The 55,392-nt window shown below is 75.8% G+C and carries 54 protein-coding genes and 1 pseudogene (1 of these 55 only partly in view); 32 read left to right on the top strand and 23 right to left on the bottom strand.

Annotated elements, in window-relative coordinates:
• The first annotated feature begins 186 nt into the window (after window positions 1-186).
• Both ABEB06_RS30060 and ABEB06_RS30055 read left to right on the top strand, forming a co-directional pair.
• Complete coding sequence (locus ABEB06_RS30060; protein ID WP_345700045.1) at window positions 187-2,022, top strand: AfsR/SARP family transcriptional regulator; 1,836 nt, start codon at window positions 187-189, stop codon at window positions 2,020-2,022.
• Between the two features lie 103 nt (window positions 2,023-2,125).
• Entirely contained in the window at window positions 2,126-3,730 is a 1,605-nt protein-coding gene (locus tag ABEB06_RS30055) for an alpha/beta fold hydrolase (protein ID WP_345700044.1), read from the top strand.
• Between the two features lie 71 nt (window positions 3,731-3,801).
• Here ABEB06_RS30055 and ABEB06_RS30050 read toward each other — a convergent pair whose 3' ends face one another.
• Window positions 3,802-4,326 (bottom strand): gamma carbonic anhydrase family protein, encoded by a 525-nt coding sequence (locus ABEB06_RS30050; protein ID WP_345700043.1) that lies wholly within the window; start codon window positions 4,324-4,326, stop codon window positions 3,802-3,804.
• A 107-nt stretch (window positions 4,327-4,433) separates the two neighbouring features.
• Here ABEB06_RS30050 and ABEB06_RS30045 point away from each other — a divergent pair, with 107 nt between their 5' ends.
• The gene (locus ABEB06_RS30045) at window positions 4,434-5,942 is read left to right on the top strand and encodes an MFS transporter (RefSeq protein WP_345700042.1); all 1,509 of its coding nucleotides are present in this window, start codon (window positions 4,434-4,436) and stop codon (window positions 5,940-5,942) included.
• A 39-nt stretch (window positions 5,943-5,981) separates the two neighbouring features.
• Here ABEB06_RS30045 and murQ read toward each other — a convergent pair whose 3' ends face one another.
• The 7 genes from murQ to ABEB06_RS30010 form a co-directional block, all read right to left on the bottom strand.
• Window positions 5,982-6,911, bottom strand: a complete 930-nt coding sequence (murQ, locus tag ABEB06_RS30040) for an N-acetylmuramic acid 6-phosphate etherase (protein ID WP_345700041.1) — start codon at window positions 6,909-6,911, stop codon at window positions 5,982-5,984.
• A gap of 12 nt (window positions 6,912-6,923) precedes the next feature.
• Window positions 6,924-8,573, bottom strand: a complete 1,650-nt coding sequence (locus ABEB06_RS30035) for a condensation domain-containing protein (protein WP_345700040.1) — start codon at window positions 8,571-8,573, stop codon at window positions 6,924-6,926.
• A complete protein-coding gene (locus tag ABEB06_RS30030; protein WP_345700039.1) occupies window positions 8,570-9,493 on the bottom strand; it encodes a class-II aminoacyl-tRNA synthetase family protein in 924 nt (307 codons plus the stop codon). Before ABEB06_RS30030 ends, ABEB06_RS30035 begins: the two co-directional genes overlap by 4 nt.
• A complete protein-coding gene (locus tag ABEB06_RS30025) occupies window positions 9,490-10,161 on the bottom strand; it encodes a 4'-phosphopantetheinyl transferase family protein (protein WP_345700038.1) in 672 nt (223 codons plus the stop codon). The genes ABEB06_RS30030 and ABEB06_RS30025 overlap by 4 nt, the downstream gene beginning before the upstream one ends.
• A 113-nt stretch (window positions 10,162-10,274) precedes the next feature.
• Window positions 10,275-11,111, bottom strand: a complete 837-nt coding sequence (locus ABEB06_RS30020; RefSeq protein WP_345700037.1) for a hypothetical protein — start codon at window positions 11,109-11,111, stop codon at window positions 10,275-10,277.
• Window positions 11,112-11,115: 4 nt separating this feature from the next.
• Entirely contained in the window at window positions 11,116-11,415 is a 300-nt protein-coding gene (locus ABEB06_RS30015) for a phosphopantetheine-binding protein (RefSeq protein WP_345700036.1), read from the bottom strand.
• 93 nt (window positions 11,416-11,508) lie between these two features.
• Window positions 11,509-12,441 (bottom strand): 3-oxoacyl-[acyl-carrier-protein] synthase III C-terminal domain-containing protein, encoded by a 933-nt coding sequence (locus tag ABEB06_RS30010; RefSeq protein WP_345700035.1) that lies wholly within the window; start codon window positions 12,439-12,441, stop codon window positions 11,509-11,511.
• Between the two features lie 100 nt (window positions 12,442-12,541).
• Between ABEB06_RS30010 and ABEB06_RS30005 the strand changes: the two genes are divergently transcribed.
• From ABEB06_RS30005 to ABEB06_RS29995, 3 genes are all read left to right on the top strand, one after another.
• Entirely contained in the window at window positions 12,542-13,714 is a 1,173-nt protein-coding gene (locus ABEB06_RS30005; protein ID WP_345700034.1) for a glycosyltransferase, read from the top strand.
• A gap of 89 nt (window positions 13,715-13,803) precedes the next feature.
• Entirely contained in the window at window positions 13,804-14,754 is a 951-nt protein-coding gene (locus tag ABEB06_RS30000; RefSeq protein WP_345702039.1) for an ATP-binding cassette domain-containing protein, read from the top strand.
• Window positions 14,751-15,515 (top strand): ABC transporter permease, encoded by a 765-nt coding sequence (locus ABEB06_RS29995; RefSeq protein WP_345700033.1) that lies wholly within the window; start codon window positions 14,751-14,753, stop codon window positions 15,513-15,515. The genes ABEB06_RS30000 and ABEB06_RS29995 overlap by 4 nt, the downstream gene beginning before the upstream one ends.
• 56 nt (window positions 15,516-15,571) lie before the next feature.
• Here the strand turns inward: ABEB06_RS29995 and ABEB06_RS29990 are convergent, their stop codons facing one another.
• From ABEB06_RS29990 to ABEB06_RS29975, 4 genes are read right to left on the bottom strand one after another with little or no spacing between them, the layout of a single operon-like run.
• Complete coding sequence (locus ABEB06_RS29990; RefSeq protein ID WP_345700032.1) at window positions 15,572-16,867, bottom strand: aminotransferase-like domain-containing protein; 1,296 nt, start codon at window positions 16,865-16,867, stop codon at window positions 15,572-15,574.
• A complete protein-coding gene (locus ABEB06_RS29985; RefSeq protein WP_345700031.1) occupies window positions 16,864-17,799 on the bottom strand; it encodes an alpha/beta hydrolase in 936 nt (311 codons plus the stop codon). The genes ABEB06_RS29990 and ABEB06_RS29985 overlap by 4 nt, the downstream gene beginning before the upstream one ends.
• Window positions 17,799-18,605 carry a class I SAM-dependent methyltransferase gene (locus ABEB06_RS29980; RefSeq protein WP_345700030.1) on the bottom strand — a complete coding sequence of 269 codons (807 nt, stop codon included), beginning with the start codon at window positions 18,603-18,605 and terminating at the stop codon, window positions 17,799-17,801. Before ABEB06_RS29980 ends, ABEB06_RS29985 begins: the two co-directional genes overlap by 1 nt.
• The gene (locus ABEB06_RS29975; protein WP_345700029.1) at window positions 18,602-19,717 is read right to left on the bottom strand and encodes an alpha-hydroxy acid oxidase; all 1,116 of its coding nucleotides are present in this window, start codon (window positions 19,715-19,717) and stop codon (window positions 18,602-18,604) included. The genes ABEB06_RS29980 and ABEB06_RS29975 overlap by 4 nt, the downstream gene beginning before the upstream one ends.
• A 208-nt stretch (window positions 19,718-19,925) precedes the next feature.
• On the opposite strand from ABEB06_RS29975, the gene ABEB06_RS29970 reads away from it, so the two are divergent.
• The 12 genes from ABEB06_RS29970 to ABEB06_RS29915 all read left to right on the top strand — a co-directional run bounded on the left by ABEB06_RS29970 (window position 19,926) and on the right by ABEB06_RS29915 (window position 31,110).
• On the top strand, window positions 19,926-21,314 hold the full coding sequence (locus ABEB06_RS29970) for a class I adenylate-forming enzyme family protein (protein WP_345700028.1): 1,389 nt from the start codon (window positions 19,926-19,928) through the stop codon (window positions 21,312-21,314).
• Window positions 21,315-21,420: 106 nt separating this feature from the next.
• Window positions 21,421-21,690, top strand: coding sequence for an acyl carrier protein (locus tag ABEB06_RS29965; RefSeq protein ID WP_345700027.1), 270 nt, complete (start codon window positions 21,421-21,423; stop codon window positions 21,688-21,690).
• Window positions 21,687-21,956 carry an acyl carrier protein gene (locus ABEB06_RS29960; protein ID WP_345700026.1) on the top strand — a complete coding sequence of 90 codons (270 nt, stop codon included), beginning with the start codon at window positions 21,687-21,689 and terminating at the stop codon, window positions 21,954-21,956. The genes ABEB06_RS29965 and ABEB06_RS29960 overlap by 4 nt, the downstream gene beginning before the upstream one ends.
• A complete protein-coding gene (locus ABEB06_RS29955; RefSeq protein ID WP_345700025.1) occupies window positions 21,953-22,996 on the top strand; it encodes a beta-ketoacyl synthase N-terminal-like domain-containing protein in 1,044 nt (347 codons plus the stop codon). Before ABEB06_RS29960 ends, ABEB06_RS29955 begins: the two co-directional genes overlap by 4 nt.
• Window positions 22,993-23,571 (top strand): hypothetical protein, encoded by a 579-nt coding sequence (locus tag ABEB06_RS29950; RefSeq protein WP_345700024.1) that lies wholly within the window; start codon window positions 22,993-22,995, stop codon window positions 23,569-23,571. Before ABEB06_RS29955 ends, ABEB06_RS29950 begins: the two co-directional genes overlap by 4 nt.
• Window positions 23,568-25,187 (top strand): class I adenylate-forming enzyme family protein, encoded by a 1,620-nt coding sequence (locus ABEB06_RS29945; RefSeq protein ID WP_345700023.1) that lies wholly within the window; start codon window positions 23,568-23,570, stop codon window positions 25,185-25,187. Before ABEB06_RS29950 ends, ABEB06_RS29945 begins: the two co-directional genes overlap by 4 nt.
• The gene (locus ABEB06_RS29940; protein WP_345700022.1) at window positions 25,184-26,446 is read left to right on the top strand and encodes a beta-ketoacyl-[acyl-carrier-protein] synthase family protein; all 1,263 of its coding nucleotides are present in this window, start codon (window positions 25,184-25,186) and stop codon (window positions 26,444-26,446) included. The genes ABEB06_RS29945 and ABEB06_RS29940 overlap by 4 nt, the downstream gene beginning before the upstream one ends.
• On the top strand, window positions 26,443-27,438 hold the full coding sequence (locus ABEB06_RS29935; RefSeq protein ID WP_345700021.1) for a VOC family protein: 996 nt from the start codon (window positions 26,443-26,445) through the stop codon (window positions 27,436-27,438). Before ABEB06_RS29940 ends, ABEB06_RS29935 begins: the two co-directional genes overlap by 4 nt.
• Window positions 27,439-27,450: 12 nt before the next feature.
• Window positions 27,451-28,371, top strand: coding sequence for a phytanoyl-CoA dioxygenase family protein (locus tag ABEB06_RS29930; protein ID WP_345700020.1), 921 nt, complete (start codon window positions 27,451-27,453; stop codon window positions 28,369-28,371).
• Complete coding sequence (locus tag ABEB06_RS29925; protein WP_345700019.1) at window positions 28,368-29,336, top strand: thiamine pyrophosphate-dependent dehydrogenase E1 component subunit alpha; 969 nt, start codon at window positions 28,368-28,370, stop codon at window positions 29,334-29,336. Before ABEB06_RS29930 ends, ABEB06_RS29925 begins: the two co-directional genes overlap by 4 nt.
• Window positions 29,333-30,295 carry an alpha-ketoacid dehydrogenase subunit beta gene (locus ABEB06_RS29920; protein ID WP_345700018.1) on the top strand — a complete coding sequence of 321 codons (963 nt, stop codon included), beginning with the start codon at window positions 29,333-29,335 and terminating at the stop codon, window positions 30,293-30,295. The genes ABEB06_RS29925 and ABEB06_RS29920 overlap by 4 nt, the downstream gene beginning before the upstream one ends.
• A gap of 29 nt (window positions 30,296-30,324) precedes the next feature.
• Entirely contained in the window at window positions 30,325-31,110 is a 786-nt protein-coding gene (locus tag ABEB06_RS29915; protein ID WP_345700017.1) for a DUF3050 domain-containing protein, read from the top strand.
• A 16-nt stretch (window positions 31,111-31,126) separates the two neighbouring features.
• Here ABEB06_RS29915 and ABEB06_RS29910 read toward each other — a convergent pair whose 3' ends face one another.
• Complete coding sequence (locus ABEB06_RS29910) at window positions 31,127-32,311, bottom strand: globin domain-containing protein (protein ID WP_345700016.1); 1,185 nt, start codon at window positions 32,309-32,311, stop codon at window positions 31,127-31,129.
• A gap of 73 nt (window positions 32,312-32,384) precedes the next feature.
• Entirely contained in the window at window positions 32,385-32,831 is a 447-nt protein-coding gene (locus tag ABEB06_RS29905) for an RrF2 family transcriptional regulator (RefSeq protein WP_345700015.1), read from the bottom strand.
• 178 nt (window positions 32,832-33,009) lie between these two features.
• Between ABEB06_RS29905 and ABEB06_RS29900 the strand changes: the two genes are divergently transcribed.
• The gene (locus ABEB06_RS29900; protein WP_345700014.1) at window positions 33,010-34,491 is read left to right on the top strand and encodes a carboxyl transferase domain-containing protein; all 1,482 of its coding nucleotides are present in this window, start codon (window positions 33,010-33,012) and stop codon (window positions 34,489-34,491) included.
• A 410-nt stretch (window positions 34,492-34,901) separates the two neighbouring features.
• Here the strand turns inward: ABEB06_RS29900 and ABEB06_RS29895 are convergent, their stop codons facing one another.
• The 4 genes and pseudogenes from ABEB06_RS29895 to ABEB06_RS29880 form a co-directional block, all read right to left on the bottom strand.
• A complete protein-coding gene (locus ABEB06_RS29895; protein WP_345700013.1) occupies window positions 34,902-35,558 on the bottom strand; it encodes an ABC transporter ATP-binding protein in 657 nt (218 codons plus the stop codon).
• A 43-nt stretch (window positions 35,559-35,601) separates the two neighbouring features.
• Complete coding sequence (locus ABEB06_RS29890) at window positions 35,602-36,363, bottom strand: ABC transporter ATP-binding protein (RefSeq protein WP_345700012.1); 762 nt, start codon at window positions 36,361-36,363, stop codon at window positions 35,602-35,604.
• Window positions 36,360-38,348, bottom strand: coding sequence for a branched-chain amino acid ABC transporter permease (locus ABEB06_RS29885; RefSeq protein ID WP_345700011.1), 1,989 nt, complete (start codon window positions 38,346-38,348; stop codon window positions 36,360-36,362). The genes ABEB06_RS29890 and ABEB06_RS29885 overlap by 4 nt, the downstream gene beginning before the upstream one ends.
• 123 nt (window positions 38,349-38,471) lie before the next feature.
• Window positions 38,472-38,909: pseudogene (locus tag ABEB06_RS29880) on the bottom strand (hypothetical protein); the annotation flags it as partial.
• A 200-nt stretch (window positions 38,910-39,109) separates the two neighbouring features.
• Between ABEB06_RS29880 and ABEB06_RS29875 the strand changes: the two are divergent.
• Together ABEB06_RS29875 and ABEB06_RS29870 are read left to right on the top strand one after the other, a co-directional pair.
• Entirely contained in the window at window positions 39,110-39,733 is a 624-nt protein-coding gene (locus ABEB06_RS29875) for an MTB12 C-terminal domain-containing protein (protein ID WP_345700010.1), read from the top strand.
• Window positions 39,730-41,094 carry an ABC transporter substrate-binding protein gene (locus tag ABEB06_RS29870; protein WP_345700009.1) on the top strand — a complete coding sequence of 455 codons (1,365 nt, stop codon included), beginning with the start codon at window positions 39,730-39,732 and terminating at the stop codon, window positions 41,092-41,094. Before ABEB06_RS29875 ends, ABEB06_RS29870 begins: the two co-directional genes overlap by 4 nt.
• Here the strand turns inward: ABEB06_RS29870 and ABEB06_RS29865 are convergent.
• Complete coding sequence (locus tag ABEB06_RS29865; RefSeq protein ID WP_345700008.1) at window positions 41,082-41,408, bottom strand: hypothetical protein; 327 nt, start codon at window positions 41,406-41,408, stop codon at window positions 41,082-41,084. The genes ABEB06_RS29870 and ABEB06_RS29865 overlap by 13 nt on opposite strands.
• A gap of 220 nt (window positions 41,409-41,628) precedes the next feature.
• Between ABEB06_RS29865 and cbiE the strand changes: the two genes are divergently transcribed.
• From cbiE to ABEB06_RS29850, 3 genes are read left to right on the top strand one after another with little or no spacing between them, the layout of a single operon-like run.
• Window positions 41,629-42,858 carry a precorrin-6y C5,15-methyltransferase (decarboxylating) subunit CbiE gene (gene cbiE / locus ABEB06_RS29860; RefSeq protein ID WP_345700007.1) on the top strand — a complete coding sequence of 410 codons (1,230 nt, stop codon included), beginning with the start codon at window positions 41,629-41,631 and terminating at the stop codon, window positions 42,856-42,858.
• Entirely contained in the window at window positions 42,855-43,607 is a 753-nt protein-coding gene (cobM, locus tag ABEB06_RS29855; RefSeq protein ID WP_345700006.1) for a precorrin-4 C(11)-methyltransferase, read from the top strand. Before cbiE ends, cobM begins: the two co-directional genes overlap by 4 nt.
• Entirely contained in the window at window positions 43,604-43,927 is a 324-nt protein-coding gene (locus ABEB06_RS29850) for a DUF6980 family protein (protein WP_345700005.1), read from the top strand. The genes cobM and ABEB06_RS29850 overlap by 4 nt, the downstream gene beginning before the upstream one ends.
• Here ABEB06_RS29850 and ABEB06_RS29845 read toward each other — a convergent pair.
• From ABEB06_RS29845 to ABEB06_RS29835, 3 genes are read right to left on the bottom strand one after another with little or no spacing between them, the layout of a single operon-like run.
• Window positions 43,899-44,552, bottom strand: a complete 654-nt coding sequence (locus ABEB06_RS29845) for a bifunctional 4-hydroxy-2-oxoglutarate aldolase/2-dehydro-3-deoxy-phosphogluconate aldolase (RefSeq protein ID WP_345700004.1) — start codon at window positions 44,550-44,552, stop codon at window positions 43,899-43,901. The two genes, ABEB06_RS29850 and ABEB06_RS29845, sit on opposite strands and share 29 nt — an antisense overlap.
• Window positions 44,549-46,147 carry an N-acyl-D-amino-acid deacylase family protein gene (locus ABEB06_RS29840; RefSeq protein ID WP_345700003.1) on the bottom strand — a complete coding sequence of 533 codons (1,599 nt, stop codon included), beginning with the start codon at window positions 46,145-46,147 and terminating at the stop codon, window positions 44,549-44,551. Before ABEB06_RS29840 ends, ABEB06_RS29845 begins: the two co-directional genes overlap by 4 nt.
• The gene (locus ABEB06_RS29835) at window positions 46,147-47,412 is read right to left on the bottom strand and encodes a type III PLP-dependent enzyme domain-containing protein (protein ID WP_345700002.1); all 1,266 of its coding nucleotides are present in this window, start codon (window positions 47,410-47,412) and stop codon (window positions 46,147-46,149) included. The genes ABEB06_RS29840 and ABEB06_RS29835 overlap by 1 nt, the downstream gene beginning before the upstream one ends.
• Window positions 47,413-47,562: 150 nt before the next feature.
• Between ABEB06_RS29835 and ABEB06_RS29830 the strand changes: the two genes are divergently transcribed.
• The 3 genes from ABEB06_RS29830 to ABEB06_RS29820 all read left to right on the top strand — a co-directional run bounded on the left by ABEB06_RS29830 (window position 47,563) and on the right by ABEB06_RS29820 (window position 49,920).
• Window positions 47,563-48,630: a sugar kinase gene (locus tag ABEB06_RS29830; protein WP_345700001.1), complete on the top strand. Its 1,068-nt coding sequence runs from the start codon at window positions 47,563-47,565 to the stop codon at window positions 48,628-48,630.
• Between the two features lie 73 nt (window positions 48,631-48,703).
• Entirely contained in the window at window positions 48,704-49,498 is a 795-nt protein-coding gene (locus tag ABEB06_RS29825; RefSeq protein WP_345700000.1) for an IclR family transcriptional regulator, read from the top strand.
• An 11-nt stretch (window positions 49,499-49,509) separates the two neighbouring features.
• On the top strand, window positions 49,510-49,920 hold the full coding sequence (locus ABEB06_RS29820; RefSeq protein ID WP_345699999.1) for a RidA family protein: 411 nt from the start codon (window positions 49,510-49,512) through the stop codon (window positions 49,918-49,920).
• Window positions 49,921-49,933: 13 nt separating this feature from the next.
• Here ABEB06_RS29820 and ABEB06_RS29815 read toward each other — a convergent pair whose 3' ends face one another.
• On the bottom strand, window positions 49,934-51,310 hold the full coding sequence (locus tag ABEB06_RS29815) for a cobalt-precorrin-5B (C(1))-methyltransferase (RefSeq protein WP_345699998.1): 1,377 nt from the start codon (window positions 51,308-51,310) through the stop codon (window positions 49,934-49,936).
• A 20-nt stretch (window positions 51,311-51,330) separates the two neighbouring features.
• Here ABEB06_RS29815 and ABEB06_RS29810 point away from each other — a divergent pair, with 20 nt between their 5' ends.
• From ABEB06_RS29810 to thrS, 5 genes are all read left to right on the top strand, one after another.
• Window positions 51,331-52,077, top strand: coding sequence for a cobalt-precorrin-6A reductase (locus ABEB06_RS29810; RefSeq protein ID WP_345699997.1), 747 nt, complete (start codon window positions 51,331-51,333; stop codon window positions 52,075-52,077).
• 143 nt (window positions 52,078-52,220) lie between these two features.
• The gene (locus ABEB06_RS29805; RefSeq protein WP_345699996.1) at window positions 52,221-52,820 is read left to right on the top strand and encodes a TetR/AcrR family transcriptional regulator; all 600 of its coding nucleotides are present in this window, start codon (window positions 52,221-52,223) and stop codon (window positions 52,818-52,820) included.
• Window positions 52,817-53,680 (top strand): SDR family NAD(P)-dependent oxidoreductase, encoded by an 864-nt coding sequence (locus ABEB06_RS29800; protein WP_345699995.1) that lies wholly within the window; start codon window positions 52,817-52,819, stop codon window positions 53,678-53,680. Before ABEB06_RS29805 ends, ABEB06_RS29800 begins: the two co-directional genes overlap by 4 nt.
• A gap of 10 nt (window positions 53,681-53,690) precedes the next feature.
• Window positions 53,691-54,092, top strand: coding sequence for a PPOX class F420-dependent oxidoreductase (locus ABEB06_RS29795; protein WP_345699994.1), 402 nt, complete (start codon window positions 53,691-53,693; stop codon window positions 54,090-54,092).
• 207 nt (window positions 54,093-54,299) lie between these two features.
• Window positions 54,300-55,392: the 5' portion of a threonine--tRNA ligase gene (gene thrS, locus ABEB06_RS29790; RefSeq protein ID WP_345699993.1), read on the top strand. 98 nt of this gene lie beyond the right edge of the window; only the first 1,093 of its 1,191 coding nucleotides appear in the window; the start codon lies at window positions 54,300-54,302; the stop codon falls past the right edge of the window.

The raw sequence follows: 55,392 nt of genomic DNA, 5'->3' as shown, positions 1-55,392 counted from the left end.
TCGGCAGGCGGCGGACGATCTTTGACGCGATCAACGCCGGACAGCCTGGCGGACGCACGTTCAAGCCGGATGGAAGCCGTGTGCAAGTTCCGTTCAAGGAATGCACCGTATGCGTCGCTCATTGACAGGACTTGTTCAATGTGGGTTCAATCACACCGCAGACCGCGCGCGTCCTTCGGGGGAGACATGGCCGGTGGCACGATCTGGTTCGGCCTCCTGGGGCCCCTGGAGATCCGCGTCGCAGGCTCGACGGTCACCGTGCCGTCCCGCGTCCGGGTCCTGCTGGCGAGCCTGCTGTGCCGACCCAACCAGACCGTCGGGGTGGAGGAACTCGCCGACGCCGTCTGGAGCAACGAGCCGCCGCGAGCCGCCGGGGCCACCCTGCGCAGCCACGTCCTGCGGCTGCGCAGGCTGCTCGGCGAGGCGGCCGTCCGGATCGAGACCACCGGCTCCGGCTACCGGATCGGCCTGGACCCGCACACCGAGCTGGACGCCACCATCTTCAGCGCGCACGGCGAGGCGGCCCGCGCCGCCGCCCGGCGCGGCGACTGGCAGACCGTCTCCCGCTCGGCGGCCGCCGCCCTGGAGCTGTGGCGCGGCGTACCGCTCTCCGACGTGCCGTCCGACCCACTGCACCGCGACGAGGTGCCGGGCTGGCTGGAGGCCCGGATCGAGCTGACCGAACTGGGTGCCCGGGCCGACCTGCACCTCGGCCGCACCGCCGAGGCCGTCCGGGTGCTCCGGCGGCTGGCCGCCGAGGAGTCGCACCGCGAGGGCGTGCACGCGCTGCTGATCGAGGCCCTGGCGGCGGCCGGGCGGCGCGCCGAGGCGCTCGCGGTCTACCGCCGGCTGCGCGCCGCGCTCGCCGCCGACCTCGGCATCGAACCCGGCCCGCAGATCGCCGCCGTCCACCAGCGGGTGCTCGGCCCGGCCGGGCCCTCCGCTCCGGACACCCGGCACCGGCCCGAACCGGCCGCTCCCGCCGGCCGGACGCCGCCCCGCCCGGTCACCGTCCTGCGCCAACTGCCGGCCGACCTGGCGACCTTCACCGGCCGCGGCGCCGAGCTCGCCGCACTGCTCGACGCGGCGGCCGGACCGATCGGCTCCCCCGCCACCGTCCAGGTCACCGCGATCGAGGGCATGGCCGGGGTCGGGAAGACCCGCCTGGCGGTCCGGGCGGCCCACGAGCTGGCCCGGGCCGGCCGGTTCAGCCAGCTCCAGTTCTACGTCGACCTGCGCGGCTTCGACCCGGACCACGAGCCGCTGGACCCGGCCGACGTGCTGGACGGGCTGCTGCGCGCCCTCGGCGTGGACGATCACCGGGTCCCCGCCGGGCTGGACGCCCGGGCCGCCCTCTTCCGCGACCGCCTGCACGGTCGCGAGGCGCTGCTGCTGCTCGACAACGCCGCCGACGAGCCCCAGGTCCGCCCGCTGGTCCCGGCCGGGCCCGGCTGCCTGGTGCTGGTCACCAGCCGCCGCCGGCTGGCGGGCCTGGACGGCGCGACCATCGTGGCACTCGACCCGCTCAGCCCGCCGGAGGCCGTCGACCTGCTGGCCGCCGTCGCCGGGCCCTGGCGGATCGCAGCCGCCCCGGAGGCCGCCGAGCACATCGCCCGGCTCTGCGGCCGGCTCCCGCTCGCCCTGGCGCTGGCCGCCTCCCGGCTGCGGGCCCGCCCCGCCTGGGGCCTGCCGGACCTCGCCGACCACCTGGAGGTCGGCGGCATCCGGGCGATCTCCGCCGGTGACCGCTCGCTGCGCACCGCCTTCGAGCTCTCCTACCGGCGGCTGCCGGAGCCCGGCCGGCGGTTCTTCCGGATGCTCGCGGCCCACCCCGGCCGCGACTACACCGCGCGTTCGACCGCCGCGGCCGCCGCGCTCGACCCGGCCGCCGCCTGCGCGGAGCTGGAGGCGCTGGTCGACGAGAACCTGCTGCTCCAGGACCTGCCCGGGCACTACCGGCTGCACGACCTGCTGCACGCGTTCGCCCGCGAGGCGGCGGCCGCCGAGAGTCAACTCGCCTGAATGGTAAATAAACTGAAAAGCTTTCATCATTGTGAGGTATTCCGCTGAGCGGACGACGGTGCCACGCTGACCGGGTTTGCCCGACACCCGAGGAGGTACATCCTTGTTGCGGCTCCGTATGCCCGCGGCGGCGGTGGCACTGGCCGGCGCGCTCGCCCTGGTCGCCGGTTCGGCCGGGGCGGCCACGGCCGAACCCGCGCCGGTGGCGCCGAAGGTCGACCCGGTGGCGTGGACCCCGTGCAATCCCGATCCGTCCAAGCCGGATCCGGGGATCTACGACTGTGCCGTCTACCCCGTGCCGTTGGACTACGCCCACCCGAACGGCGAGAAGATCGGCATCGCGATGATGCGCCGCCGGGCCGCCGACCCGGCCAAGCGGATCGGCTCGCTCTTCCTCAACCCCGGCGGCCCGGGCGGCAGCGGCTACCTGTGGGCCACCACCACCCGGTTCGAGAAGCGGGTGACGGACAGCTTCGACCTGGTCGGCTTCGACCCGCGCGGCGTGGCCCGCAGCAACCCGCTGCGCTGCTTCACCACCGCCGAGGACGCCGACGCGGTCTTCAACCGGATGACCGGCGTGCCCGTCACCGCGGCCGAGATCGACGGCACCCTCGCCGCGACCCGCGACTACACCACCGCGTGCGGCCGCAACGCCGGCCCGCTGATCGAGCACATGTCCACCATGAACGTGGTGCGCGACCTCGACCGGATGCGCCAGGCCGTCGGCGACAGGCAGCTGACCTTCGCCGGCTTCTCCTACGGCACGCTGATCGGCGCCACCTACGCCAACATGTACCCGGGCAAGGTCCGCGCGGTGATCGTCGACGGCAACGTCGACCCGCAGCTGCGCCTGCACAACGGCGTGGAGTACGACCGGCAGCGCGCCGGCGGCTTCGAGCTGGCGCTGGACGAGTACCTGCGCCGCTGCGCGGCGGTCGGCGCGCCGCGCTGCGCGTTCGGCGCCGGCGACACCCGGGCCAAGTTCGACGCCATCCGCGACCACCTGCGGACCAGCCCGGTGACGCTGCCGAACGGCTCGGTGGTCACCCTGTCGACCTTCACGGGCGAGGTCGCCAACGCGCTGTACGCGCAGACCCGGCAGGCCCCGCTGGCCCGCTCGCTGCAGGCCCTGCAGCAGGTGATCTCCCCGGCGCCCGCCTTCGGCCTCGCGGCCGAGCCGCAGGTCCCGGTGGCGGAGGCCGAGGCGCTGGCCGTGCCGGCCCCGCACGCGCTCCGCGAGGCCCCGGCGGACACCCCGTACACCTCGGACGACTCCTACTACGGCGTCAACTGCCAGGACAAGCCGTACCCGTCGAACCCGAAGGTGTTCGCCAACCTCGCCCGCGCCTGGGAGATCGAGGCGCCGACCTTCGGCCGCTACCAGGCCTTCGACGCGCCGGCCTGCGCGACCTGGCCGGCCCCGGCCCGCGAGGTCGAGCGGTACGCGGGCCCGTGGAACCGGCACACCGCCAACCCGCTGATGGTGATCGGCAACCTCTACGACCCGGCCACCCAGTACCGGTTCGCGCAGAACATGCAGCGCGAGCTGGACAGCGCGGTGCTGGTGACCGTCGACGTGATCGAGCACTGCGCGGTCGGCCGCTCCAAGGCGCTGAACGCGCTGGTCACCTCCTACCTGGTGGACCAGGCCGTACCGGCGCCGGGCCAGGTGCTCAAGCCGGACCTGGACCCGTTCCCGGCCGTCTGACCGGACGGGGACGCGCGAGCCGCCGGGGCGCGGCGGCCGGAGGACAGCCGGCCGCCGCGCCCCGGCGCACGTCAGCGGTACAGCTCCGCGTGGGCGTCGGAGAGCAGCAGGTAGCCGTCCGCGTTGAGCTTGACCGCGGCCTGCTCCTCGGCGGTCAGCGGCTGCTTGACCCTGCCGGGCACGCCCGCCACCAGCGAACCGGCCGGGATCTCGGCGCCCTGCGGCACCACCGTGCCGGCCGCGATCAGCGAGCCGGTGCCGACCCGGGCCCCGTTCAGCACCCGGGCGCCCATGCCGACCAGCACGTCGTCCTCGACGGTGCAGCCGTGCAGCACCGCGTTGTGACCGACCGTCACCCGTTCGCCGACCCGCACCGGGAAGCCGGGGTCGGCGTGCACGGTGCAGTTGTCCTGGACGTTGGAGTCGGCGCCGATCGCGATCGCCTCGGCGTCGCCGCGCAGCACCGCCTGGTACCAGACGCTGGCGCGCGGTCCGAGCCGGACCGCTCCGATCACCACGGCGGTCGGCGCGACGAACGCGCTCGGGTCGATCTGCGGCTCCAGGCCGCCGATTCCGGTGATCAGCGCTTCGGGCATGGGTGGACTCCCGGGGTGGAGGGGCGGTGGGGCCGTGCGGGCAGGGCCAGGCTACTCGGCCGCGTCGGTCACCCCGGGTGGGGGTCGGCCGTACGTACAGTGAGCCGGTGGAACGCAAGTGGTGGACCCTGCTCGCCGTCTCGGTGGCGACCTTCATGCTGCTGCTCGACATCACGGTGGTGAACGTCGCGCTGCCGTCGATCCGCGCCGACCTGGGGGCGAGCTTCACCGACCTCCAGTGGGTCTTCGACGCGTACACCCTGACCCTGGCGGCGCTGGTGCTGACCGCGGGCTCGCTGGCCGACCGGCTGGGGCGGCGGAAGATGTTCGCCATCGGCCTGGTGGTCTTCTCGGTGGCGTCCTTCCTGTGCGCCGTCGCGCCGGACCCGGCCTTCCTCAACGGGTCGCGGGCGGTCCAGGGCGTCGGCGGCGCGATCATGTTCGCGGTGTCGCTGGCGCTGATCGCCCAGGAGTTCACGGCCGGCCGGGAGCGCGGCGCGGCGATGGGCGTCTACGGCGCCACCATCGGCATCGCGGTCGCGGTCGGGCCGCTGATCGGCGGGGCGCTGACCGACGCGCTCGGCTGGGAGTCGATCTTCTACCTGAACGTGCCGATCGGCGCGGCCGCGCTGGTCGTCACCTTCGTCAAACTGCGGGAGAGCCGCGACCCGAACGCCACCCGGGTGGACTGGCCGGGCGTGGCGCTGTTCAGCGCGTCGCTGTTCCTGCTGGTGCTGGCGCTGGTCCGGGGCAACGCCGAGGGCTGGACCAGTGCGCTGATCCTCGGGCTGTTCGCCGCCTCGGCGGTGCTGATGGCCGGGTTCGTGGCGGTGGAGCTGCGGGTCGCCGACCCGATGCTGCCGCTGGGCCTGTTCCGGCGGCGGGCGTTCACGGGAGTGCAGCTGGCGGCCTTCGCGGTCTCCGCCTCGCTGTTCGCGCTCTTCCTCTACCTGACCCTGTACCTGCAGAACTACCTGGGCCTCTCCCCCTTCCAGGCGGGCCTGCGCTACCTGCCGATCACCGTGCTGAGCTTCCTGATCGCGCCGGTCGCCGGACTGCTGCTCTCCCGGGTGCAGGCCCGGCTGATGCTGGGCGTGGGCCTGGCCATGGTCGGCGTCGGCCTGCTGCTGATGGGCGGGATCCAGCCCGACGACAGCTGGACCGCGCTGCTGGCCGGCTTCCTGATCGGCGGTGCGGGCGTGGGCCTGATCAACCCGGTGATCGCGGACGTCGCGGTCAGCGTGGTGCCCAAGGAGCGCAGCGGCATGGCCGCGGGCATCAACGACACCTTCCGGCAGGTCGGCATCGCGGTGGGGATCGCCGTGTGGGGCGCGGTGCTGGTGGCGCGCGGGACGGACCGGTTCACCGAGCTGGCCGGCCCGGTGGCCGCCGGGGCGCCGGCCCACGAACTGGTCGAGGCGGCTTCCTCGGGAAGCCTCGGGCAGGCGCTGGCCGCCGTCCCGGTCCCGGCCCGGCAGGTGCTGACGGTGGCGGCCCGGGACGGCTTCCTGTCCGGGCTCAACCTGGTGCTCTTCCTCGGCGCGCTGGTCAGCCTGGTCGGCGCCGCCCTGGCCCTGTGGCTGGTCCGGGAGAACGAGATCGAGCGCTCCGCGTAGGGCCGGGCGCACGGGCTCGGAGCGCGGCGCGCACGGCGTCTAGAGCGCGGCGCGCACGGCCTCGCGCAGGCGGCCGCCGTGGGCGGCGAGCAGCCGGGCGGCCGTCCTGGCGTCGACCCCGGCCAGCAGGGTGAGGATCGCGTCCTTGACCTCGCCGCCGGTGGCGGCCAGCGCCGCCGCCACCGCGGCGTCCTCGGCGCCGGTGGCCAGGGCGACGATCCGGTGGCAGCGGGCGCGCAGCTTCTCGTTGGTGGCGCGGACGTCGACCATCAGGTTCCCGTAGGTCTTGCCGAGCCGCACCATCACCAGCGTGGAGAGCATGTTCAGCACCAGCTTCTGCGCGGTGCCGGCCTTCAACCGGGTGGATCCGGTGAGCAGTTCGGGCCCGACCTCGACCTCGATGCCGTGCTCGGCGGCGGCGGCCAGCGCCGAGCCCCGGTTGCAGGCCAGCCCGACGGTCAGCGCACCGGCCGCCCGGGCGTGCTCGACCGCGGCCAGCGCGTACGGGGTGCGGCCGGAGGCGGAGATGCCGACCACGGTGTCGTCCGCGGTGAGCGCGAGGCCGGCCAGGTCGGACTCGGCGAGTCCGCGGCTGTCCTCGGCGCCCTCGACGGCGCGCAGCACCGCCTCCCGGCCGCCCGCGATCAGGCCGACCACCTGGCCGGGCGCGGTGTTGAAGGTCGGCGGGCACTCGGCGGCGTCCAGCACGCCGAGCCGGCCGGCGGTGCCCGCGCCCGCGTGCACCAGTCGGCCGCCGCGCGCCATCCGCTCGGCGATCGCGTCCACGGCGGCGGCGATCGCGGGCAGTTCGGCGGTGACCGCGTCGGCGACCGTGCGGTCCTCCGCGTTCATCAGCCGGGCCAGTTCGAGGGTGGGCAGCAGGTCGATCTCCGCCAGCTCGGGCCGGTGCGCCTCGGTGGCGAGCCGGTCGAGCTGGGCGCGGAGGTCGGGCCGGTCACTGCTGGTCATGGGCCGATCGTCTCACTCCGCCGGGGCCCCGGGGCGGCCGGGGCCCTCGCCGTACGGGGTCAGCACGTAGTGGTGCGGGGCCATCGCCCGGTCGTGGCCGGGCAGCGCGGCCATCACGGCGGCGTGCGCCTCGGCGGGCGTGAGGGCCCGTCCGCGGGTGGTGATCCGGGCGGTCAGCCTGCCGTCCGCGTGCTCGACGTCGACGTCCTGCGGGTCGAGGGCCGTGCGCACCACGTCGGCGACGGCGTCCAGGTCGATCCAGGTGTTGTCGATCCGGTGCCAGCTGCCCTTGTCGCGGACGGCGCTGGGCAGGCCGGCCAGGGCGGCGAGTTCGGCGAGCGGGACGGGCCGCTCGGCGGCGAGCTCCAGCAGGTCCAGCAGGGCGTGCGCGAAGCGCTCGCTCTCCGCCCGGTCGAGCACGTCGCGGTGGGTGTGCAGGGTGAGTTCGAGGCACCCGGTGACCCGCCAGATGTTGAGCATCAGCCGGGTCGGGATCGGGTCCGGCGGCAGCCAGGCGAGCAACGGGTCGACCGGCGGGTCGGCCCGCTCGGGCGTGACCCCGGGCGGGACGGTGCCGCTCAGGTCGTTGACCACCACCTGGCGGACGAACCGGGCGCCGCGGTCGACGGCGACGTCCTCGATCAGCCGCCAGACCTTCTCCGCGTCGAAGGTGCTGTGCCAGTACCCGCCGAGCGCGGAGGCCTGGGTGCGGCCGATCAGCTCGTCCAGGTCGGCGGCGGCGGTGTCCAGGGCCAGCAGCGCGTCCTGGGCGAGGGTGCCGATGTGGTCCGCCAGCCCCGGCCGGTGCCGGTTGGCGGAGAGCGCCGCCACCACCACGGTGCTCTGGTCGGCCCGGGCGGCCGCCAGCGCGGCGTAGCAGGCCAGCAGGACGGCCGACGGGCCGGCGCCGGTGCGCCGGGCGGTGCGCTCCAGGGCGTCCGCCGCCTTGACGGACCGCAGGACCAGGGTGGGCAGTTGGGCGTCGTTCGGGCCGATCCGGTCGTCGGCGAAGACGGTCGCCGGCTCCTCGCGCAGGATCCGCTCCCAGTGCCGCAGCGCCGCGGTGGCCCGGCGGCGGCCGGAGGCCGACCGCTCCAGTTCGGCGACCTCGATCGGGGTCCGGCCGGTGGCGGGCGGCAGCTCCTCGCCGGATGCCAGCCGGAACCAGTCCTGGAACAGCAACCCGGTGGCGGTGCCGTCGAGTTGGGCGTGGCAGATGACCACGGCGAGGCGCAGCGGGACGCCGTCGCGGGTGAGCAGGGTGCAGCGCAGCGGGAAGTCCTCGGCCAGCGCGAAGGCGAACTCCCGGTCGTGCCGGGTGACCTCGTCGGCCCGGGCGTCCGGGTCCTCGGCCGGGTCGAGTTCGGTGACGTCGACTCCGAACTCTCCATCGCTCAAAGCGCGTTGGTGGGTCGGCTGGTCGCCGGCCGGGCCGGGGAAGACGGTCCGCAGGGCGGCGTGGCGCTCGGCCAGGGTGCGCAGCGCGTCCAGGCAGGCGGCCCGGTCGGCGCCGGGCGGGACGGGCCAGACGGCGTGCTTGTTCATGTGCGAGGGCAGGTCGCGGCGCAGGCAGCGGATCATGTTGTCCTGGCCGAGGGTGAGCGGCGCCTCGGCGGGCTCGCCGGGGACGCGGTAGGCGATCGTGACGCGCTCGGTGGTCATGCCCGGCCCCCTTCGAGCGCCCGCGCCAGGTCGGCCGGCCAGTCGGACGGCCGGGGCCCGTGGGTGTGGAGCAGCGCCCGGGCGATCCGGTCCAGGCCGAACGCCGCGCAGGAGGTGTGCCCGGGCGCCCCGGCCGCGGTGAAGCCGAAGACCTCGCCGAAGTGGTCCTTGTGCAGGTTGACGGAGGCCACCGCCTGGACCACGCCGTCGGCCAGCGGGACGCGCAGCTCGAACTTCAACTGCTGGGCGCGCTGGGCCGCCTGGAACACCTTCCGGCCGCCGCCGAAGAACGGGTCGTCGGCCACCTCGACGGTCGGCTTCAGGCCGAGCGCGGTCAGCCACGCCTCCATCAGGTCGAGGTGCCGGTCGCGCCACGCGGTGCAGTGCGCGGGCGTTCCGGCGGTGACCAGCTCCGCCATCCGGAAGCTGCGCAGCCGGCCCGGTTCGCTGGTCGCCTCCTGCCGGAAGCACTGCGCCTCGACCGAGAACCGCGGTGCGGCGTCGGTGACGTCGAGGCCGGCGAGCAGCTCGTAGAGCGGGTAGCAGGCGGCGGGGAGCAGCACCAGGTCGGTGACCTCCTGCCGCGCGTGCCACTCGCCGCCGGTGGCGACCAGCGGGGCGAGCTCGCGCCACTCGCGTGAGGTGCCGGTGAAGCCGTGCACCGTGCCCAGCAGGTGCGGGAAGGACGCGGCGTAGCCGGCCCGTTCGATGGTGCGGCGGGAGATCACCGGGGGGACGGCGACCCGGCGCAGCGGCTCGGCGGCTGTGCCGGTGTCGGCGGCGGCGTTCGCGGCGAGGGCGGCGATGCCGGTGCGGAGGGCGGCGATCACGTCCTGGTACGGGCCGGGGTGCAGTTCGACGCCGGGCACGCCGGTGGGCAGGGGCGTCGCGTCGGTGGTGGCGGGGCTGGGATCGGTCATCGGTGGGCCTCACGGGATGCACGGGATGCGGACGGCGGGGACCAGGTGCGCAGGCGCACGGCGAACGGCTCGGTCGAGCGGCGGGCGACGGCGGCGCGGTGGGTGCGGAGTTCGGGCGGCAGGGCGAGCGGGCGGACCGCGCAGGTACCGGCCGGCCCGCTGACCGGGCTGCCGGCCGCGGGGACGGGCAGGCCTTCGGCGAGGCGGGCGCCGAGGGCCTTGACGTACGCCTCCTTGCGGGTCCAGAGCTCGGCGAAGCGGGCGGGCGGGGAGGCGGCCGACTCGACCTCGGCGGCCTCGGCGGGCGGGAACCAGCGGCGGGCGAGCCGGAGCGCGGCCGCGGCCGGCGGTTCGGCCTCCAGGTCGACGCCGACGTCGGCCCCGGCCGGGGCGAGGGCGAACAGCGACCACGGCCCGGCGGTGGAGAGGTTCACGGTCAGCCGGGCGGCGGGACCTTCGGCGTCCGGGCGCCCGTGCGGGCCGCGACGCCAGCGCACCTCCGACGGCGGGACGCCGGCGGCGGCCGCGGTCAGCAGCCGGGCGGCGGCGTGCGAGACGGTGAACCGCGACCGCGCGGCCGGTGCGCCGGCCCGCCGCGACCGCTCCTCCTCGTCCAGGTGGCGGCCGAGCTCGGCCACCGTCTCCGGCGGCTGGTCCGTCCGGATCACCCACACCTCGACCACCGGCGTACCGGCGACCGCGCGTGGCGGAGGGCCCGGTACCGCGCTCCGGAACGGCCCCGGGTCCGCCGGGTGGGCCGCCGCCGCCCGAGCCGCCCCCTTCACGCCGCCTCCGGGGTCAGGAGCGCCAGGTCGAGCCGCCCGTGGTCGGGGTCGTGGTCGACCAGCGCGATCGGGTACGGGGTGGGCAGCGCGGTGGCGAGCGTCCGCCAGGTGCCGGTGAACGGGGTGCCCGGCAGGGCGCGGCGGGTGGCCGCCGCGGGCAGGTGGGTGAGGCCCGGCCCGAGGTGGAGCCGGGTGTCGGCGGGCAGGTCGGCGGTGAGCGCGGCGAGGGCGGCGGGCAGGTCGGCGGTGGTGACGGCGGTGTGCTCCCGGTGGGCGGCCAACCGGTGGCTGCCGCCGGTCTCGAACAGCAGGGCGGCGGCGGTGTGCCGGTCCGGCAGCCGGGCCGGCCGGTCGGGCCGGTGGTGCAGCGAGGACTGTTCGAGCGCGATCAGCAGGGCCCGCCGGGCGCCCCCGGTGCGCCCGTACGCGTCGGCGATCCGCAGCGCGCTGAACGTCCCGGCGGAGCCCTGGTCGCAGACCGCGAACGCCAGCGGCCGCCCCGGGCACACGCCGGCGAGGTGCACGGCGACGGCCCGGCCGGGCCGGACGTCGGGCGCGGCGTAGACCAGGACCAGCAGGTCGACGTCCGGCCCGTCCGGGACGAGCTGCGCGAGGAGCCGCTCGGCCATCTCGCCGTACGACTGGCCGCGGCCGCGGCGCAGCGCGTCCTCGTCGAGCGCGACGCCGTACGGGCGGGCGAGGTCGGAGACGAGGACGCGCAGGTCCGGGTCGCGGGCGAGCGGCGAGTCGCCGGTGAAGTCGGCGCTCGCGGCGGCGGCCAGGCGCAGCGGTGCGGCGGCGGGCTGCGGGGGCAGCGGGCCGCTGACGCGCACGGGCTCAGTCCTCGGGGACGACGTGGGCGGCGACGAAGCCGGCCAGGGTGCCGAGCGAGCGCAGGTCGTCCTGGCCGATCTCCTCGACGTCGACCTGGATGTCGAGGTGGTCCTCGAGTTCGAGGATGAGTTCCAGGGTGCCCGCGGAGGTGAGGCCGAGCTCGTCGAAGAGGCAGACGTTCTCGTCCGGCGGCGGGAGTTCGCGCTTGAGGACGCGGGGCAGCAGCAGCCGGATGCCCTCGACGACGCGCTCGCGCAGCTCGGGGTCGACGGCCGTCTCGACGGCGGGGGCGGTTTCGGTCATGGCGGATCCCATCTGGGGCCGGGCCCGGTGCGGGGCGCGGCGGGAGAGTGGACGAGTGCCCTGGGGCGGGGGCGCGGCGCGGCGTCGCGGCCGTCAGTGCTGGAGCACCATGGCGGCGAAGGTCGCGCCGAGCCCGGCGGCGGCGACCAGGTAGCGGTCGCCGGGGTGGAGCAGGCCCCGGGTGGTGGCGGTGTGGTGGTTGAGGAAGACGTCCGCGGTGAAGCTGTGGCCCACCGCGGGGACGTTCTCCAGCACCACCCGGTCGAGCGGGAGCCCGACCGTGCGGCAGATCCGTTTCCAGGAGACCTGGTTGACGTTGTGCGGGAGCAGCAGCCGGATCGAGTCCCAGGTCTCCCCGGCCTCGTCCAGTGCCGCCCGCATGACGCCTACCACGGCGTCCGGGTAGTCGCGCTGGTAGCGCGCGAGCAGGTCCGGATCCTCGGCGAGTCGCCCGTCGAACTCGCCGCGCAGGTCGACCGCGTACGACAGCACGCGGTCGCGTTCGCCTTCGGCCCGCACCAGGCAGGCGGCCGCCCCCTCGCCGAACAGGGCGGTCTCCGGGACGAGTCGGGCGTCCCGGGTGAAGGTCTTCTCGCCCGCCAGGATCAACGCCAGTGCCTCGGGGTCGGGTTCTGCCGCCAGCAGCCGACCGGCCACGTCGATGGCCAGCAGGGAGCCGGCGCAGGCGTGGTGAGTGACGGTGAACGCACGGGCGTGCTCCAGCCCCAGACGGCCGAGCAGCTCGTGCAGCGGGTTGTGCGGGTAGGGCGCCGCGATCGGCATGCTGCGCGCGTGCAGCACGTACCGGACGCGGTGTTCGCGGCCGCGCAGGGCGGTCAGCGCCGTCGCGGCGCCTTCGAGCAGATCGGTCAGGTCCCCGTCCGGGTCCAGGCGGACCTGGTCGAGGCCGTGGAAACGGCGGAACAGCTTGACCTGACGGTCGCTCAACCCGAGTTCCTCGCCGAGCTCTTCGATCGGCCGGGCCACGGGGGGCAGGTGGACGGCGACTGCTTCCAGAGCGGTCACGCGGGCTAGTATTCCGTCGCCCCGCCGACCCGCACAAGGGTCTAGGCCAATTCTGCCCCGCTTCCGGGGATCCCCGCCGAGTCGACAAGGACCCGTGCCCATGCCGTCGCGCCCGTTGCGCTGCCTGTTGACCGTCCCGCCGCTGACCGGCCACCTCCATCCCGCGCTCGCCCTGGCCGGCGGCTGGGAGGCGGCCGGCCACGAGGCCGCCTGGGTGGGCAACGAGCCGGTGTTCCGGCCGCTGCTGGGGCCCGGGGGCCGGCTCTTCCCGACCGGGTCGCGGCTGTTCCGCGAGCAGGCGGGCGGCGGGGAGGCGGCGGTCCGCTCGCTCTGGGAGGGCTTCGTGGTGCCGTACAGCCGCTTCACCCTGAAGGCGGTGGAGCGGGCGGTCGCCGAGTGGCGGCCGGACGTGGTGCTGGTCGACCAGCACAGCCCGGCGGGCGCGCTGGCCGCGCACCGGGCCGGGGTGTTGTGGGCGACGTTCGCGCCCTCGGCGATGGAGATCGGCCGCCCGCTGCGCGGCGAGCGGGAGCTGGAGCGCTGGCTGGACGGCGTGCTGCGCGGGCTGTGGGCCTCGGCCCGACTGCCGGAGCAGGAGTACCTCGACCCGCGGTTCTCCCCCGGGCTGGTGCTCTCCACCGCAAGCCCCGCCCTGCTCGGCGGCGAACTGCCGCCCCCGTACGCGACGGTGGGGCCGCTGCTGGGCGGGCGCACGCCGGCGGAATTCCCCTGGGAGCGACTGGACGGCTCGCGGCGGCGGGTGCTGGTCACCATGGGCACCCTGTCGGCGGAGGTCGCGGACGGCTTCCACCAGCGGGTCGCGCGGGCCCTGGAGGAGCTGGCGCCGGACGTGCAGCCGGTGCTGGCCCGGGCCGGCGGCGGCCCCGCGCCGGCCGGCGGGATCGCGCTGGACCGGGTGCCGGTGCTGGAGCTGCTGGCCCGCGGCGCGGTGGACGCGGTGCTCTGCCACGGCGGCATGAACACCGTCTGCGAGGCGCTGGTGCACGGCGTCCCGCTGGTGCTGGCGCCGATCCGGCACGACCAGCCGTACGTCGCCGAGCGGGTCGCGGCGGCCGGCGCCGGAGTCCGGGTGGACTTCGCCGGCGCCACGTCCGGGCAGCTGCGGGACGCGCTGCGGACGGTGCTCGACCGGCCGTCCCACCGCGCCGCCGCTTTGATGATGGGTCGTCAACTCTTGCATGGAGGGGGCGTCGAGGCCGCAGTCGGACACCTGGAGCGGTTCACCGACGGACGGAACCGATCACTCCGGTGATCTGGTCCAGACCATTGTGGCGGGGGCGGTCCAGACCCTAGGGTCGGTGCCGCAGTCGATCCCACCGACCACAGGAGTCCGGGTTGATCGTGACCAAGGGGCTGCGCAAATCCTTCCAGCCCCGCCGCGGCTCCCAGGCCGTGGACGCCGTCCGCGCCATCGACCTCACCGTCGACGAAGGCGAGGTGTACGGCCTCCTCGGCCCCAACGGAGCCGGCAAGACCACCACCCTGCGCATGCTCGCCACCCTGCTGCGCCCCGACGGCGGCGACGCCACCGTGGCCGGCGCCGACCTGCTAGCCGAACCCGGCGAGGTCCGCCGCCGGATCGGCTACGTCGCCCAGGGCGGCGGCACCACCGACGGCGCCTCCGCGCGCGAGGAGCTCGTCCTGCAGGCCCGGATGCACGGCATCGGCAAGGCGGACGCCCGGCAGCGCGCCGAGGGCGCCCTGGAGGCCTTCGGCCTCACCGAGTTCGCCGACCGGCGCTGCCGGACCTACTCCGGCGGCCAGCGCCGCCGCGTCGACCTCGCCCTCGGCGTCATCCACCGCCCCCGGGTGCTGTTCCTCGACGAACCCACCGTCGGCCTCGACCCGCGCAGCCGCGCCCAGGTCTGGGCCGAGATCCGCCGGCTGCGCGCCGACGGCATGACCGTGCTGCTCACCACCCACTACCTCGAAGAGGCCGACGCCCTCTGCGACCGGATCGGCATCGTCGACCACGGCGAGATCGTCACCGAGGGCACGCCCGAGCAGCTCAAGCGGGAGATCTCCGGCGACGTGGTGACCGTCGGCCTGCCGCCCGCCACGGTCGACGCCGCCCAGGCCGCGCTCACCCGGCTGCCGTGCGTGCGCCGCCTGGAACGGCTGCCGGACGAGACCGGCCTGCGGCTGCACGTCGAGGAGGCCGCCCTCGCGGTGCCGCAGCTGCTGCGCGAACTCGCCGCCGCGGGCACCGAACCCGAGCTGGTGCAGTTGCAACGGCCGAGCCTGGACGACGTGTTCCTGGCCCTGACCAGTAGAGGAGGGGAGGCGGCGTGAAGCTCGCCCGTGACACCTGGCTGGTCTTCCAGCGGCAGCTGCTGCTGATGGTCCGCACACCCGCGTGGCTGGCGGTCGGGCTGCTCCAACCGCTGTTCTACCTGCTGCTGTTCGCGCCGCTGCTGAAGACCGCGCTGGCCTCCTCGGGGGCGGTCTCGACCGCCGACGCGTACCGGGTGTACGTGCCCGGCCTGCTGTCGGCACTGGCCGTGATGGGCGGCCTGTTCACCGGGTTCACCCTGCTCGGCGAGCTGCACGCGGGCATCGTGGAGCGCTCCCGGGTCACCCCGGTCAGCCGGGTCGCCCTGCTGCTCGGCCGGGCCCTGCGGGAGGTCGTGGCGCTGCTGGTGCAGGCGGCGATCATCACCGCGCTGGCGGTCCCGTTCGGCCTCACCGTGGGCGTCGGCGACCTGCTGCTCGCCTTCGCGCTGCTCGCGCTGATGGCGCTGATGGCCTCCTCCGTGTCGTACGGGCTGGCGCTGCTGGTCCCCGGCGACGCGGCGCTCGGGCCGATCGTCAACACCATCGCGCAGCCGCTGGCGCTGCTCTCCGGCACCCTGCTGCCGATCGCGCTGGCACCGGCCTGGCTGCGCACCGCGGCGTCCTGGAACCCGTGCTACTGGGGCGTGGAGGCGATGCGGGCGCTGTTCACCGGCCAGGTCGACTCGCCGGCCGTGTGGCGCGGACTGCTGTTCACCGCGGTCACCGCGGCGGTGGCGGTGGCCTGGGCGGCCCGCCTGTTCGCCCGGCGGATCCGCTAGCCGCGCGCAGCACGAGGAGGCCGGCCCGCAGAGCGGACCGGCCTCCTCGTGCTGCGCTACCGGGACGCGCCGTCCACGAAGGCGGCCAGCCGGCCGACACCGTCGACGATCCGGTCCTCCGTCAGGTAGGAGCAGGACAGCCGCAGCGAGCGCTCCCCTCCCCCGTGCGGGTAGAACGGCGCCATCGGGGTCCACAGCACGCCGTACTCCCGCGCGCAGCGGTCGAGGGCCCTCTCGTCGGCGTCGAACGGCACCGTGAGCACCGCGAAGTACCCGCCGTCCGGGGCGTTCCAGGTGACCGGGGAGCCGGGCGGGAAGCGGCGTTCCAGCTCGGCCAGCAGGGTGTCGAGGTTGCGGGCGTAGAACTCCGCCGCGCCGGCCGTCGCCACGCGCAGGCCGCGGTCGGCCTCCAGCAGCATGCCGCCGATCACGGCCTGGCTGAGCGCCGGGGTGTTGACCGTCGTCATGCTCTTCAGCTTCGCCAGCTCGTCCGCGAGCAGCCCGGCCCGCCCGCCGCCGCGGTCCACCCGCTGGTCGGCCACCACGTAGCCGACCCTGGCGCCGGGGAAGCAGGTCTTGGCGAAGGACCCGAGGTGGACGACCCGTCGCCGGTCCCCGTCCAGCGCCTTGAGGGTGGGCCGCACGGGCGTGCCGCCGCGCCGGAAGAAGCCGTACGGGTTGTCCTCGACGAGCAGCAGGTCGTGCTCCTCGGCGACCGCGAGCAGCCGCTTCCTGGCCTCGACCGGGAGGCTGGCGCCCGAGGGGTTGGCGAAGTCCGGCACCAGGTAGCAGGCGCGCGGCCGCAGGCCCTCGGCCCGGGCCCGCCGGGCGGCTGCGGCCAGTGCCTCGGGGTCGAGCCCCCCGCCGCCGGGGGCTTCCGGCACCGGCCGGACCGTCAGGTCCAGCAGCCGGGCGGCGCCCGTCACGCCGACGTAGCAGGGTGCGGCGACCAGCAGGACGTCCTCGGGGCCGGCGCACAGGGCGCGCAGGACCAGCAGCATGCCCTCCTGGGCGCCGACGGTGACCACCAGGGCCTCCGGGTCGACGTCGAGGCCCTCGTCGGCGGCCAGCGTCCGGGCGACGAGCCCGGCGATCAGGCCCTTGGTGCGGCCGTACTGGAAGAGCTCCCGGCGGACCTCCTCCTCCGCCATCCCGCGGTCCTCCCGCAGGTGGCGCAGGTACCGCTCCAGGTGGCGCGGGATCGCCGCCGGATCGAAGTGCTCCTCGTGCGGGCGGCCGGGGGCGAAGGAGACGGCGTCGGGGTAGCGCGCGGTGACCTCGTTGAGGAAGGTCATGGCGTCCAGCAGCGGGTCGGAGAGCGAGCCGTGCAGCTGGTCCAGGGCGAGGGTCATCGCAGCGCCGCCCGCAGCCGGCCCGCCGCGTACCACTGCGCGTCCGCGCCGCCGGCGAGCACGCCCGCCATGGCGAAGAAGCCGTGCGGCATGCCGTCCCAGCGCCGCAGTTCGACGTCCACCCCGGCCTCGGCGAGCCGGGCGGCGTAGGCCTCGCCCTCGTCGCGCAGCGGGTCGTGCTCCGCCGTGATCACGGTGGCGGGGGGCAGCCCGGCGAGCGAGGGGGCGCGCAGCGGCGAGGCCAGCGGGTTGTCGCCGTCGGCCGGGTCGGCGAGGTAGTGGCGCCAGTACCAGGCCACCGAGTGGCGGTTGAAGAGCAGCGGGTCGTCGCCGGCGCGCAGCGAGGGCGTGTCGGCCCGGTGGTCGGTGTTGGGGTAGACCAGAAGCTGGTGGCGCAGGGCCGGGCCGCCGCGCTCACGGGCGAGCAGGGTGGTGGCGGCGGCGAGGTTGCCCCCGGCGCTGTCGCCGCCGACGGCCAGCCGGTCGGGGTCGGCGCCGAGCCCGGCGGCGTGGTCGGCCAGCCAGGCGAGGGCCGTGTAGGCGTCCTCGACGGCCGCGGGGAAGGGGTGTTCGGGGGCGAGCCGGTAGCCGACGGTGGCGGTCAGGCAGCCGGTGGCGTTGGTGAGGGCGCGGCAGATCGCGTCGCCGGTGTCCAGGCAGCCGAGGGTCCAGCCGCCGCCGTACAGGTAGAGCAGGGCGGGGTGCGGCCGGTCGTGCCGGGCCGGGTGGTAGCACCGCACCGCGAGCTGCCCGCCGGTGCCGGGGACGCGGTGCTCGGTGACGGCGGCGACCGGCTCGGGGGTGCCGCCGGCGGCCCGCAGGTCGGCGAGGTCGGCGGCCCGGGCCTGCGCCACGGTCAGGGTGTAGAGCGGCGGGGCGTTCGTCCCGGCGCGCCGGGCGCGCAGCGCCTCGGCCTCGGGGTGCAGGGGCATCAGGACGCCTCCGGGGCGCGCGCTTCGAGGTAGATCGACTCGTCCTTGCGGAAGGCGGTGTCGAGGGCGGCGACGTCGGGGCGGTGGCCCTCCTGGTGGGCGCGGCGCTCGACGGTCCAGCCCTGGTAGCCGGCCCGGTCCAGGACGTGCCGGAGCTCGTCCTCGTCGAAGATCCAGCGGTGTCCGAAGTGGTAGAAGATCTGGTTGAGCATGAAGGCCCGGCGTTCGGGCATCGGCGGGCCGACCCGCAGGGTGCGCAGCCGGCGCCGGTGGCGCCGGAAGAACTCCTCGTCCCGGTCCAGGTAGCCGCGGACGTAGCGCTCCAGGTCGGGGGTGGTGAGGCGGAGCAGGCCGCCCGGACGCAGGATGCGGCGGACCTCGCCGAGCCAGTGGACGGCGACGGGCAGCGGCACGTGTTCGATGAGGTGTTCGGCGTAGACCCAGTCGACGCTGTGGTCGTCGAGGGGCAGCGGCTCGGAGATGTCGAGCCGGGTGAAGAGGTGGCTGCCGTCGATCCGGTAGAGCGGGCCGGACTCGGTGGTGGCATCGGGGCTGCGGACGGCGACCAGGTCGGTGCCGATCGCCTCCGGGTGGCGGGTGGCGAAGGCCGCGAACTCGATGCCGGTGACGCCGAGTCCGGCGAGTTCCCGGCGGGTGCGCGGGAGCCGGTCGCGGACGGTCTCGATGCTCGCGCAGCGGGCGAGGTTCTCGGTGAAGCCGTCGGTGAGGGCACCGAGGGCGGCCGGGTCCTCCCAGTCCCAGCCAGGGAAGCGCGGGTCGGTCCGGTGGGCGGGGGCGGTGGTCACCCGGGTGGGTCCTCTCGGCGAAGGTGGTGGGGTGGCGGCCAGTCGGCCAGCAGGGTGCGGTCCAGGTCGGCCAGGGTCGGGCGGCCGGAGAGCACCAGGGTGTCGAGGAGTTCGGTGCGCAGCAGGTCGAGGACGTGCCGGGCGCCCGGCTCGCCGCTGTGGGCGAGTCCCCAGAGCACGGGTCGGCCGATCAGCGCGGCGCGGGCGCCGAGCGCGAGGGCCTTGGCGAGGTCGGTGCCGTGCCGGATCCCGCCGTCGACCAGCACGGGGCAGTCGGCGGGGACGGCGTCGACGACCTCCGGAAGGGCGGCCAGGGCGGGTGGGGCGCCGTCGAGTTGGCGTCCGCCGTGGTTGGAGACGACCAGGGCGTCCACGCCGTGGTCGACCGCCCGGCGGGCGTCCTCGGCGGTCAGCACGCCCTTCAGCACCAGCGGCAGCGAGGTTTTTTGACGAAGCCACGACAAATCCGCCCAGGTGATGCTACGGTCGAACTGCTCGACCGAGTGCGCCTCGATCGCGGACGAACCCGAGCGCGCCGCACCCACGGCCAGGGCGGCGTCGAGGTTCACCGCGCGGACGCCGTCCGGGACGGCGAAGGAGTTGCGCAGGTCGCGCAGCCGCCGGGCGACCTTGGGCGCGTCCACGGTCAGCACCAGCGCGCCGAAGCCGGCGGCCTCGGCCCGCCCGGCCAGGTCGGCCAGCGCCGCCCGGTCGCGCAGCCAGTACAGCTGGAGCCAGCGCGGGGCGTCGCCGCCGGCCCGGGCGATCTCCTCCAGGCGCCGCCCGGCGAAGATCGAGACCACCAGCAGCGCCCCGGCCGCGCGGGCGGCCCGGGCGGTGGCGATCTCGCCCTCCGGACAGGCGAGTTGATGGTACGCCATCGGCGCGACCCCGAACGGCGCGGCGAGCCGGGCGCCGAACAGCTCGGTGGAGCAGTCCGGCGCCGAGACGTCGACCAGGACGCGCGGCCGCAGCACGTGGCGGCGGAACTGCGCGCGGTTGGCCCGCAGGGTCCACTCGGCGCCGGCGCCGCCCTCGAAGAAGTCCCAGGTGGCGGCGGGAAGTCGGGCCCGGGCGAGGGCCCGGTAGTCGGCCGGGGTGAGCGGGAGCACTGCCGCTGCACCTCCCTGATGATCAGTCACATTCCGCTTGAGCGAGGGACAGCGTAGGGAAGATCCCGCAACTGGTATAGACCTTGACCCTCCGTGGGATCCCGTGCAATGGTCTGGTCCAACGGGGAATCGACACCGAACCATCACAAGTCTCTGAGCTTTCGCTCCGGCCTTGACCTGCTCCCACTTCCCGACGCGTGGAGTTGCGTTGACGCGTACCCCCAACCCCGACCGATCCGGCCCGACCGCCGGCCCGGACTGGGTCGACCACCATCTGCTCGCCGGACCGGACGGCGACCCCTGCCTCCGGTTCGACCGGCCGGTGGACCGGGCCGCCCTGCGGTCGCTGGTCGCCGAGCAGCAGGCGCTGCTGACCGGCGCCGGACTGCGGTCCGGCGGCACCGCGGCGCTGCTGCTGCCGCCCTCGCTCGGCCACGTGGCCACCCTGCTGGCCGTCTGGCGGGCGGGCGGCCAGGCCGTCCTGCTCGACCACCGGCTGACCGCCACCGAGGTGGACCGAGCCCTGGAACGGCTGCGCCCGCAGGTGCTGTGCACGGCCGACGGCGCGCGCCCGCTCCCGGACGGACGCCCGGCCGCCACCCGGCACGTGCTGGTGCAGCTCAGTTCGGGCTCCACCGGGCCGTCCAAGGTGATCGCCCGCACGGCCGACGACCTGCTGCGTGAACTCGACTGCTACGAAAGGCTGGAGGACTTCCCGAAGGCCGGCGGCCGGACCGTGCTGCTGTCCTCGACGGTGCACGTCCTCGGCCTGGTCGGCGGCCTGCTGCACGCCCTGCACGCGGGCGTGGAACTGGTGGTGCCAGGCCGGGCGACCCCGGCCGCCATCCTGGCCGCGGTCGCCGCCGGCGACGCCCCGACCACCCTGATCGGGGTGCCGTTCCACGCCGAACTGCTGGCCGCGCACCCGCTGCCGGCCCCCCTGCCCCAGCTGCGCCGGATGATCGTCGCCGGCGAGCTGGTCCGCCCCGCGCTCCCGGAGGCGTTCCGCCGACGCTTCGGGGTGCCGCTGGGCACCATGTACGGGATGACCGAGACCGGGGTGATCGCCACCGACCTCTCGGGCCTCGGCCATCCGCGGCTCGTCCCCGTCCACGGCATGGAACTGCGGGTCGCCGACGGCGAACTGCACATCCGCCGGCCGGAGTCGCCGTACCTCGGCGTCACCGACCCGACCCGCTGGTCGGACGGCTTGCTGCACACCCGCGACGCGGCCCTGATCGACCCGGCGACCGGAGCGGTGACCCTGCTCGGCCGGCGCGACTCCCAGGTCTCGATCGGCGGCCTCAAGATCGACCTGACCGAGGTCGAGCAGACCCTCGCGGGCCTGCCCGGCGTCACCGAGGCGGTGGTCGTCTTCACCGACGGCGCCGTCGAGGCGTACGCGGCGGCCGGGCCCCCCCTCGACGCACCACCTGGCAGCGCCGCCGAGCAGTTGCGCGAACTGCTCGGCACCGAGCTGGCCGGCTGGAAACTCCCCCGCCGGATCCACCTGCTGCCGCAGCTCCCCCGGACCGCCACCGGGAAGCTGCTGCGGGACCCCGCCGCCCTGCGCCGACAGGCCGACGCGACCCGCTGACACCACCCCCCATCACTCGCACCGCACCGCGCGGACGGGTCCCAGACCCCCGCCCGCGTGGCCGAGCCCTGCCCGAACACCCCAACTCCGCACCTGGAGCGCACCGATGCAGCAAGAGATCCGCACCTTCGTGCTGTCCGCCCTGGCGGCGATGAACTACGACGTCTCCGAGGCCACCGGCGAGACCGACCTCGGCCCGGCCGGCCTCGACCTGGAGTCGCTGGCGCTGGCCGACCTGGCCGTCCAGGTGGAGGAGGAGTTCGGGGTCCGCTTCGAACTGGACGACATGGAGTCCACCGCGCTGATGACCATCGACGAGTTCGCCGCCGAGGTGGCCGGCCGGATCGCCAAGTCCGCCGTGGGCAGCGCCGGATGACCACCGACGCACTGCCGGCGGACAGCCGTGCGCCGCTCGGCCGGCCCGAGGTGCTGGCCATGCTGGCCCGCTACGGCGACCGCGCCCCCGAGCAGGTCGACGAGGTGGTCGGCTCACTCGAACTGACCTGGCTGATCGCCGAGGCCGAGCAGCACTACGGCCTTCGAATCGACCTCGACGACGAGCAGTTCGCCCGGATCCGGACCGTGGACGACGCGGTCGCCGTGCTCCGCGAGGTGCTCGCCCCGGGGGCCGCCGCGCCATGACGTCCGGCCGACCCGTCCTGATCACCGGCCTGGGTGTCCGCTCGGCGTTCGGCTCCCGCGGCACGGCGCTCGCCGAGGCGGTGGAGGCCGGACGCCCGGCCTTCGCCGAGGTGACCCGCTTCCCGGTGGCCGGCCGCCGCACCACGGTCGCCGCCACCGCGCCGGACGCCCCGCGGCTGGCCGACCGGCTCGCCGAGGTGGTCGCCGAGACCGGCGCCCCGGCGGACGCCCCCCTGCTGCTCGCCCTGCACGCCGACCGCCGCACCGGACCGCTGGCGGCCGAGGTCGCCGCCCGGACCGGACGCGCCACCCGGGTCTACACCGGGGCGTGCGTGGCAGCCAGCACGGCGGTCGCGGACGCCGCGGCACTGATCGCGGGCGGCCGGATCGACAGCGCCGTGGTGGCCGCCGGGTACCTGGTCGAGCCGGACACCTTCGCGGTGTTCGACGCCGGCCGGGCCCTGGCCACCGACGGCGCGCTCCGCCCGTTCAGCCGGGGGCGGCGCGGCATGCTGCTGGGCGACGCGGTGGTGGCCGTCCTGCTGGAGGCCCGCCCCGCGCGGCCGCCGCTGGCCCGGTTGGCCGGGTGGGGGCGGTCCGGCGACGCCTACCACGTCTGCCGGCCCCGGCCGGACGGCGCGGGCCTGGCCCGGGCGGTGCGCACCGCGCTCGACCGGGCCGGCGCGGCCGCGTCCGAGGTCGGCTGGGTGAACGCCAACGGCGCCGGCTCCGAGCTCGGCGACCGGGCCGAGGCCGCCGCGCTCGGCACGGTCTTCGGCCCCTCCGGGCCGCCGGTCAGCTCCACCAAGTCCGTCCACGGCCACGCCCTGGAGGCCTCCGCCCTGCTCGAACTCGCCGTCACCGTCGGCGTCCTGCAGCGCGGCCGGCTGCCGGTCAACGCGGGCTGGCTGGGGCCCGACCCCGACTGCCCGCTCGACCTGGTGCTCGACGCGCCGCGCCCGCACCGGGCGCGCTACGCGCTGAGCGTCAACGCGGCGTTCGGCGGCGCCAACACGGCGCTGCTGGTGGCCGCCGCGTGAGCCCCACCGACCCGCCCCCGGACGACGCCGGGGCGTCCGCCGGGCTGCGCGTGCTGGCCCGGGCGCGCTGGCCCGAGGGCCCCGGCGACACCCTGCCGAGGATCGCCGGGTTCGCCGCCTCCAGCTTCAGCCCGCTGGTCGCGGAGACCGCCGACCGCTGCCTGCGGGCCCGCTACGGCCACCCGCCGGCCGCGGCCGCGCCGCGCACCGCGCTGCTGCTCGCCAGCACCGGCGGCGACCTGGCCACCGCCGACGCGCTCGCCGAGGCGGTGGCGGCGGGCGGCCGGGTGCCCCCGCTGCTGTTCTACCAGTCCAACCCCAACGCGGTGCTCGGCCACCTGGCCGCCCGCTGGGGCCTGGACGGCCCGGTGGTGGCCCTCGGGCCCGGTTTCGAGGAGGAGCGGCACCTCCACGACCAGGCCCGGCTGCTGATCGACGACGGCGAGGCCGAGCAGGTCCTGGCCGTCACCGCCCACCAGGGCCCGCCCGACCGCGCCACCGCTGCCCTGCTTGCCCCAGGGCCTGTCCGACAAGCCCCGGCGGCTCCCGCACCACGAACAGAACGGGAACCATGAGCACACCCAACCTGCGCGCCCTGCTGGCCGCCGACCCCGCGGTCGGCGCCGGCAACGTCCTCACCACCCGCGCCGAACGGGCCCTGGGCCTCGACACTCCGGCGCTCACCTTCGACACCCCGGTCGACGGCCACCCCGCCTGGACAGCCCTGACGGTCCGTCAACTCGACACCGCGGTCCGCGCCCGGGCCGCCGCCCTGCACGGGCTCGGGGTGCGCCGCCGCGACCCGGTCGCCGTCCAGTCCTTCGACGCGGCCGACCAGGTGCTGTCCTTCCTGGCCCTGGCCCGGCTCGGCGCGATCCCGGCCCTGCTCAACCCACTGCTGGACGCCGACACCACCACCGCCTACCTGCAACGCCTGCGCGCCACCGGCCTGCTGGCCGACAAGCCGCATGCCGAGGCGGTGGCCGACCGCGACACCGGCACCCCGCTGCTCGCCGAGCCCGCCGCGCTCGGCGCCGGCGACCCCGGGGCCGCCCCGGCGCCGTACCGGCACTGGTCGGGCGACCCGGTGGCGATCACCCACTCCTCCGGCACCACCGGCCTGCCCAAGGCCGTGGTCCACTCGCACGACAGCCTGTACGCGGCGATCCGCCACCGGCTCGCGCTGCCCCGCCCGCAGGGCGTGGACCGGATGCTCAGCGCGCTGCCCGCACCGCACGCCGCCACCCTGATCGCGGTCAACCTCGCGCTCAGCCTCGACTCCCGCCTGCTGGTCCTCTCCGGCCAGTCCGGCGCCACCGTGCTGGACGCGGTGGAGCGCTGGAAGCCGCAGAGCGTGTACGGCTTCGCCACCACCTGGGCCGACCTGGCCCGGCACGACCTGGCCGCCCGCGACCTGGAGTCGGTCGCGCTGTGGTGGAACACCGGCGACTGCGCGCACGAGGCGCACATCCGCCGGCTGATCGCGGTCGGCAGCCGGGAGACCGTCACCCGCGAGGGCCGGGTGCGCACCCCCGGTTCGGTGTTCGTGGACGGGCTCGGCTCCACCGAGATGGGCCACTCGCACTTCTTCATCAGCCACTCGGCGGGCACCGGGCGCTACGGCCGCTGCGTCGGCCGGCCGCACTCCTTCGTGGACTGCGCCGTGGTCGCCCCCGACGGCACCGAGCTCGGCCCCGGCGAGGTCGGCGAGCTCGCCACCGCCTCGCCGACGCTGGCGCTCGGCTACTGGAACGACTCGGTCACGACGTACCGCACCCGGCTGCGCGGCCGCTTCCTCACCGGCGACCTGATGTACCGCGACGAGGACGGCTACTACTTCCACGTGGACCGCGCCGTGGACACCGTGGACCTCGGCGACGCCGGCCGGCTGCACACCGCCGCCTCCGAGGAGCGGGTCCTCGCCGCCTGCGCCGAGGTGCTGGACTGCACCGTGGTCGCCTACCGCGACGGCGAGGCCGTGGTCGCCGACGTGCTGCTGCAACTGGCCGCGGGCGCCGACCCGGGGCTCGACCGCACCGCCGAGGTGCGGGCCGCGCTGGAGCCGCACGTGGCCGCCGTGGTCCGGCAGGTGGTCGCGGTGCCGGACGAGGAGATCCCGCTCGGCCCGACCGGCAAGGTCCGCAAGGTGCTGCTCCGCCGTCGCCACCTCGACCGCGCGGGCGCGCGATGAACGCCGTCGTCACCGGGATCGGCCTGGTGAGCCCGCTCGGCCGCGGCGCGCACGAGGTGTTCGCCGCGCTGACGGCCGGCGCGTCCGGCCTGGCCGTGCCGCCCGGGGGCCATCCGGCGGCCGGCTGGCTCACCGCCGCGGGCATCGCCCCCGACGTGCCCGCAACCGAGGTGCTGCCGGCCACCGAGACCCGCTGCGTGGACCGCTTCGTACTGCTGGCGCTCGCCGCCGCCGCGGACGCGCTGGCCGACGCGAAGCTGGTCGTCGGCACCGACGCCGACCCCGAGCGGGTCGCCGTGGTGCTCGCCACCGGCGGCGGCGGCCTGGAGACCTTCGAGGAGCACGCCCGGCGCCGGCAGGAGCGCGGCCGGCCCGCGGTCAGCCCGTACCTGCTCCCCGGGATGCTCTCCAACATGGCGGCCGCCCGGATCGCCATCGCGCACGGCATCCGCGGCTACAGCTCGGCGGTGATCACCGCCTGCGCGGCCGGCGCGCAGGCCGTGGCCGAAGGGTTGCGGCTGATCCGCGGTGGTGAGGCCGACGTGGTGGTGTGCGGCGGCAGCGAATCCCCGCTGCACCCGACGATCGCCGCAGCCTTCGACAACTCCCGCGCGCTGGCCTCCGGTTGGGACGACCCGGCGCAGGCTTCCCGACCCTTCGACCGGCGCCGCAACGGCTTCGTGCTCGGTGAGGGCGCGGGCGTCCTGGTGCTGGAGCGGGCCGACCACGCCCGGGCCCGCGGCGCCACCGGCTGGGCCGACCTGACCGGCTGGGGCGCCTCGACCGACGCCCACCACGCCACCATGCCCCGGCCCGACGGCGCCGGCGCGGCCGCCGCGATGCGCACCGCGCTGCGCTCGGCCGGCCTCTCCCCGGCCGACGTCGGCTACGTCAACGCGCACGGCACCGGCACCAGGCTCGGCGACACCGCCGAGGCCGCCGCGCTGACCGCCGTGTTCGGCCCGGACGGCCCGCCGGTCAGCTCCACCAAGGGCGCCACCGGCCACCTGCTCGGCGCCGCCGGCGCGGTCGAGGCCGCGTTCTGCGCGCTCGCCGTCGCGCACGGCGTGCTGCCCGCCACGCTCAACCTGGACGACCCCGACCCCGCCCACGGCCTGCGGCACGTCCGCGGCGCCGCCGCCCACCGACCGGTGGGCGCGGCCCTCTCCAACTCCTTCGCCTTCGGCGGCCACAACCTCAGCCTGGTGTTCGGCCCGCCGAGCATCCCGGCCCCGCCCCTCGGAGCAGCCACCCCATGACCACCGTGCAGGGCCTCGCCCATGTCGAACTCCACGTCGAGGACGCCCACAAGTACGCCACCGGGCTGCACGACCACCTCGGCTTCACCCTGACCGCACCCGCCGCCGTCCGCCCCGGCACGGCGCAGGTGATCGCCCACCAGGGCGCCGTGCGGCACCTGATCACCTCCGCCGTCGACCCGGAGCACCCGGTAGCCGACTGGGTCCGCCGGCACGGCGACGGCGTGGCCGTGCTCGTGCTGCGCAGCGCCGACCCGGCCGCGTCCGTCGAACGCGCCGTCGCGGCCGGCGCGGTGGAGCTCGACGAGCACACCGTGCTGGGTGCCCTCGGCGACCTCGCGCTGCGCTTCACCGCCGCCGACGACCTGCTGCCCGACGGCGAACCCGCCGCCGAGGGGCCGCTGTTCGAGCTCGACCACCTCGCCCTGTGCGTGCCCGCCGGCACCCTCGGCCCGGCCGTCCGGTTCGCCCGCGAGGGCCTCGGCCTCGCCGAGGTCTACGCCGAGTACATCGAGGTCGGCGACCAGGCGATGGACTCCGCCGTGGTGCAGAGCCCCGACGGCTCGGTCACCCTGACCCTGCTGGAGCCGGACGTCCGCCGCAGCCCCGGCCAGATCGACGGCTTCCTGGAGGCGCACGGCGGTGCCGGCGTCCAGCACCTCGCGTACGGCACCCGCTCGATCACCGCCGCCGTTCGCGAACTCGCCGACCGCGGCGTGGTGTTCCTCACCACCCCCGGCGCCTACTACGACCGGCTCGCCGCCCGGCTGGGCCCGACCGCCATCCCCGTCGAGGAGCTGCGCGCCCACCACGTGCTGGTCGACCGCGACCACGGCGGCGAGCTGTTCCAGATCTTCACCCGCTCCACCCACCCGCGCCGCACCCTCTTCCTCGAACTGGTCGAGCGGCGCGGAGCCGGCACCTTCGGCTCCGCCAACATCAAGGCCCTGTACGAGGCGGTCGAGCGCGAGCGCGCCGGCCAGGAAGGCTGAGAGGACCCCGCCATGACCGTCACCGCCACCGAGGCCTTCCACCTCACCGACGCCGAGCGCGAGCTGCTCCCCACCGACCGGGACGTGCTGTTCTACGCCGAGCACGGCTGGTACCTCTCGCAGCGGCTGTTCGGCGACGAGGAGCTGGACCTGCTGCAGGCCGCCACCGAGCGCTACTACCGCGGCGAGCGCGACCGCGAACTCCCCGGCCGGCCCGCGAACCTGGCCTCCTGGACCCCCGCCGACGGCCCGGTCCAGCGCCACAACGACTACGTGCACTACGAGCACGCCGAGATCGGCCGGATCCTGCGCAAACCGCTGCTCGGCGCGGTCGCCGCCCGGCTCGCCCAGGCCGAGGAGATCCGGCTCTTCCAGTCCACCCTGATCCTCAAGCCGCCGGTCGCCGACGAGCCCAGCAACGTGGTGCCCTGGCACTTCGACAAGCACTACTGGCAGACCTCCACCTCGCAGCGGATGCTCACCGCCTTCCTGCCGTTCCACGACTGCGGCGAGGAGATGGGCACCATCACCATGGTCGACGGCAGCCACCGCTGGGAGGAGCGCCCCGGCGGCGACGACTCCACCCGGCACTTCGCCCGCCGCGACCGCGGCGAGCTCGAACGGCTGCTGCGCGAGAACGCCGAGTTCAACGGCGCCGAGGTGCGCACCGTGCCGGTCGAGATCCCCCGCGGGCACGTCAGCTTCCACCACTGCCGCACCTACCACGGCAGCGGCCCCAACCGCTCCGCCCTCCCCCGCCGGGCCGTCTCGCTCCACCTCCAGGACGGGTCCAACCGGTACCGCCGCTACCTGCGCCCGGACGGCAGCGAGGTCGCGTACAACCACGACGCGGTGGTCCGGCGCACCGACGACGGCCGGCCCGACTACGCGGACCCGGAGTTCTGCCCGGTGCTGTGGCAGGACCGGCCGTGACCCTGCCCCACCTCGCCGACCCGGCCGGGCGGTACCGCACCATGCGGCTGATCCGCGGCTTCGAGGAGCTGGCCCTGGAGTGGGTGCGCGCCGGCCACGTCGTCGGCGGCACCCACCCGTACATCGGGCAGGAGGCGGTCGCGGTCGGCGTGTGCGCCGCCCTCGACCCGGCCGACCGGATCACCTCCACCCACCGCGGCCACGGGCACGTCCTCGCCAAGGGCGCCGACCCGGGCCGGCTGCTCGCCGAACTCGCGGGCCGCACCAACGGGTTGAACCGCGGCCGGGGCGGATCGATGCACGCCGCCGACCTCGCGCTCGGCATCCTCGGCGCCAACGGCATGGTCGGCGCGGGTGCGCCGATCGCCGTCGGCGCCGCCTGGGCCTCGGTGCGGCTCGGCGAACCGCGGGTCGCCGTCTCCTTCTTCGGGGACGGCGCGCTCAACCAGGGCGTCCTGCTGGAGTCGCTGAACCTCGCCTCGATCTGGCGGGCGCCCGCCGTGTTCGTCTGCGAGAACAACGGCTACGCCACCACCCTGCCGGCCTCCGCCGGGGTCGGCGGCAGCGCGGTCGGCCGGGCGGCGGCGTTCGGCATCCCCGCCGTCACGGTGGACGGCATGGACGTCGAGGCCGTCCGCCGGGCGGCCGAGGAAGCCGTGGAGCGGGCCCGCACCGGCGGCGGGCCCTCCTTCCTGGAGTGCCTCACCTACCGCTACGAGGCCCACCACACCATGGAACGGCGCTTCAAGCTCGCCTACCGCAGCGCCGAGGAGGTCGCCGCCTGGCGCGCCCGCGACCCGCTCACCGCCGCGGCGGCCGCCCTGCCGGACGCCGCCGCCCTCGACGCCGAGGCGGCCCGGCTGCTGGAGGAGGCGGCGGAGTTCGCGCTCGCCGGACCGCACCCCGATCCGGCCGGCGCCGCCGACCACCTGTACGCCACCGCCCTGGAGGGGACGGCCGGATGACCCTGCTCAGCTACCCCAAGGCACTCAACCGGGCGCTGGCCGACGCGCTCGCCGACGATCCCGCGGTGTGCGTCCTCGGCGAGGACGTCGGCGCGGGCCTCGCCGGGCTCACCCTCGGCCTGCAGCAGCGCTTCGGCGCCGACCGGGTGGTCGACACCCCGCTCTCGGAGCAGGCGTTCACCTCCGCCGCGATCGGCGCCGCGCTGGTCGGCATGCGTCCGGTGATCGAGCTCCAGATCCCCTCCCTGCTCTACCTGGTTCTCGAACAACTCGCGAACCAGGCGCACAAGTTCTCCCTGATGACCGGCGGCCAGGCGCGCGTCCCGCTGACCGTGGTGGTCCCCGGCTCCGGCTCCCGCTCCGGCTGGGCCGGCCAGCACTCCGACCACCCGTACAGCCTGTTCGCGCACATCGGCATGAAGACCCTGGTGCCCGCCACGCCCGGCGACGCGTACGGACTGCTCGCCTCCGCCATCCGCGACGACGACCCGGTGGTCCTCTTCGCGCCGGCCGGCGCGCTCGCCGTCCGCGAGGACGTGACCGCCCCGCTCGTCCCCGTCCCGATCGGCCGCGCCCGCGTGCACCGGCCCGGCACCGACGTCACCCTGGTCGCCGTCGGCCACCTCGTCCACGACGCGCTCGCCGTCGCCGAGGAGCTGGCGCCCGAGATCTCCGTCGAGGTGCTCGACCCCCGCACCCTCTACCCGCTCGACCGGGCCGCGCTGACCGCCTCACTGGCCCGCACCGGCCGCCTGGTGGTCGCCGACGACTCCAACCGCACCAGCGGCCTCGCCGCCGAACTCCTCGCCACCGCCGCCGAGTCCGGCCGGCTGTCGGCGCCCCCGCTGCGCGTCACCCGCCCGGACGGCACGGTCCTCCCGTTCGCCCCCGCCCTGGACCGCGCCCTGCAGCCCTCCCGCGACGCCCTGCGCGAAGCGGTCCTCACCGCAGTGAAGTAGCGCTTCCCCCAACCGCCTTGGAGAACCTCATGGCCACCGACCGTTACCACTGGGACCGCACCCACCCCGGCCTGACCGCGCTGCGCGAAGCGATCGAGCCGGTCCGCCGCGAGGTGGTCGGCCACCCCGTCTACCACCTGCTGGACGGCCTGGAGCAGGTGCGGACCTTCCAGGAGCACCACGTCTACGCGGTCTGGGACTTCATGTCCCTGCTCAAGTGCCTCCAGCAGCGGCTCACCTGCGTCTCGCTGCCCTGGCTGCCCGACGGCCCCACCGCCAGCCGCCGGCTGATCAACGAGATCGTGCTGGTCGAGGAGAGCGACGAACTCGGCGAGGGCTGGATCAGCCACTTCGAGCTCTACCTGGACGGCATGGCCCGCTCGGGCGCCGACACCGCCGCGGTGACCGCCTTCCTCGACCTGCTGCGCGCGGGGAACCCGGTGGCCCGGGCCGCGAAGGAGGCCGGGATCCCGCAGGCCTCGGCCGACTTCGCCGCGGTCACCTTCGACATCATCGAGCACGCCCCGGTGCACTGCCAGGCCGCCGCGTTCGCCTTCGGCCGCGAGGACCTGATTCCGGAGATGTTCGAGCAGGTCGTCCGGATCGACGACGCGGCGGGCCGGCTGGGCGTCTTCAAGGACTACCTGGCCCGGCACATCGAGGTCGACGGCGAGCAGCACACCCCGATGGCGATGCAGATGCTGATCGACCTCTGCGGCGACGACCGGGCCCGCTGGGAGGAGTGCGCCGAGACCGTCCGCACCGCCCTGCGCGCCCGGATCGCCCTGTGGGACGCCATCGCCGCCGCCCTGTGAGGCGGTGGATCGACGCCTACGCGCCGAGCCAGAGGTCGGGGCCGAAGACCTCGTAGTGGATGTCGGCCGGGTTCAGGCCGGCCTCGACCAGCTGGGCGCGGGCGGCGCGCAGGAACGGCAGCGGCCCGCAGAGGTAGGCCGTCGCGTCGGTGGGCAGGTCCAGCGCCGCCAGGTCGACGAACCCGGTCCGCTCGGCGGGCCGGTCGTCGGCGGGCTGCTCGTACCAGACGTGCGACTCACCGGCGGCGAGCTTGCCGGTGTACTGCTCCAGTTCGGCCCGGAAGGCGTGCGAGGCCGGGTCGCGGTCGCCGTGGACCGCGATCACCCGGCGCTCGGAGCCGCGTGCGGCGAGGTCGGCGAGCATGCCGATCATCGGCGTGCACCCGATACCGGCCGACACCAGGACGACCGGGCGCTCGGCGGAGTCCAGCTGCACGTCGCCGAAGGGCGCGCTGATCCGCAGCAGGTCGCCCTCGCGGACCTCGGTGTGCAGGTGCCGGGAGACCTCACCGGCCGGCTCGCCGTCGACCCGCTTGACCGCGAAGCGCAGCGCGCCCTCGTCCCCGCCGACCAGGCTGTACTGGCGTATCTGCCGTGCCCCGTCGGCGAGTTCGACCTGCACCGAGACGTACTGGCCGGGCCGGAAGGCGGGCACCGGGCCGCCGTCCGCCGGCTGCACCGCGAAGGCGGCGACCTCGGCCGTCTCGGTCTGCCGCGAGCGGACCCGGTACTCGCGCCAGGAGTTCCCGTCGGCTGCCCCGGCCTCCTCGTACAGGCGCTTCTCGATGGCGATCAGCGCGTTGGCCATCAGCCAGTAGACCTCGTCCCAGGCGGCCGCGACCTCGGGGGTGACGGCGTCGCCGAGCACCTCCACGATCGCCGCGAACAGGTGCGTGTGGACGACCCGGTACTGCGCGGCGGTGACGCCGAGCGAGGCGTGCTTGTGGGCGATCCGCGCGAGCATCGCGTCCGGCCGGACGTCGGGGTGCTCGACCAGCGCGGTGGCGAACGCGGCGATCGACCCAGCGAGCGCCTGCCGCTGGGTGCCGTTGGCCTGGTTGCCCCGGTTGAAGAGGTCGCGCAGCAGCTCCGGGTGGGCGGCGAAGAGCTTGTCGTAGAACAGCGGCGTGATCTCGCCGATCGCTCCGCCCACGGCGGGCAGGGTGGCCCGGACGGTCTCGGCAGCCTTCGGGGACAGCATCGGATCTCCAAACTCGCATACAAGATGCGTATTAAAAGCCGTAAGGAAGCGCACCCGCACCGCGCGGGCGCGCTCAGTCCTGCCCGGGCCCCACGGTCAGGGCCAGCAGCACCGGACCGGTGGGTGGACCGACCAGGTCGTCCACCGTGTACGGATCCAGCGCCGCGTAGAACGCCTCCTGGGCCTGGCGCAGCACCCCGCGCAGCCGACAGGCGGAGCGCAGCGGACAGGGCGGGTCGTCCTCGCAGCCGACCACGTCACCCACCCCCTCCAGCTCGCGGACCAGCCGCCCGATCGAGCCGGTCCGACCGACGGGGGTGAGCGCCAGCCCACCGCCGCGACCTCGCCGGGCCTCGACCACACCCAGGTGTTGGAGCCGGCTGACCACCTTCGCCGCGTGGTTGTACGGCACGGCGACGGCGTCGGCCACCTCGCGGGTGGTCGGCTGCTCGCCGTCGCCCAGCACCGCGAGGCGCATGGCGATGCGCAGCGCGATGTCGGTGCTCTTGGTCAGCCTCACACCGAACACCCTAGCTAATCGGCATCTTGTATACCAATAAAGAGCGCGCCTTCCGCGGCCGTGCCCCCGGTGATCGTGCTCACACTCGGCGGCGCCCCGCCCCGGCCCGCCGACCGGCCCGTAGGCTCGACGCGCGCGGCGGCCGCCGCCACAGCCCAGCGCCCGACGGAGGACGACGGTGACGGCACGTCAGCTCATCGACCTGATCGCCGACCCGGGCTCGCTGACCGGCTGGGACGAACCCCTCGGCCCGCCGCCCGCCGACCCGCGCTACCGCGCCTCGCTCGCCCGCGCCTGCGAACGCACCGGCCTGGACGAGGCCGTCACCACCGGCCGCGCCACCCTCGCAGGCCGGCCGGTCGCCCTGATCGTCTCCGAGTTCGACTTCCTCGGGGGCTCGATCGGCGTCGCCACCGCCGAACGCATCACCCGCGCCGTCGAGCGGGCCACCGCCGAACGCCTCCCGCTGATCGCCCTCCCCGTCTCCGGCGGCACCCGGATGCAGGAGGGTGCCGCCGCCTTCCTGTGCATGCTCCGGGTCACCGCCGCCGTCCACGCCCACCGGGCGGCCGGGCTGCCGTACCTCACCTACCTGCGCAACCCCACCATGGGCGGGGTGTTCGCCTCCTGGGGCACCCTCGGCCACCTGGTCCTCGCCGAGCCGGGCGCCCGGCTCGGCTTCCTCGGCCCGCGGGTGTACGAGCAGCTGCGCGGCGAACCGCTGCCGCCGGACATCCAGCGGCCCGACACCCTGCTCGCCCGCGAACTGATCGACGCCACCGTCGCCCCCGCCGACCTGCGGGACGTGCTGCGCCGCGCGCTCACCGTCCTCGCCCCCACCACTCCCGCCTCCTCCGCTCCCGCCCCCTCCGCTCCCGCCCCCTCCGCTCCCGCCGCGGCCGAACCGGACGAGGAGCCGAACGGCGGCGACGCGTGGGAGTCCGTCCTGCGCACCCGCCGCACCGACCGGATCGGCGCCCGCGAGTTCCTCGCCCTCGCCGCGGAGGAGTTCCTGCCGCTCGGCGGGAGCGGCGCGCTGGTGCACGGCCTCGCCGTGATCGGCGGCCACCGGCTGCTCGCCGTCGGCCAGCAGCGCCAGGCCCCCGGCGGCCCGGCCCGCCCGTTCACCGCTGCCGACCTGCGCGCGGTGCGCCGCCTCGCGCAGACCGCCGGTGAGCTCGGGCTTCCGCTGCTCACCGTCGTCGACACCACCGGCGCCGAACTCTCCGTCCGCGCCGAACTGGACGGCGTCGCCGTCGAGATCGCGCACTGCCTGCACGCGCTCACCGCGCTGCACACCCCCGTCCTCGCCGTCCTGCTCGGCCAGGGCTCCGGCGGCGGCGCGCTCGCCCTGCTCCCCGCGGACCGCGTCCTGGCCGCGGAGCACGCCTGGCTCGCCCCGCTGCCGCCCGAGGGCGCGTCCGCGATCGTCCACCGGGACGGCGCCCACGCCCCGGAACTCGCCCGCGCCCAGGGCATCCGCGCCCACGACCTCGCCGCGGCCGGCCTGGTCGACCGGATCGTCGCCGAGGACCCCGCCGACACCTTCCCCGCCCGCCTCGGCACCGCCGTCGCCGCCGCCCTCGGCGAACTCACCGCCCTCCCCACTCCCGCCCTCCTCGCCGCCCGCGCCCACCGCAACCGCCACCTCGGCGGCTGACCCACGACCGGACCGGCCCCACGCCGACGGCCGGCCCCGCCCACGACAACAACCGCGCAGCACGCGGCCCCGAGCACGGCCACCGCCACCTCGGCAGCTGCCCGCGACCGGTCCCGCAGCGGCAGACGACCTCGCCCACTGCAGCAACCGTCCGGCACGCAGCCCCGGCACCCGAGACCTGGGCGGCCGGGCCCGGCCCCGGCCATGGCGGCCACCTCCCGACCAACCCGCCCCCCGCCCATGGCTCTTGCGGTGCCCCGTCCGCCGCGGCGAAGCTCGGCGAGCCCACCGGCGCCCTCCCCGCCCCCGTTCCCGCGCTCGCCCCGCCGCCACGGCGGCAGGCCGGGCACTCGCGCCGCCGCGCCCGCCGCGGGAGCAGCGACGGAGCAGCGACGTTGCCCGGCCCCGGACTAGCCTTCCCAGTCGCGCAGTTCGCCGAGTTCGCCGCTGACCGCGACCCGGCCGCGGCGCAGCACGTGGACGAAGCCCGCGCGGCCCAGCGTCCGCGGGACGGTCTGTTCGGCGAGCACGACCGTGCGGCCCCGCTCCGCCGACTCCCGCAGCATCGCGTGCAGTCGGGCCACCACCGCGGGTGCCAGGCCGCGCCCCGGCTCGTCCAGCAGGAGCAGGCCCGGGTCGGCGGCCAAGGCCCGTCCCAGCGCCACCAGTTGCTGCTGTCCGCCGGACAGCTCCCCGGCGCGCCGGCCGAGCAGCGCGGTCAGTTCGGGGAAGGCCGGCCGGGCCGGGCCGCCGTCCGCGCCGAGCCGCAGGTTCTCCGCCACCGTCAGCGCGCCGAAGACCGCGCGCTCCGCGGGCACGAACGCGATCCCCTCGCGCGCGCGCCGGTACGCGTCGAGCCCGCCGACGTCCCGGCCCCGCCACCGCACCTGCCCGGCGGTCGGCCGCACCAGTCCCGCCATCGCCCGCAACGCGGTGGTCCGCCCCGCCCCGTTCCGTCCGACCAGGACGGTGACCGCCCCGGCCGGGCACGCCAGGTCGACCCCGTGCAGCGCCTCCAGCAGCCCGTACCGCACCCGCACCCCGCGCAGCTCCACCTCGACGCTCACCGGACCGCCCCCCGCTCCGCGGCCCCGCCCGTCCGCCGGCCGGTCATGCCGCGCCCCATGCCGCCGCCACCTCCGGGTCGGCCAGGACCCGTGCGGCCGGGCCGTGCGCGACCACCTTGCCGGCGGCCATCACGTAGACGGTGTCGGCGAGTTCGGCCACCAGATCGACGTCGTGCTCGACGACGAGCAGCGCGGTGCCCTCGGCCGCCAGGGCGCGCAGGACGCCGGTGAGCCGCGCCGTCTGCGCCTGGTCGAGGCCGGCGGCCGGCTCGTCCAGGAGCAGGACGTGCGGGGCGGCGGCGAGGGCCCGAGCGAGTTCGAGCAGGCGCAGCGCGCCGGTCGGCAGCCGGTCGGCGGGCCAGTCCCGGACCGGCCGCAGGTCGAGGAGGCGCAGCGCCCGCTCGGTGTTCTCCTGTACCGTCCGCTGCCGTCCCTCCCCCGGCGGCAGCCCGAGCAGGCCGCGCGCGAGTCCTCCGTGGACCTGTTCGGCCCCGATCCGGACGTTCTCGGCCACGGTGAGGCTCTGGAACGCGGCGATCTGCTGGAAGGTCCGCAGCAGCCCGAGCCGGGCGCGGGCGTGGTCGGGCAGTGCGGTGACGTCCCGTCCGGCGAGCAGCACCCGGCCCGCGTCGGGCCGGACGGTGCCGGCCAGGCAGTCGAAGAGGGTGCTCTTGCCCGCGCCGTTCGGCCCGATCAGCGCGGTGACCCGGCCGGGCGGCGCGGCGAGGTCGACCCCGTCAACGGCGGTGATGCCGCCGTACCGCCGCACCACCCCGTGGGCCGCCAGCCCGCCCGCGCCGGTCATCGCGCCCTCCCGACGGCCCGGTCCCGGCCCTGGCCGCCCGCACCGCCCCGGTCCCGGCCCTGACCGCCCGCACCGCCCCGGTCGCGGAGCCGGTCGCGGACCCGCCGTCCGAGCGGTGTCAGCCGGACCGCCACCGGCCGGGTGCGGGAGCCCCACCGGGCGGCGACGCCGGCGAGCCCGCCCGGCAGCCGTCCGATGGCGGTGGCGAGCGCGCCGACCACCACCGCGGAGATGCCGGCCGCGGTGCCCGCGTCGAGGCCGACCAGCAGGGCGGCGGCGAGGACCGCGCCGACCGCGCTGTCCGCGCCGGCGACGACCACGGTGGCGAACCAGAGCAGGCCCTGCACCGGGTCGAAGGCGGCGGGGTCGAAGGCCTGCCCGCCGAGCGCCATCAGCCCGCCGCCGAGCGCGGCGAGGCCGGCGCCGGCCATGAAGACCAGGAGTTTCAGCCGGGGCACGTCGACGCCGGCGGCGGAGGCGCCCGCCTGCTGGTCGCGCATCGCGGCGAGGGCCCGTCCGAGCGAGCCCCGGTGCAGGTTGCGGACGAGCAGCAGGCCGGCGGCGAGCAGCAGCAGTTCGACGGCGTAGAAGCCCCGGTCGCCGCGTGGCAGGCCGTCCCGGGCGACGAGGAGTCCGGTCGTGGCGTACGGCTGGTCGAACACCAGCCGGCTGAGGGCCGTGCCGACCGCGAAGGTGACCAGGGCGAGGGCCAGGCCCCGGCGCCGGATGGCCGGCCAGCCGGTGAGCAGGCCGAGCGGCACGGTCACGGCGACCGCGAGCAGCAGGGCGGCGGGGGCGGCCATCGGCGGGAGGCCGGGGACCTTTCCCGACATCAGCAGGGCGGTGCCGAGCGCCCCGAGCCCCGCGTACCCGGCCTGCCCGAGCGAGATCTGCCCGCCGTAGCCGGTGACGACCACGATCGACAGCAGGACCAGGGCGAGGGCGGGCACCAGCAGCGCGTGCCGCAGGTCGTCGGCGCGGAAGCCGAGCGGGAGGAGCACCAGCACCGCGCACACGGTCCGCACCACCGCCGCCCCGCGCCGGTCGCCGGCCCGGCCCGGGCCGAGGGCGAGCCCGGTGTCGTCGGTGCCGCGGGCCCACGGCAGCAGGGCGGCGACCAGCAGCGCGACCACGAACAGGTTGGCCTGCAGCGCCTGGGCGAGCGGCAGCAGCTGCCCGGCGGGGCGGAGCCGGAGGAGTTCGCTCTGGGCGACGCCGAGCACCAGGCCGGTGGCGACGGCGCCCGGCAGCGAGCGCAGCCGGGCGGCCACGGCGACGGCCATCGTCTCCATCACCAGCAGCGGCAGCCCGTACGGGTCGAGCAGCAGGGACGGCGCCAGCAGGACGCCGACCAGTCCGGCGGCGAAGGAGCCGAACGCCCACCCGGCGGAGGAGATCCGGTCGGCGTCGACGCCGGTCAGCCGGGCGAGGCCCCGGTTGTCGACGACCGCCCGCAGCCGCAGCCCGAACCGGGTGTACCGCCCGACCAGGCCGACGGCCGCCGCCAGGGCCAGCACCGCGCCGAGCTGCAGGACGGTGTCCAACCGCAGCACGTGCCCGAACGGGTGGGCGAGCGGAGTGCCGGGCACCAGCGCGGGCGCGTCGCCGTACGGCGCGGTGCCCCAGACCAGCACGGCGGCGCCGATCAGCAGCACGAACACGCCGATGCTCGCGACCATCGTCTCGGCGGGACCGGCGCCCCGCCGCTGGAGCGGACGGAACACCGCCAGGTCGAGCAGGACGCCGAACGCGGGCGCGGCCAGCAGCAGGCAGAACGCGGCGGCGAGCGCGAGCGGCCAGTGCCGGACGACGACCAGTTCGCGCAGCAGGTACGCGGTGGCCATCGCCTGCGCGCCCTGCGCGAGGTTGAGCACACCGGTCGCCCGGTGGGTGACCACCAGGCCGACGCCGCTCAGCGCGGCCGCGCTGCCGATGGCGAGCCCGGCCAGCCCCAGATCGAACGCCAGCCCCAGCCCGCCGCCCACTCAGCCCCCACCCCCACCCGCCGGCCCGCCACCGGCCGGCCCGCCACCCGCCGCACCGCCGGCAGTGCCGTCCCCCGCTCCGCCCCCCGCACCGTTCCCCGCACCGCCGCCGGCCTCCGGCGCGGCCGGCTCGCAGACCGGGCACGCCCCTAGCCCCCGCTCCCCCACCGTCTCCGCGTCGACCGGCCGGGCGTGCGCCTTCCCCGCCACCAGCGGGCAGTCGGCTCGGTGGTAGAGCGTGCCGTCGGGCACCGCGACCGGCGGCCCGCCGGCCGCCTCCGCGCTCTCGCCGTCCGCCGACGCCTCGCCGACGAGCAGGGCGAACAGCTGGTCCATCCGCCGGTCGGCGGCCCCGCGGCCGGGGAGCCGGGCGGCGAGCAGGACCGCCCCGCCGACCAGCAGCGCGGCGCCGGGGACGGTGGCGGAGGCGAGGTAGGGCAGCTGACGGGCGGCCAGCCGTTCGCCGGAGACGCCGTACCAGCCGAGGACGCACAGGACCGCGCCCGCCGCCAGGACGAACCATCCGGGCGACTGCCGCAGTGCCTCCCGCAAGCGGTTCATGGGTCGTCACTCCGCCCTGCTCGGGGACCGCCACGTCCGTTTCGTCGTATCTCTTGCGATTCGCCCGCATATCGTCCTTCATGGTCTCACTCGCCGTGCCGCAGAACCGCCGCAGCACGGCCGATCAGCCAGACCAACCGAGCGACCGGGGCCACGGGGGCAGAACGCCCACCGGTCGGGAAGAGACGCGGTGACCACGCATGTCCACCACTCGCAGTGATCAGTCCCGCGGGCCCGTGACCGGCCCGCCCACCTACCCGGACGGGCTCCGCCGACCGGGCCGCCCGACCCGGAAGGGTGCCGCCGTCCGGCTGACCGGTGCGGTGCTGGCCGTCCTGCTGGCCGCCGCGTGCAGCAGCAGCGGCAGCAGCACCTCCTCCTCCCCGTCCCCCACCGCCGCCGCGACCAGCGCCTCGGCCCCGGCCTCCGGCACCGCGGCCGCCTCGCCGAGCGGCAGCGCCCCGGCCGACCCGGCGGCGGCGAAGGCGGAGATCACCGCGACCTGGGAGAAGTTCTTCAGCCCGGACACCTCGCTGAACGACAAGGCGGCGCTGCTCCAGGGCGGCGACCAGCTGGCCCCGGTGCTGCAGGGCTTCGCCTCCGACCCGCGGGTCGGCCAGGTGCAGGCGAAGGTCACCGACGTCGCCTTCACCTCGGCGACCGAGGCGACCGTGACGTACCAGCTCTCGATCCAGGGCAACGTGGTGCAGCCGGACGCCACCGGCCAGGCGGTGCTGGACAACGGCGCCTGGAAGGTCTCCCGGTCGACGCTCTGCGGCCTGGTCCAACAGAGCGGCAACACCGCCGTCCCCGGCTGCAGTTGACCCGTCGCAGCGGCCCGGCGAGGGCGGTCGGACGGCGGCGCCGTCGTGCGGCCGCCCTCGCCGGGGTGCTGCTCGCCCTCGCGGGTTGCGGCAGCCGGCTGCCCGAGAGCGACTTCTCCGCGCCCCCGGGCAGCCCGCAGTCCGGCGGGTCCACCGACACCGGCGTGACGGCGGGCGAGATCCGGATCGGCATCATCACCTCGCTCACCTCGCCGGTCGGCAGCGAGACCTTCTCGGGTCCGCGCTACGGAGCCCAGGCCTTCCTGCGGGCCCTCGACGACCGGGGCGGCCTGCACGGACGGACCGTGAAGGTGGTGACCTGCGACGACGGCGGCAGCGGCATCGGCAACCAGGACTGCGTGCACCGACTGATCGACCGCGAGCAGGTCTTCGCCCTGGTGGCCGGCAGCGTGCTGGACTACGCGGGCGCGCCGTACGTCAGCGGCAAGGGCGTGCCCGACATCGGCGGGCAGCCGATCGGCACGGCGTACGACCGCTGGCCGCACCTCTACAGCATCTACGGCAGCAGCGCGCCGCGCGACGGCCGTTCGGTCGGCTGGAACGGCACGCTGTACCAGTCGACCGAGGTGTACCGCTTCTTCAAGGAGCGGCTGGGGGCCCGCAGCGCGGCCGTCGTCTCCTACAACCAGGCCGATTCGGCGCGCTACGCGAAGCAGTTGGAGGAGGGCCTGCGGGCGGAGGGGTTCCGGGTGCTCAGCCAGAGCGTCGACCTGGCACTCCCCAACTTCCAGGCGGTGGCCGCGGCGATGAAGGCCGACGGCACCGAGCTGCTGCTGGACGCGATGGACACCCGGGGCAACGCGGCGCTCTGCCAGGCACTGGACGCGGCGGACGTACGGCTCACCGCCAAGGTGACCAACGTGCAGAACTGGTCCGCGACCGCGCGCACCGCCTACCGGGACTCGCCCGACTGCCGGAACTCCCTGTGGGCGACCTCCTCCTCGCGCAACTACGAGGACGTCGGGCAGCCCGCCGTGAAGGAGTTCCGGGAGGCGATGGCCCGTTACTACCCGGACCGCGAACCACTGCTCTCCGCCTGGGAGTTGGAGGGATGGGCGGCGGCCCAGTGGCTGACCGACGCGATGGACTCGTGCGGCCGCGAACTGACCCGCGACTGCGTGGGGCGGTTCATGGACCGGCCGCAGCCGTACGACGCGCACGGCCTGATCGTCCCCGCCTCGTTCACCCCCGAGCCCCGCCCGACCGGCCCGACCCGGGCCTGCCTCAACGCCGCCCGCTGGCAGGACGCCGCCTTCGACGGCCGCGGCGGCTGGCTCACCCAGGTGCCGGACATGACCACCACCTGCTTCGACGTCCCCCAACTCCCCTACCAGCCCTGAGGACCGTCCAGGAACCAGAACTCGTCGCCGCGGCGCACGCGGGAGGCCCGGTAGGCCTCGTCGAGCGGGGCGACCACCGCGCGCAGTTCGCGGGCGGCGCGCCGGGGCAGCGCGTGCAGCATCCGTTCGATCAGCGGGCGGCCGTGGTCGGCCTCGCAGCAGGGGCAGGGCGGCCCGAGCGCCGGCCGGCCGCGCCGGTGGGCCTCGGCGCGCCAGCCGGCGACGGCGGCGGCCAGGGCGCCGGGCGGCTCGCCGAGTGCCGCCTCGCCCGCGGCGACCAGCCGCTGTGCCGGGCCGGACAGACCGGGCACCACGCGGCGCGTTCCGCGGTCGTGGGGACGGGGTCGGCGGCCGAGGCCCGCGCGGACGCGGGCGGGCGCGTTACGCGCCATGGGCCTTTCGGGAGTTCGTCATGTCCGGCAGTGTGGCCAAGCTCGCACACCCCGGGCAACAGGTTTGTCAGGTGCGGACCCGGCGGGCGGCGAAACGGCGGGTAGGCTGCCGCTGCCCCCTTCCGACCTGCGAGGAGTCCCCGTGCCCGAGTCTGCGATCACCGTCGTCGGGATCGGCGCGGACGGCTGGCCGGGCCTCGCGCGGACGTCCCGGGCGGCACTGCTCGCGGCCGGGTCGGTGATCGGCGGCCCGCGTCAGCTGGAGCTGCTGCCCGCCGAGGTGACGGCGGAGCGGGTGCCGTGGCCCTCGCCGCTGCGTCCGGCGGTCGCCGGGCTGCTGGCCGAGCGGGCCGGGCAAGAGGTCGCGGTGCTGGCCAGTGGTGACCCGATGTTCTACGGCATCGGCCGGACGCTGGCGGAGACGGTCGGCGCCGAGCGCCTTCGCGTCCTGCCGCACCCGTCCTCGGTGTCGTACGCGTGCGCCCGGCTGGGCTGGCCGGTGGAGGAGACCGAGGTGGTCTCGCTGGTCGGCCGGCCGCTGGAGACGCTGAACGGCGCGCTGTACCCGGGCCGCCGGCTGCTGGTGCTGAACGCGGACGCCGCCGGCCCGGCCGAGGTCGCGGCGCTGCTCGCGGCCCGCGGATTCGGCCCGTCCCGGCTGCGCGTGCTGGAGCAGTTGGGCGGCGAGGCGGAGGACGTCCGCGAGGGCACCGCCGGGGCCTGGCCGCACACGCCGGGCGACCCGCTGAACATCCTGGCCGTCGAGTGCGCCGCCGCCCCCGGCACCCCGCGCGCCCAACTGGTGCCCGGCCTGCCGGACGACCGGTACGAGAGCGACGGCCAGTTGACCAAGCGCTACGTGCGGGCCGCCACACTGGCCGCGCTGGCGCCGGCGCCGGGCGAGCTGCTGTGGGACATCGGCGGCGGCTCGGGGTCGATCGGCATCGAGTGGCTGCGGGCGCACCGCAGCTGCCGGGCGGTGAGCGTGGAGCGCGATCCGGTGCGCGCGGAGCGGATCGCCCGCAACGCGGGGGCGCTGGGCGTGCCCCGGCTGCGGGTGGTGACCGGTCCGGCGCCGCGGGCGCTGGCGGGTCTGGAGACCCCGGACGCGGTGTTCGTCGGCGGCGGGCTGACCGCGCCGGGGCTGCTGGCGGCGTGCTGGGCGGCGCTGCCGCTCGGCGGCCGGCTGGTCGCCAACACGGTGACCATGGAGTCGGAGGCGCTGCTGGCCGAGTGGTACCGGCGGCACGGCGGCGAGCTGGTCCGGCTGGGTGTCGCGCAGGCGGTGCCGGTCGGCGGATTCACCGGGTGGCGGCAGGCGATGCCGGTCACCCAGTGGTCAGTGATCAAGGAAGAAGAGGAATCGGAGTGACCGTCTACTTCATCGGGGCCGGGCCCGGCGCCGCGGACCTGATCACGGTCCGGGGGGCGCGGACCCTGGCGGCGTGCGGGGTGTGCCTGTACGCGGGCAGCCTGGTGCCGACCGAGCTGCTGGCCGAGTGCCCGCCCGGCGCGCGGCTGGTGGACACCGCCGACCTCGACCTGGACCGGATCGTCGCGGAGATCGCCCGGGCCCACGAGGAGGGCCACGACGTGGCCCGGCTGCACTCGGGCGACCCGTCGGTGTTCAGCGCGGTGGCCGAGCAGATGCGCCGGCTGGACGCGCTGGGCATCCCGTACGAGGTCGTCCCCGGTGTCCCGGCGTTCGCCGCCGCGGCCGCCGCGCTGAAGCGCGAGCTGACCGTGCCGACGGTCGGCCAGACGGTGATCCTCACCCGGGTCGCCCGGCAGGCCACCCCGATGCCGGAGGGCGAGGACCTGGCGACCCTCGGCCGCAGCGGCGCCCTGCTGGTGCTGCACCTGGCCGCCCGGTACGTGGACAGCGTGGTCGAGGAACTGCTGCCGCACTACGGCGCCGACTGCCCGGCCGCGGTGGTGGCGATGGCCAGCCGCCCGGACGAGCTGGTGCTGCGCGGCACCCTCGCCGACATCGCCGGCCAGGTGAAGGAGGCGGGCGTGCTGCGCACCGCGGTCATCCTGGTCGGGCGCACGCTGGCGGCGGAGCAGTTCCGCGACAGCCACCTGTACTCCACCGAGCGCTGCCGGGAGGGCGTCCGATGAGCGCCCGGCACTGCTGCGAGCGGATGGCCTCGCAGGTCGAGCACTGGTGCGACGAGCACGACGACCCGTACGACTGCCCGGACGCGCTGGTGGCGTACAGCGCGAAGTTCCGCGAGTACGGGCTGACGGTGCGCGACGGCGGTCGCTCCCGGGTCGCGATCGCCTACTGTCCTTGGTGCGGAGGGCAGTTGCCCGCCTCGCAGCGCGAGCGGTGGTTCGCCGAGCTGGAGAAGCTCGGCGTCGACCCGTGGGAGGACGAGCTCCCGGACGGCTTCGAGGACGGCCGCCGGCTCAACTCCCCTGCTGCGACGGGATCCTGAGCGCTGCGGTGAAGGCCGCGGCGCGGCGGGTGATCTCCGGCCAGTCGCCCGCGGCGACGGCGGCCGGGGGCACCACGTCGGTGCCGGCGCAGACCGCGAGCGCGCCGTGGGCGAGGAACGCGGCGGCGTTGCCCGCGTTGACGCCGCCGGAGGCGACCAGCGGGACGCCCGGGTAGGGGCCGTGCAGGTCCTTGAAGTAGCCGGGCCCGAAGGCCTTCGCCGGGAAGATCTTCACGGCGGCGGCGCCCAGGTCCAGGGCGTCGGCGACCTCGGTCGGGGTGAGCGCGCCGAGGACGGCGGGCACCCCGGCCTCGGCGGCGGCCTCCGCGACGGCGGGCCGCAGTCCGGGGGTGACCAGGAAGGACGCTCCCGCGGCGAGGGCCCGGTCGGCCTGGTCACCGGTGAGCACGGTGCCGACGCCGACCCGGTGCCCGGCCCGCGCGGCGCGGGCCAGGTGGCGGGTCACCTCCGGCGTGGTGAAGGTGAGTTCGGTCCAGCCGATGCCACCAGCGGCGAGCGCCTCGCAGAGTGCGGCGGCGTCGGGTATCGCGGGGGCGCGGACCACGGCGATCACCGGGTCGGCGGCGAGCGCGGCGGGCAGGTCCAGGAGCGGTCGGGCGGTCATGCGGTGCTTCCTTGTCCGGTGCGGCGCAGCGCGCGGCCGGGCCGCGCGCCGGTGGTCCGGCCGTCCCGGACCACCGGAACGCCGTTGACGAGGACCGACCGGATGCCGGCGGCGGGCAGCCGTGGCCGGTCGAAGGTGGCGGTGTCGCCGACCGTCCCGGGGTCGAAGAGCACCAGGTCGGCGTGGTAGCCGGGGCGGATCAGCCCGCGCCGGTCCAGGCGCAGCCGCCGGGCCGGGCGGCCGGTCATCCGGGTGACCGCCTGCTCCAGCGTGAGGACGCCCGACTCCCGCCCGTAGTGGCCGAGGTAGCGCGGGAAGGTGCCCCAGGCCCGGGGGTGCGGACGGGCGCCGACCAGCAGTCCGTCGCTGCCCGCGGTGTGCACGGGGTGGCGCATGATCGCGCGGACGTTCTCCTCGTGCCCGACGTGCTGCAGGACGGTGGTGCCGAGCCGGTCGCGGAGCAGCAGGTCGAGGAAGACCTCGGTGCCGGACCTGCCCTGCTCGGCGGCGAGTTCGGCGACGGTCCGGCCGACGGTACCGGCGAGCGCGTCGTCCCGCACCCCGGAGATCTGGACGGTCGTCCAGTCGGCGGTGACGCCGTGGCAGCCGTCGCTGCCGGAGACCTCCAGGTGGTACCGGATCCGCTCCCGGGCCCCGGGATCGGCCAGCCGGGCCAGGGTGGCCTCCGGCCCGCCCTCGGTGGACCAGCCGGGCAGCAGCGCGGAGAGGCTGGTGGCGCCGGGCAGGTAGGGGTAGCTGTCGAGGGTGACGTCCAGGCCCTCGGCGAGCGCGGCGTCGACCAGGGCGAGCAGGTCGCCGGCCCGGCCCCGGTTGACCTCGAAGTTCATGGTGGCGTGGGTGAGGTGCAACGGGCAGCCGGAGCGCCGGGAGATCTCCACCATCTCCGCGTAGCCCTCCAACGCGCCCTTGCCGTAGGAGCGCTGGTGGGGGGCGTGGAAGCCGCCGTGCGCGGCGACCACCGCGCACAGCGCGGCCAGCTCCGCGGTGTCGGCGTACATGCCGGGGGTGTAGCTGAGGCCGCTGGACATGCCGACCGCGCCCTCGCGCAGGCCCTGGGCGAGCAGTTCGCGCATCCGGTCCAGTTCGGCGCCGGTGGGCGGACGGTTGTCCCAGCCCATCGTGAGCATCCGCAGGGTGCCGTGCGGCACCAGGTAGCAGGCGTTGACGGCGATGCCCTCGTCGAGCCTGGCCAGGTACTCGCCGACGGTGCGCCAGCTCCAGTCGAAGCCGTCCGGATCACCGTTCCAGCCGGCCAGTTGGCGGCGCAGCGCGGGCAGCGTGGTGTCGTCGACGGGGGCGTAGGAGAGCCCGTCCTGCCCGAGCACCTCGCAGGTGATGCCCTGGGTGACCCGCGAGGGGTGCTCGGGTTCGACCAGCAGCCGCAGGTCGGAGTGGGTGTGCATGTCGATGAAACCGGGGGCGAGCACCAGGCCCTCGGCGTCGACGACCTGACGCGCCGTCAGCTTGCGGCCGATCTCCTCGATCCGGCCGTCGGTCACGGTGACGTCGGCCCGGTGGCGGTCGGCGCCGCTGCCGTCGACGACGGTCGCGCCGCGGAAGAGCAGGTCGGCCATCAGAAGAAGGTCCGCACCAGGTCGACCACGCGCGGCCGTTCGGCGTCCGCGTCGTCCAGCACCGGGATCAGGGTCCACTTGTCGAAGGCGGTGCACGGGTGCGACAGCCCGAGCCGGACCACCGCGCCGACCGGCGCCTGCTCGCCCGCGCCGCGCAGGAAGGCGTGCTGGTCGTTGACCGCGCTCACCACCGGTGCCCCCTTCAACGGGCCCTCGCCCCGGACCAGTTGCGGCTCGGGCAGGCCCTCGTCGTACGGGAAGTCGCGCTTGCCGCCGTCCAGCAGGGAGAGCTCCGGCTCGGGGTGGGAGAGCACCCGCGCCCAGCCGTGCATCGCGGAGCGCAGCGGGGCCTGCCCGGCGCCGCGGGCGAGCGGGGAGATCGAGCGGTAGAAGCCGTCGTCGTGCACCAGGTAGGCGCCGGAGCGCAGCACGACCCGGGTGCCGGGCAGCGCCGCGGCGAGCGGGCCGAGCTCCTCGACCACGGTGTCGAAGTAGGCGCTGCCGCCCGCCGAGACCACCGGTTCGGCGGTCTCGTACGCCAGGCGGCGGTGCAGTTCGGCCAGTTCGCGCAGGTAGCCGCGGACGGTGGCCAGCGCCTGCTCGCCCGCGTCGTGGGCGAGCGCGCCCTCGTAGCCGCCGACGCCGGCCAGCCGCAGGGTGCCGGCGGCGCGGACCGCCTCGGCGATCTCGACGGCGGCGGCCGCGCCCCGGACGCCGGTCCGGCCGCCGGGGCCGCCGAGTTCGACCAGCACCTCGACCGGGCGGCCGGCGCCGGCCGCGCGCAGTGCGCGGTCCATCTGCCGGACGGCGTCCACCGAGTCCACCCAGCACAGGAAGGAGAAGCCGGGGTGGGCGTCCAGTTCGGCGGACACCCAGGCCAGCCCGGCGGGGTCGAGCAGGGTGTTGGCCAGCAGCAGCCGGTCGACGCCGAAGGCGCGGGCGACCCGCAGCTGGGCGAGGTTGGCCAGGGTGATGCCGCGGCAGCCGGCGTCCAGCTGGGCCTGCCACAGGGCGGGCGCCATGGTGGTCTTGCCGTGCGGGGTGAGCTCCACGCCCGCGTCGGCGCACCAGGCGGCCATGGTGCGCAGGTTGTGGGCGAGCGCGCCCGCGTCCAGGGTCAGCAGCGGGGTGCCGAGGTCGTCGAGGACCGGGCCGTCGGCCAGGTACTCGCGGACCGTCAGCCCGTGCGCGGCGGCGGGCACCGCTTTGAACCGCCAGTCCAGCCGCTCGTCGGCGAGCGCCGCGACCTTCTCCCGGTCCAGCACCGGCTATCACCCTCTCCACCTGCAATATTGCAATATTTGCAACCAGCGTTGCGCATGCTGTTGCTACGGTTCTAGCATTCACGCCGAACGACGGTCAACGAACGACGGCCGACGACCGGCGAACCGACGGACGGGCGAGGAGCGCGGCAGATGGCGGAGCAGGCAGCGAGCACGCCCGCGGTGGTCTGCCTGGGCGAATCGATGGCGGTCCTGCTGCCCGACCGACCCGGGCCGCTGGACGCCGTGGGCGCCTTCCACCCGGCCGTCGGCGGCGCCGAGTCCAACGTGGCCTGCGCGCTCGCCGCCCTCGGCGTGCCCACCGCCTGGATCAGCCGGGTCGGCGCCGACGGCTTCGGCCGCCGCCTGGTCGCCGAGGTCGCCGCCCACGGCGTGGACGTCTCCGCCGTCGCCGTCGACCCGCACCGCCCGACCGGCGTCTACCTCAAGGAGACCGGCGGCTCCGCCCACCCGCACGACCTCGGCGGCGGCCGCAGCCGCCTGCACTACTACCGCCGCGGATCCGCCGCCTCCGCGCTCTCCCCCGCCCTGCTCGACGACCCGGCCGCCGCCCGGCTGCTCGACGGCGCCCGGCTGCTCCACCTGACCGGCATCACCCCCGCACTGTCCGCCGACTGCCTCGCCCTGGTCCGCGCCCTGCTCGCCGACCGGCGGCCCGGCCGGTCGGTCTCCTTCGACCTCAACTGGCGACCCGCGCTCTGGCACGGGCTCGACCACCACCTGCTCACCGACCTGCTCGACGCCGCCGACCTGCTGCTGCTGGGCGCCGACGAGGCCGAGGCCGCCTTCGGCATCGGCGACCCGGCCGCCCTGCGCCGGCGCTTCCCCGGCCCCGCCACCCTGGTGGTCAAGGACTCCGGCCACGCCGTCACCGCACTCGACCGCGACGGCCGCGCCGTCGCCGAACCCGCCCTCGCCGTCGACGTGGTCGAACCCACCGGCGCCGGCGACGCCTTCGCCGCCGGCTACCTCTCCGGCACCCTGCGCGGCCTCGACCAGCGGCAGCGGCTGCGCCTGGGCCACCTCGCCGCCGCCTGCGCCCTCACCTCCCCCGGCGACCAGGGCCGGCTGCCCGCCCCCGCCGCGGTCGCCGCGCTGCTCGCCGCCTCCCCCGCGGACTGGGCGCGCACCCGGGTCGGCCCGGATGGCATCGTTTCCCCGGTACTCACCGCACCCTCCACCGTCCCGGGAACACCATGAGCGAGCGAAGCGAACGAACCATCGAGAGGCGCGCGCGGGCGAACGCCCCTGCCGAGCGCGGCGAGGTGGGCGCATGAGCCAGACCGTCACCCGCGCCCTGCGGCTGCTCGCCGAACTCGGCGAGGGGGAGCGCTCGCTCGACCAGCTGGCCGAACTGCTCGGCGTGCACAAGACCACCGTGCTGCGGCTGCTCCAGTCGCTGGAGGAGGAGCGCTTCGTCCACCGCGACGCCGACTACCGCTACCACCTCGGCGCCGGGCTCTTCGCCCTCTCCAGCCGCGCGCTGGAGCAGCGCGGCATCCGCCGGATCGCCGCACCCCACCTGGCCGAACTCAACGCCGCCACCGGGCACACCGTGCACCTCGCCGCGTACGAGGGCGGCGAGGTGGTCTACATCGACAAGTACGACTCCCGGCACCCCGTCCGGATGTACTCCCGGATCGGCCTGCGCGCCGGACTGCACAACACCGCCGTCGCCAAGGTGCTGCTCGCCGACCTGCCCGCCGCCGAACGCCGCCGGGTCGCCCGCGCCGTCGACTACACCGTGCACACCCCGAACACGCTCACCGGGCCCGCCGCGCTGCTCGCCGAACTCGACACCGTCGCCGCGCAGGGCTGGGCCCAGGACCACGCCGAGCACGAGTCGTTCATCAACTGCGTGGCCGCGCCCGTCCGGGACGCCACCGGGCAGGTGGTGGCCGCCGTGTCGATCTCCGTTCCGGACGTCGTGCTGCCCTACGAGCGCGTGCTGGACCTCGTGCCCCGCCTGCTGACCACCGCCCGGGCGATCTCCGCAGACGCCGGGCACACCGACCGCCCAGACCGCCCAGACCGCCCAGACCGCCCAGACCGCCCAGACCGCCCCTGAGAGGCCCGCAGATGAGCAAGAAGACCGAGATCCGCACCGACGGCGCGCCCGCCCCCGCCTGGATGTTCTCCCAGGGCGTGCGCAAGGGCCCGATCCTGCAGGTCTCCGGCCAGGGCCCGCAGGACCCGGCCACCGGCGAGTACCTGCACCACGGCGACGTCAAGGCGCAGACCCGGCGCACCCTGGAGAACGTCAAGGCGATCGTCGAGGCCGGCGGCGCCACCGTCGAGGACGTGGTGATGTTCCGCGTCTACCTCACCAAGCGCGCCGACTTCCCGCTGATGAACGAGGTCTACGCCCAGTTCATCGAGGAGAACGTCGCTCCCGGCGGCGTGAAGCCCTGCCGGACCACGATCTTCTGCGAACTCCCGCAGGAGCCCATGCTGGTGGAGATCGACGCGCAGGCCGTCGTCACCGACTGACGCCGCCCCGGGTCTACGCCCGGCCGACGATGTTCCCGGCCCGGTCGATGCAGATCACGTCCACCGCGACCGGCGCGCCCACCAGCACGCCGAGCGCGGTGGCCCGGGCGGCCTCCGCCACCAGATCACCCAGCGGCACTCCCGCCGCAGCGCACAACTGCACCGCCTCCAGGCCCGTGTTGGCCGCCGCGACCGCCGCCACCAGCTCCTCGGACGCGCCACCGGTGCGGGCCAGGCCCGCCAGGTAGCCCTTGTCCACCTGGGAACGGGACGAGTGCAGGTCCAGGTGGCCGGCGGCGAGCTTGGACAGCTTCGCGAAGCCGCCCGCGACGGTCAGCCGGTCCACCGGGTGGCGCTTGAGGTACTTCAGCACCGCGCCCGCGAAGTCGCCCATGTCCAGCAGCGCGTCCTCCGGCAGGCCGTGCACCGCGACCGCCACCTTCTCGGACGTCGAACCGGTGCAGCCCGCGACGTGCGTACGGCCCGCGGCCCGCGCCACGTCCACGCCCCGGCGGATCGAGTCGATCCACGCCGAGCAGGAGTACGGGACCACGATGCCGGTGGTGCCCAGGATCGACAGGCCGCCCAGGATGCCCAGGCGCGGGTTCCAGGTGGAGCGGGCGATCTCCTCGCCGTGGTCCACCGACACCTGCACCACGACGTCGCCGGTGCCGCCGTGCTGCGCCGCCACCCCCGCGACCGCGTCGCGGATCATCTGCCGCGGCACCGGATTGATCGCCGGCTCACCCACCGCCAGCGGCAACCCCGCCTTCGTCACCGTCCCCACGCCCGGCCCGGCCCGGAACACCACCCCGCTCCCCGGTGCCCCGTGCCAGACCGTCGCCCGCACCAGCGCCCCGTGCGTCACGTCCGGATCGTCCCCGGCGTCCTTCACCACCCCGGCCATCGCCCACGACACCCCCACCGGCCCGCCCCACCCGGCGCCGCCGGCGGCAGAGCCGGGCCCGTCCCCCGACCCGGCAGAGCCCCCGACGGCAGCCGACCCGCGCCCCCCGGCGGAGCCCGCCTGCCCCTCGGCGCCCGCAGTCCCGTCAGCGGAGCCGCTCCCGCCGTGCTCGTCGGCACAGCCGGTCACACCCTCCGCCCCGGCGGAGCCGGTCCCGTCCCCGGCCGCGACCGACGCCGGCCCCGCGGCGAAGCCCGCCCGCCCCTCGGCGGAGCCGGTCCCGTCCGTCAGGGCCTCCGCCGCCAGGGCGAACGCCGGCTGCTGGCCCTTCGGCAGGGTGATGGTCACCGGGTCCGGGAAGTCCCCGGTGAGCAGGGCGGTGTACGCCGCCGTGGCGGCCGCCGTGGCGCAGGCGCCCGTCGTCCAGCCGTGGCGCAGCCCGCTACTCTTCAGCTGCGCCGCCCGTCCGCCGGCCTCAGCCACGTTCGCTCCCTGGAGTTCCGATGCACGTCCTGATCCTCGGCGGCACGACCGAGGCACGCCGCCTCGCCGGCGCGCTGGCCGCCGACCGCCCCGCGGACCGCGTCACGAGTTCCCTCGCGGGCCGGGTCGCGGAGCCGCGGCTGCCGGCGGGCGAGGTGCGGATCGGCGGATTCGGCGGCCCGGAGGGCCTGGCCGCGTGGCTGCGCGAGCAGCGCGTGGACGCTCTCATCGACGCCACCCATCCTTTCGCCGGGACGATCAGCCGCAACGCGGCCGTCGCGGCCGCCGAGGTCCATGTTCCCCTGCTCGCCCTGCGTCGTCCCAGCTGGGTGCCGGTTGAGGGCGACCGGTGGCGGCGGGTCGGCTCGCTCGCCGGGGCGGCCGAGGTGCTGCGCGCCGAGCCGGCGGGCCGGCGGGTGTTCCTCACCACGGGCCGGATGGGCCTGGCGGCGTTCGCGGACCTCGACGGCCACGCGTTCCTGGTCCGCTCGGTGGACGCGCCGGAGCCGCCGATGCCGGCGCGCACGGAGGTGCTGCTGGATCGCGGGCCGTTCACCCTGGACGGCGAGCGCGCGGTCCTGCGGGAGCACCGGATCGACGTGGTGGTCACGAAGGACAGCGGCGGCGCGGCGACCGCGCCGAAGCTGGCCGCCGCCCGCGAGCTGGGGCTGCCGGTGATCGTGGTGGAGCGCCCGGAGCCCCCGGCGGGCCTGCCCACCGCCCCGGACGTCCCGGCCGCCCTCGCCTGGCTCGCCACGATCGGCTGACGCGCAGGTCGCGCTCGACGCCGGTCAGCAGCAGGAGGTCGGCGCACTCCCGGAACAGTGCGGCGAGCTCGTCGTGGAGCCGGGCCATGGCTCCGGCCCGGGGCCCTTGACAGCGGGCCGCCATCGGAATGAACATTCATTCCGTGGCACCGAAACGACCGGACCTGGACCGGCTGCTGATCGACTCCGCCCTCGCGCTGTTCGCCGAGCGCACCTACGAGGGCACCCAGATGCCCGCCGTCGCGCAGCACGCGGGCGTCGGCGTGGGCAGCATCTACCGGTACTTCCCGAGCAAGGAGGCGCTCGGCAACGCCGCGTTCCGGTACGCCAAGCGCACCCTGCTCGACACGCTCGCCGAGGCCCTCGCCGACGGCGGGCCGGCCGGCACCGCCCGGGAGGAGTTCGCCCGCTTCTGGCGCGGCTTCACCCGTTACGCGAGCGCCCACCCGGACGCCTTCGTGTTCCTGGAGCACCAGCAGCACGACACCTTCCTCGACCCCGAGAGCCGCGCCCTGGCGGACGAACTGCACCGGGTGGCCGCCGACTTCATCGAGCGCGGCCAGCACGCCGGTGCGATCCGCGACGGCGACGCCGAGCAGCTGGTCGGCCTCGCCCTCGGCGCCTTCACCGGCCTGGTGAAGCTCGCCCGCCCGGCCGGCGGCCTCGACGCCCTCCCCGCCGAGGACCTGGACCGCGCCGAAGCCGCCGTCTGGGACCTCCTCCACCGAAAGGCCGACCGATGACTCCGCCCCGAACCGTCCTGATCACCGGCTGCTCCTCCGGCATGGGCCGCCAGGCCGCCCTCGCCCTGCACGGCCTCGGCCACCGGGTGTACGCCACCGCCCGCCGCCCCGAGACCCTCGCCGACCTGGCCGCGCTCGGCATCACCACCCTGCCGCTCGACGTCACCGACGAGCGGTCGATGGCCGACGCGGTCGCCGCGGTCGAGGCCGCGCACGGCAGCGTCGACGTCCTGATCAACAACGCCGCGTACGGGCTGCACCTGCCGGTGGAGTCGGCCACCCCGGACGAGGTCCGCGCCCAGTTCGACACCAACGTCTTCGGCCTGGTCCGGATGGCCCAGCTGGTGCTGCCCGGCATGCGCCGCGCGGGGCGCGGCCGGATCGTCAACATCTCCTCGATGGCGGGCCGTTTCTCCCCGCCCGGCGGCGCGTTCTACCACGCCAGCAAGCACGCGGTGGAGGCGATCAGCGACTCGCTGCGGCTGGAGGTCGCACCGTTCGGCGTCGAGGTCGTCGTGGTCCAACCCGGGCCCACCATCACCGGGTTCGGCGCCACCGCGGTCGGCACCATGCACCCGGCCGCCGATCCCGCCGACCCGTACGGCTCCTTCCGCACCCGGCTCGCCGACATGTACGCCCACCAGGCGTTCACCCGCCGCAGCGGCGCCGTCCCCGCGGAGGCCGCGACCAAGGTGATCGTCCGCGCCGCGACCGCCGCCCGGCCGCGCGCCCGCTACGCGATCGGCGCGCTGGCCCGCTCCACCATGCTGGCCAAGCGCCTGCTGCCGGACGCGGCCTTCGACGCCCTGATGCGCCGCAGCTTCCCGCTGCCCGAGCCCGCCCGCCCGCGCCCCGCCTAAACTGCACGTCATGGACGCCACTCCCAGCGACCGGCTCGCGCAGCTGGTCCAGCTCTCCGCCGGCAGCTACCTGCTGCTCACCACCTTCCGCAAGGACGGCACCCCGGTGCCCACGCCGGTGTGGGTGGTGCGCGACGGCGAGGCGCTCGGCGTGTGGACGGTGGCCGACTCCTGGAAGGTCAAGCGGATCCGCAACCGCGCCGACGTCACCGTCGGCCCCTGCGACGTCCGCGGCAACCCCACCGGCGACCAGGTGCCCGCCACCGCCGAGATCTGCACCCGCGAGCGGACCGCCGCCTACCGCACGCTGCTGCGCCAGAAGTACGGCCTGCTCGGCGTCCTCACCCTGCTCGGCAGCCGGGTCCGGCGCGGCAACGACGGCACGGTCGGCATCCGGATCACCCTCGGCTGAGAACCCCTCGCCGGAAACCCCCTCGCCGCTCCCCGGCCCCGGCGCTAGCCTGGGCGGCATGAACCTTCAGCGCGCTGCAGCGACGACGACGCCGGACACCGTCCCGGCGCGCTGACACCTGTCCGTCCGAAGCCCCGGGGCGAGTGGCCCCGGGGCTTCGGGCTGTCCGTGGTCGCCCGCCCCTCGCCCGACCCGAGGGAGACCACCGTGAACGACCACCGCAAGCTCGGCCGCGAACTCCGGCTCTTCGGCACCGACCCGCTGATCGGCGCCGGCCTGCCCTACTGGCTGCCCGACGGCGCCGCCGTCCGGCACGCCCTGGAGGAGTACGTCCGCGAGGCCGAACGCCGCGCCGGCTACCGGCACGTGTACTCGCCCGTGCTCGGCAAACGCGAACTGTACGAGATCTCCGGCCACTGGGAGCACTACAGCGAGGACATGTTCCCCCCGATGGACCTCGGCACCGAACAGGTCGTGCTGCGCCCCAGCCTCTGCCCGCACCACGCCGTCATCTTCCGCTCCCAGGGCCGCAGTTACCGCGAGCTGCCACTGCGGATGGCCGAACTCGGGCCGATGTTCCGGGCCGAACTCTCCGGCGTGCTCGGCGGACTGACCAGGGTCCGGTCCATCCAGCTCAACGACGCGCACGTCTTCTGCCGGCTCGACCAGGTCGCCGACGAGGTCCGCGGCGCGCTGGGGATGATCCGGGACGCCTACCGGGCGCTCGGCATCGGCGCCGCCCGCTACCGGCTCTCCCTGCCCGGCGAGGGCGGAAAGTACGTCAAGGACCCCGAACTCTGGCGCCGGGCCAACGCCCTGCTGGTCGAGGTGCTGGAGGAGTCCGGCATCCGGTACGAACGGGCCGACGGCGAGGCCGCGTTCTACGGTCCGAAGATCGACGTGCAGGTGGTCGACAGTGCCGGCCGTGAGGCGACCCTCTCCACCGTCCAGGTCGACTTCCACCAGCCCGCGCGGTTCGACCTCTCCTACATCGGTGCGGACGGGCGGCGCCACCGGCCCGTGATGGTCCACCGCGCGGTGATCGGCAGCGTGGAGCGCGCCGTCGCCCACCTCATCGAGACCCACGGCGGCGCCTTCCCCACCTGGCTCGCCCCCGTCCAGCTCCTGGTGCTGCCGCTCTCCGACGCCCAACTCCCCGACGCCGAGGCCCTGGTGTCCCGAGCCCTCGCCCTCGGCCTGCGCGCCGAACTGGCCGCCCCCGACCAGGGCACCCTCGGCGCCCGCGTCCGGGCCGGCCGGCTCGTCCCGTACCGGGCCGTCCTCGGCCCCGCCGAATCGG

Source organism: Kitasatospora terrestris (assembly GCF_039542905.1).
Classification (GTDB): Bacteria; Actinomycetota; Actinomycetes; order Streptomycetales; family Streptomycetaceae; genus Kitasatospora; species Kitasatospora terrestris.
The sequence above is the reverse complement of the archived record's forward strand: the minus strand, read 5'-3'. Positions and strand labels throughout refer to the sequence as shown.

Excerpts from the sequence above, each read along its gene's own strand:
- ABEB06_RS30060 (WP_345700045.1), top strand. The coding sequence starts at position 187 with ATGGCCGGTGGCACGATCTGGTTCGGCCTCCTGGGGCCCCTGGAGATC.
- ABEB06_RS30050 (WP_345700043.1), bottom strand. The coding sequence starts at position 4,326 with ATGCCCGAAGCGCTGATCACCGGAATCGGCGGCCTGGAGCCGCAGATC.
- murQ (WP_345700041.1), bottom strand. The coding sequence starts at position 6,911 with ATGACCAGCAGTGACCGGCCCGACCTCCGCGCCCAGCTCGACCGGCTC.
- ABEB06_RS30035 (WP_345700040.1), bottom strand. The coding sequence starts at position 8,573 with ATGACCACCGAGCGCGTCACGATCGCCTACCGCGTCCCCGGCGAGCCC.
- ABEB06_RS30030 (WP_345700039.1), bottom strand. The coding sequence starts at position 9,493 with ATGACCGATCCCAGCCCCGCCACCACCGACGCGACGCCCCTGCCCACC.
- ABEB06_RS30015 (WP_345700036.1), bottom strand. The coding sequence starts at position 11,415 with ATGACCGAAACCGCCCCCGCCGTCGAGACGGCCGTCGACCCCGAGCTG.
- ABEB06_RS30005 (WP_345700034.1), top strand. The coding sequence starts at position 12,542 with ATGCCGTCGCGCCCGTTGCGCTGCCTGTTGACCGTCCCGCCGCTGACC.
- ABEB06_RS29990 (WP_345700032.1), bottom strand. The coding sequence starts at position 16,867 with ATGACCCTCGCCCTGGACCAGCTGCACGGCTCGCTCTCCGACCCGCTG.
- ABEB06_RS29985 (WP_345700031.1), bottom strand. The coding sequence starts at position 17,799 with ATGCCCCTGCACCCCGAGGCCGAGGCGCTGCGCGCCCGGCGCGCCGGG.
- ABEB06_RS29965 (WP_345700027.1), top strand. The coding sequence starts at position 21,421 with ATGCAGCAAGAGATCCGCACCTTCGTGCTGTCCGCCCTGGCGGCGATG.
- ABEB06_RS29960 (WP_345700026.1), top strand. The coding sequence starts at position 21,687 with ATGACCACCGACGCACTGCCGGCGGACAGCCGTGCGCCGCTCGGCCGG.
- ABEB06_RS29955 (WP_345700025.1), top strand. The coding sequence starts at position 21,953 with ATGACGTCCGGCCGACCCGTCCTGATCACCGGCCTGGGTGTCCGCTCG.
- ABEB06_RS29945 (WP_345700023.1), top strand. The coding sequence starts at position 23,568 with ATGAGCACACCCAACCTGCGCGCCCTGCTGGCCGCCGACCCCGCGGTC.
- ABEB06_RS29940 (WP_345700022.1), top strand. The coding sequence starts at position 25,184 with ATGAACGCCGTCGTCACCGGGATCGGCCTGGTGAGCCCGCTCGGCCGC.
- ABEB06_RS29935 (WP_345700021.1), top strand. The coding sequence starts at position 26,443 with ATGACCACCGTGCAGGGCCTCGCCCATGTCGAACTCCACGTCGAGGAC.
- ABEB06_RS29930 (WP_345700020.1), top strand. The coding sequence starts at position 27,451 with ATGACCGTCACCGCCACCGAGGCCTTCCACCTCACCGACGCCGAGCGC.
- ABEB06_RS29920 (WP_345700018.1), top strand. The coding sequence starts at position 29,333 with ATGACCCTGCTCAGCTACCCCAAGGCACTCAACCGGGCGCTGGCCGAC.
- ABEB06_RS29915 (WP_345700017.1), top strand. The coding sequence starts at position 30,325 with ATGGCCACCGACCGTTACCACTGGGACCGCACCCACCCCGGCCTGACC.
- ABEB06_RS29910 (WP_345700016.1), bottom strand. The coding sequence starts at position 32,311 with ATGCTGTCCCCGAAGGCTGCCGAGACCGTCCGGGCCACCCTGCCCGCC.
- ABEB06_RS29890 (WP_345700012.1), bottom strand. The coding sequence starts at position 36,363 with ATGACCGGCGCGGGCGGGCTGGCGGCCCACGGGGTGGTGCGGCGGTAC.
- ABEB06_RS29875 (WP_345700010.1), top strand. The coding sequence starts at position 39,110 with ATGTCCACCACTCGCAGTGATCAGTCCCGCGGGCCCGTGACCGGCCCG.
- ABEB06_RS29850 (WP_345700005.1), top strand. The coding sequence starts at position 43,604 with ATGAGCGCCCGGCACTGCTGCGAGCGGATGGCCTCGCAGGTCGAGCAC.
- ABEB06_RS29845 (WP_345700004.1), bottom strand. The coding sequence starts at position 44,552 with ATGACCGCCCGACCGCTCCTGGACCTGCCCGCCGCGCTCGCCGCCGAC.
- ABEB06_RS29840 (WP_345700003.1), bottom strand. The coding sequence starts at position 46,147 with ATGGCCGACCTGCTCTTCCGCGGCGCGACCGTCGTCGACGGCAGCGGC.
- ABEB06_RS29830 (WP_345700001.1), top strand. The coding sequence starts at position 47,563 with ATGGCGGAGCAGGCAGCGAGCACGCCCGCGGTGGTCTGCCTGGGCGAA.
- ABEB06_RS29825 (WP_345700000.1), top strand. The coding sequence starts at position 48,704 with ATGAGCCAGACCGTCACCCGCGCCCTGCGGCTGCTCGCCGAACTCGGC.
- ABEB06_RS29820 (WP_345699999.1), top strand. The coding sequence starts at position 49,510 with ATGAGCAAGAAGACCGAGATCCGCACCGACGGCGCGCCCGCCCCCGCC.
- ABEB06_RS29810 (WP_345699997.1), top strand. The coding sequence starts at position 51,331 with ATGCACGTCCTGATCCTCGGCGGCACGACCGAGGCACGCCGCCTCGCC.
- ABEB06_RS29800 (WP_345699995.1), top strand. The coding sequence starts at position 52,817 with ATGACTCCGCCCCGAACCGTCCTGATCACCGGCTGCTCCTCCGGCATG.
- ABEB06_RS29795 (WP_345699994.1), top strand. The coding sequence starts at position 53,691 with ATGGACGCCACTCCCAGCGACCGGCTCGCGCAGCTGGTCCAGCTCTCC.